This window comes from Microbacterium sp. (genome assembly GCF_046295495.1).
Classification (GTDB): domain Bacteria; phylum Actinomycetota; class Actinomycetes; order Actinomycetales; family Microbacteriaceae; genus Microbacterium.
The window spans coordinates 55,996-112,027 of the sequence record NZ_JBKBNC010000006.1 but is presented as its reverse complement, the minus strand read 5'-3'; the positions used below and the strand labels follow the sequence as shown (position 1 = coordinate 112,027).

49 protein-coding genes and 1 pseudogene (2 of these 50 running past the window's edge) are annotated in these 56,032 nt (G+C 71.8%); 28 read left to right on the top strand and 22 right to left on the bottom strand.

All coding sequences use genetic code 11. The annotated features are described in order from the left end of the window. From mtrB to hpf, 4 genes are all read left to right on the top strand, one after another. A protein-coding gene (gene mtrB / locus ACK4LS_RS04325; RefSeq protein WP_409713686.1) for an MtrAB system histidine kinase MtrB crosses the window boundary here: on the top strand, positions 1-1,641 show its 3' portion. 42 nt of this gene lie to the left of the window's left edge; the window shows 1,641 of its 1,683 coding nt (coding positions 43-1,683); its start codon lies beyond the left edge, outside the window; its stop codon occupies positions 1,639-1,641. Then, positions 1,638-3,296 (top strand): LpqB family beta-propeller domain-containing protein, encoded by a 1,659-nt coding sequence (locus ACK4LS_RS04320; RefSeq protein ID WP_409713683.1) that lies wholly within the window; start codon positions 1,638-1,640, stop codon positions 3,294-3,296. Before mtrB ends, ACK4LS_RS04320 begins: the two co-directional genes overlap by 4 nt. An 84-nt stretch (positions 3,297-3,380) precedes the next feature. Then, positions 3,381-4,049: a ComF family protein gene (locus ACK4LS_RS04315; RefSeq protein ID WP_409713680.1), complete on the top strand. Its 669-nt coding sequence runs from the start codon at positions 3,381-3,383 to the stop codon at positions 4,047-4,049. Positions 4,050-4,142: 93 nt separating this feature from the next. Next, complete coding sequence (gene hpf / locus ACK4LS_RS04310; RefSeq protein WP_409713677.1) at positions 4,143-4,805, top strand: ribosome hibernation-promoting factor, HPF/YfiA family; 663 nt, start codon at positions 4,143-4,145, stop codon at positions 4,803-4,805. A gap of 104 nt (positions 4,806-4,909) precedes the next feature. On the opposite strand, the gene ACK4LS_RS04305 is transcribed toward hpf, so the two are convergent. Continuing rightward, on the bottom strand, positions 4,910-6,223 hold the full coding sequence (locus ACK4LS_RS04305; RefSeq protein ID WP_409713674.1) for a hypothetical protein: 1,314 nt from the start codon (positions 6,221-6,223) through the stop codon (positions 4,910-4,912). A gap of 184 nt (positions 6,224-6,407) precedes the next feature. Between ACK4LS_RS04305 and secA the strand changes: the two genes are divergently transcribed. Further along, positions 6,408-9,212, top strand: a complete 2,805-nt coding sequence (gene secA, locus ACK4LS_RS04300; RefSeq protein ID WP_409713671.1) for a preprotein translocase subunit SecA — start codon at positions 6,408-6,410, stop codon at positions 9,210-9,212. 179 nt (positions 9,213-9,391) lie between these two features. Then, on the top strand, positions 9,392-10,618 hold the full coding sequence (locus ACK4LS_RS04295; protein ID WP_409713668.1) for a pyridoxal phosphate-dependent aminotransferase: 1,227 nt from the start codon (positions 9,392-9,394) through the stop codon (positions 10,616-10,618). 9 nt (positions 10,619-10,627) lie between these two features. Here ACK4LS_RS04295 and ACK4LS_RS04290 read toward each other — a convergent pair whose 3' ends face one another. Continuing rightward, entirely contained in the window at positions 10,628-11,065 is a 438-nt protein-coding gene (locus ACK4LS_RS04290; protein WP_409713666.1) for an Rv3235 family protein, read from the bottom strand. A gap of 922 nt (positions 11,066-11,987) precedes the next feature. Here ACK4LS_RS04290 and ACK4LS_RS04285 point away from each other — a divergent pair. Further along, entirely contained in the window at positions 11,988-13,484 is a 1,497-nt protein-coding gene (locus tag ACK4LS_RS04285) for a sensor histidine kinase (protein WP_409713663.1), read from the top strand. A 171-nt stretch (positions 13,485-13,655) separates the two neighbouring features. Here ACK4LS_RS04285 and ACK4LS_RS04280 read toward each other — a convergent pair whose 3' ends face one another. Then, positions 13,656-13,904: a WhiB family transcriptional regulator gene (locus ACK4LS_RS04280; protein WP_013583608.1), complete on the bottom strand. Its 249-nt coding sequence runs from the start codon at positions 13,902-13,904 to the stop codon at positions 13,656-13,658. Positions 13,905-14,117: 213 nt separating this feature from the next. Between ACK4LS_RS04280 and ACK4LS_RS04275 the strand changes: the two genes are divergently transcribed. Beyond that, a complete protein-coding gene (locus ACK4LS_RS04275) occupies positions 14,118-14,504 on the top strand; it encodes a histidine kinase (protein ID WP_409713658.1) in 387 nt (128 codons plus the stop codon). Positions 14,505-14,699: 195 nt separating this feature from the next. Here the strand turns inward: ACK4LS_RS04275 and bcp are convergent, their stop codons facing one another. Genes bcp through aroA form a run of 3 tightly spaced genes read right to left on the bottom strand, consistent with a single transcriptional unit; the run spans position 14,700 to position 17,575 of the window. Beyond that, a complete protein-coding gene (gene bcp, locus ACK4LS_RS04270) occupies positions 14,700-15,173 on the bottom strand; it encodes a thioredoxin-dependent thiol peroxidase (RefSeq protein WP_409713655.1) in 474 nt (157 codons plus the stop codon). Continuing rightward, positions 15,170-16,231, bottom strand: coding sequence for a ribosome small subunit-dependent GTPase A (rsgA, locus tag ACK4LS_RS04265; RefSeq protein WP_409713652.1), 1,062 nt, complete (start codon positions 16,229-16,231; stop codon positions 15,170-15,172). Before rsgA ends, bcp begins: the two co-directional genes overlap by 4 nt. Before the next feature lie 3 nt (positions 16,232-16,234). Then, a complete protein-coding gene (gene aroA, locus ACK4LS_RS04260) occupies positions 16,235-17,575 on the bottom strand; it encodes a 3-phosphoshikimate 1-carboxyvinyltransferase (RefSeq protein ID WP_409713649.1) in 1,341 nt (446 codons plus the stop codon). A gap of 31 nt (positions 17,576-17,606) precedes the next feature. Here aroA and ACK4LS_RS04255 point away from each other — a divergent pair, with 31 nt between their 5' ends. From ACK4LS_RS04255 to ACK4LS_RS04235, 5 genes are read left to right on the top strand one after another with little or no spacing between them, the layout of a single operon-like run. Continuing rightward, on the top strand, positions 17,607-18,293 hold the full coding sequence (locus ACK4LS_RS04255; protein WP_409713646.1) for a sigma-70 family RNA polymerase sigma factor: 687 nt from the start codon (positions 17,607-17,609) through the stop codon (positions 18,291-18,293). Beyond that, positions 18,290-18,532: a zf-HC2 domain-containing protein gene (locus ACK4LS_RS04250; protein WP_409713643.1), complete on the top strand. Its 243-nt coding sequence runs from the start codon at positions 18,290-18,292 to the stop codon at positions 18,530-18,532. The genes ACK4LS_RS04255 and ACK4LS_RS04250 overlap by 4 nt, the downstream gene beginning before the upstream one ends. Before the next feature lie 47 nt (positions 18,533-18,579). After that, positions 18,580-19,884 (top strand): GNAT family N-acetyltransferase, encoded by a 1,305-nt coding sequence (locus ACK4LS_RS04245; RefSeq protein WP_409713640.1) that lies wholly within the window; start codon positions 18,580-18,582, stop codon positions 19,882-19,884. Between the two features lie 35 nt (positions 19,885-19,919). After that, positions 19,920-22,430: a bifunctional lysylphosphatidylglycerol flippase/synthetase MprF gene (locus ACK4LS_RS04240; protein ID WP_409713637.1), complete on the top strand. Its 2,511-nt coding sequence runs from the start codon at positions 19,920-19,922 to the stop codon at positions 22,428-22,430. Beyond that, positions 22,427-23,728 (top strand): alpha/beta hydrolase, encoded by a 1,302-nt coding sequence (locus ACK4LS_RS04235; RefSeq protein ID WP_409713634.1) that lies wholly within the window; start codon positions 22,427-22,429, stop codon positions 23,726-23,728. The genes ACK4LS_RS04240 and ACK4LS_RS04235 overlap by 4 nt, the downstream gene beginning before the upstream one ends. Positions 23,729-23,836: 108 nt before the next feature. Here the strand turns inward: ACK4LS_RS04235 and ACK4LS_RS04230 are convergent, their stop codons facing one another. Next, positions 23,837-27,529: a multifunctional oxoglutarate decarboxylase/oxoglutarate dehydrogenase thiamine pyrophosphate-binding subunit/dihydrolipoyllysine-residue succinyltransferase subunit gene (locus ACK4LS_RS04230; RefSeq protein ID WP_409713631.1), complete on the bottom strand. Its 3,693-nt coding sequence runs from the start codon at positions 27,527-27,529 to the stop codon at positions 23,837-23,839. Positions 27,530-27,667: 138 nt separating this feature from the next. Between ACK4LS_RS04230 and ACK4LS_RS04225 the strand changes: the two genes are divergently transcribed. Further along, the gene (locus ACK4LS_RS04225) at positions 27,668-29,128 is read left to right on the top strand and encodes a GuaB1 family IMP dehydrogenase-related protein (protein WP_409713628.1); all 1,461 of its coding nucleotides are present in this window, start codon (positions 27,668-27,670) and stop codon (positions 29,126-29,128) included. Here the strand turns inward: ACK4LS_RS04225 and ACK4LS_RS04220 are convergent. After that, positions 29,118-30,152, bottom strand: coding sequence for a glycoside hydrolase family 76 protein (locus tag ACK4LS_RS04220; RefSeq protein WP_409713625.1), 1,035 nt, complete (start codon positions 30,150-30,152; stop codon positions 29,118-29,120). The two genes, ACK4LS_RS04225 and ACK4LS_RS04220, sit on opposite strands and share 11 nt — an antisense overlap. A 155-nt stretch (positions 30,153-30,307) precedes the next feature. Between ACK4LS_RS04220 and ACK4LS_RS04215 the strand changes: the two genes are divergently transcribed. Continuing rightward, on the top strand, positions 30,308-31,648 hold the full coding sequence (locus ACK4LS_RS04215; protein WP_409713622.1) for a hemolysin family protein: 1,341 nt from the start codon (positions 30,308-30,310) through the stop codon (positions 31,646-31,648). Next, on the top strand, positions 31,648-32,703 hold the full coding sequence (locus ACK4LS_RS04210; RefSeq protein WP_409713619.1) for a hemolysin family protein: 1,056 nt from the start codon (positions 31,648-31,650) through the stop codon (positions 32,701-32,703). Before ACK4LS_RS04215 ends, ACK4LS_RS04210 begins: the two co-directional genes overlap by 1 nt. Positions 32,704-32,822: 119 nt before the next feature. Here the strand turns inward: ACK4LS_RS04210 and ACK4LS_RS04205 are convergent, their stop codons facing one another. Beyond that, positions 32,823-33,881: an NADH:flavin oxidoreductase/NADH oxidase gene (locus ACK4LS_RS04205; RefSeq protein ID WP_409713616.1), complete on the bottom strand. Its 1,059-nt coding sequence runs from the start codon at positions 33,879-33,881 to the stop codon at positions 32,823-32,825. Positions 33,882-33,910: 29 nt separating this feature from the next. Here ACK4LS_RS04205 and ACK4LS_RS04200 point away from each other — a divergent pair, with 29 nt between their 5' ends. From ACK4LS_RS04200 to ACK4LS_RS04190, 3 genes are all read left to right on the top strand, one after another. Further along, positions 33,911-34,768: an NAD(P)H-hydrate dehydratase gene (locus ACK4LS_RS04200; protein ID WP_409713614.1), complete on the top strand. Its 858-nt coding sequence runs from the start codon at positions 33,911-33,913 to the stop codon at positions 34,766-34,768. A gap of 74 nt (positions 34,769-34,842) precedes the next feature. Then, positions 34,843-36,150 (top strand): hypothetical protein, encoded by a 1,308-nt coding sequence (locus tag ACK4LS_RS04195; RefSeq protein ID WP_409713611.1) that lies wholly within the window; start codon positions 34,843-34,845, stop codon positions 36,148-36,150. 65 nt (positions 36,151-36,215) lie between these two features. Next, positions 36,216-36,551, top strand: a complete 336-nt coding sequence (locus ACK4LS_RS04190; protein WP_409713608.1) for an MTH1187 family thiamine-binding protein — start codon at positions 36,216-36,218, stop codon at positions 36,549-36,551. 64 nt (positions 36,552-36,615) lie between these two features. Here the strand turns inward: ACK4LS_RS04190 and ACK4LS_RS04185 are convergent, their stop codons facing one another. After that, entirely contained in the window at positions 36,616-36,975 is a 360-nt protein-coding gene (locus tag ACK4LS_RS04185; RefSeq protein WP_409713606.1) for a hypothetical protein, read from the bottom strand. 241 nt (positions 36,976-37,216) lie between these two features. Here ACK4LS_RS04185 and ACK4LS_RS04180 point away from each other — a divergent pair, with 241 nt between their 5' ends. Next, complete coding sequence (locus ACK4LS_RS04180; protein WP_409713695.1) at positions 37,217-38,464, top strand: MFS transporter; 1,248 nt, start codon at positions 37,217-37,219, stop codon at positions 38,462-38,464. A gap of 153 nt (positions 38,465-38,617) precedes the next feature. On the opposite strand, the gene ACK4LS_RS04175 is transcribed toward ACK4LS_RS04180, so the two are convergent. Then, positions 38,618-39,823: a homoserine O-acetyltransferase gene (locus tag ACK4LS_RS04175; protein WP_409713603.1), complete on the bottom strand. Its 1,206-nt coding sequence runs from the start codon at positions 39,821-39,823 to the stop codon at positions 38,618-38,620. 133 nt (positions 39,824-39,956) lie between these two features. Between ACK4LS_RS04175 and ACK4LS_RS04170 the strand changes: the two genes are divergently transcribed. Continuing rightward, a complete protein-coding gene (locus ACK4LS_RS04170) occupies positions 39,957-40,655 on the top strand; it encodes an SDR family NAD(P)-dependent oxidoreductase (RefSeq protein WP_409713600.1) in 699 nt (232 codons plus the stop codon). A 50-nt stretch (positions 40,656-40,705) separates the two neighbouring features. Here the strand turns inward: ACK4LS_RS04170 and ACK4LS_RS04165 are convergent, their stop codons facing one another. Beyond that, the gene (locus ACK4LS_RS04165) at positions 40,706-42,028 is read right to left on the bottom strand and encodes a bifunctional o-acetylhomoserine/o-acetylserine sulfhydrylase (protein WP_409713596.1); all 1,323 of its coding nucleotides are present in this window, start codon (positions 42,026-42,028) and stop codon (positions 40,706-40,708) included. A 146-nt stretch (positions 42,029-42,174) separates the two neighbouring features. On the opposite strand from ACK4LS_RS04165, the gene ACK4LS_RS04160 reads away from it, so the two are divergent. After that, complete coding sequence (locus ACK4LS_RS04160; RefSeq protein ID WP_409713593.1) at positions 42,175-42,945, top strand: SDR family oxidoreductase; 771 nt, start codon at positions 42,175-42,177, stop codon at positions 42,943-42,945. A 211-nt stretch (positions 42,946-43,156) separates the two neighbouring features. Here ACK4LS_RS04160 and ACK4LS_RS04155 read toward each other — a convergent pair whose 3' ends face one another. Continuing rightward, positions 43,157-44,650, bottom strand: a complete 1,494-nt coding sequence (locus ACK4LS_RS04155) for an MFS transporter (RefSeq protein ID WP_409713590.1) — start codon at positions 44,648-44,650, stop codon at positions 43,157-43,159. A 91-nt stretch (positions 44,651-44,741) separates the two neighbouring features. Here ACK4LS_RS04155 and ACK4LS_RS04150 point away from each other — a divergent pair, with 91 nt between their 5' ends. The 3 genes from ACK4LS_RS04150 to ACK4LS_RS04140 all read left to right on the top strand — a co-directional run bounded on the left by ACK4LS_RS04150 (position 44,742) and on the right by ACK4LS_RS04140 (position 46,591). Further along, positions 44,742-45,227, top strand: coding sequence for a phosphoribosyltransferase (locus tag ACK4LS_RS04150; protein ID WP_409713587.1), 486 nt, complete (start codon positions 44,742-44,744; stop codon positions 45,225-45,227). Further along, positions 45,224-45,910 carry a uracil-DNA glycosylase gene (locus ACK4LS_RS04145; protein WP_409713584.1) on the top strand — a complete coding sequence of 229 codons (687 nt, stop codon included), beginning with the start codon at positions 45,224-45,226 and terminating at the stop codon, positions 45,908-45,910. Before ACK4LS_RS04150 ends, ACK4LS_RS04145 begins: the two co-directional genes overlap by 4 nt. Before the next feature lie 69 nt (positions 45,911-45,979). Next, the gene (locus ACK4LS_RS04140; RefSeq protein WP_409713581.1) at positions 45,980-46,591 is read left to right on the top strand and encodes an N-acetyltransferase family protein; all 612 of its coding nucleotides are present in this window, start codon (positions 45,980-45,982) and stop codon (positions 46,589-46,591) included. Between the two features lie 153 nt (positions 46,592-46,744). Here ACK4LS_RS04140 and ACK4LS_RS04135 read toward each other — a convergent pair whose 3' ends face one another. Continuing rightward, the gene (locus tag ACK4LS_RS04135) at positions 46,745-47,134 is read right to left on the bottom strand and encodes a hypothetical protein (protein WP_409713578.1); all 390 of its coding nucleotides are present in this window, start codon (positions 47,132-47,134) and stop codon (positions 46,745-46,747) included. Between the two features lie 17 nt (positions 47,135-47,151). Between ACK4LS_RS04135 and ACK4LS_RS04130 the strand changes: the two are divergent. Next, positions 47,152-47,718: pseudogene (locus ACK4LS_RS04130) on the top strand (helix-turn-helix transcriptional regulator); the annotation flags it as partial. 10 nt (positions 47,719-47,728) lie between these two features. On the opposite strand, the gene ACK4LS_RS04125 reads toward ACK4LS_RS04130, so the two are convergent. The 8 genes from ACK4LS_RS04125 to ACK4LS_RS04090 form a co-directional block, all read right to left on the bottom strand. Next, a complete protein-coding gene (locus ACK4LS_RS04125) occupies positions 47,729-48,049 on the bottom strand; it encodes a protealysin inhibitor emfourin (protein WP_409713574.1) in 321 nt (106 codons plus the stop codon). Then, positions 48,036-49,094, bottom strand: coding sequence for a M4 family metallopeptidase (locus tag ACK4LS_RS04120; protein ID WP_409713571.1), 1,059 nt, complete (start codon positions 49,092-49,094; stop codon positions 48,036-48,038). The genes ACK4LS_RS04125 and ACK4LS_RS04120 overlap by 14 nt, the downstream gene beginning before the upstream one ends. Positions 49,095-49,288: 194 nt before the next feature. Beyond that, complete coding sequence (locus ACK4LS_RS04115) at positions 49,289-50,077, bottom strand: ABC transporter ATP-binding protein (protein WP_409713568.1); 789 nt, start codon at positions 50,075-50,077, stop codon at positions 49,289-49,291. Beyond that, positions 50,074-50,904 carry an ATP-binding cassette domain-containing protein gene (locus ACK4LS_RS04110; RefSeq protein ID WP_409713565.1) on the bottom strand — a complete coding sequence of 277 codons (831 nt, stop codon included), beginning with the start codon at positions 50,902-50,904 and terminating at the stop codon, positions 50,074-50,076. The genes ACK4LS_RS04115 and ACK4LS_RS04110 overlap by 4 nt, the downstream gene beginning before the upstream one ends. After that, positions 50,901-51,770 (bottom strand): ABC transporter permease, encoded by an 870-nt coding sequence (locus ACK4LS_RS04105; RefSeq protein ID WP_409713562.1) that lies wholly within the window; start codon positions 51,768-51,770, stop codon positions 50,901-50,903. The genes ACK4LS_RS04110 and ACK4LS_RS04105 overlap by 4 nt, the downstream gene beginning before the upstream one ends. Next, complete coding sequence (locus ACK4LS_RS04100) at positions 51,767-52,717, bottom strand: ABC transporter permease (RefSeq protein ID WP_409713559.1); 951 nt, start codon at positions 52,715-52,717, stop codon at positions 51,767-51,769. The genes ACK4LS_RS04105 and ACK4LS_RS04100 overlap by 4 nt, the downstream gene beginning before the upstream one ends. Further along, on the bottom strand, positions 52,714-54,225 hold the full coding sequence (locus ACK4LS_RS04095; RefSeq protein ID WP_409713556.1) for an ABC transporter substrate-binding protein: 1,512 nt from the start codon (positions 54,223-54,225) through the stop codon (positions 52,714-52,716). Before ACK4LS_RS04095 ends, ACK4LS_RS04100 begins: the two co-directional genes overlap by 4 nt. Positions 54,226-54,431: 206 nt before the next feature. Then, positions 54,432-55,340, bottom strand: a complete 909-nt coding sequence (locus ACK4LS_RS04090) for an alpha/beta fold hydrolase (protein ID WP_409713553.1) — start codon at positions 55,338-55,340, stop codon at positions 54,432-54,434. Between the two features lie 74 nt (positions 55,341-55,414). On the opposite strand from ACK4LS_RS04090, the gene ACK4LS_RS04085 reads away from it, so the two are divergent. Both ACK4LS_RS04085 and ACK4LS_RS04080 read left to right on the top strand, forming a co-directional pair. Beyond that, positions 55,415-55,963 carry a carboxymuconolactone decarboxylase family protein gene (locus ACK4LS_RS04085; protein WP_409713550.1) on the top strand — a complete coding sequence of 183 codons (549 nt, stop codon included), beginning with the start codon at positions 55,415-55,417 and terminating at the stop codon, positions 55,961-55,963. Continuing rightward, positions 55,960-56,032, top strand: partial view of a tyrosine-protein phosphatase gene (locus ACK4LS_RS04080; protein ID WP_409713547.1) — the start only. Its footprint extends 641 nt past the window's final position; only the first 73 of its 714 coding nucleotides appear in the window; its start codon is at positions 55,960-55,962; the stop codon falls past the right edge of the window. Before ACK4LS_RS04085 ends, ACK4LS_RS04080 begins: the two co-directional genes overlap by 4 nt.

The following is a 56,032-nucleotide window of genomic DNA, read 5'->3' as shown; positions in this document are numbered from 1 at the left end:
TGGCGCGACTGGCGGAGCACGCGGGATCGCCTCGCGACGCTGTGGCGACGTTCGCTGCGCTTCCGCACCATCGTCATCACCGTCACGCTCACGGCCGCGACCATCCTGGTCACCTGCGTGGCGATGGCCCTCGTCATCCAGAACGAGCTGTTCACCGCGCGCAAAGACCAGGTGCTCCTCGAGGCGCAGCGCGCCACGGCCGCCGCTCAGGCCACGCTCGACGCCGCGGTGGACTCGACCGACCCGGCGGCCGCGCAGACGCTCATGAACGGCATCGCCACGCGCCTGTCGCAGCAGTCCTCGAGCGATCTCATCGCGCTCTACCGCATCGGTCCGCCGTCACCTCTCGCGCCCCAGCCCTTCATCTCGCCCGCGTTCGAGTCCGACCTGGTCACCGAGGCGCTGCGCACGCAGGTGCAGTCCAGCCCCGACCTGCAGTGGTGGCAGTCGGTGGCGCTGCCCTCCGACAACGGCCGCGAGGTCCCCGGCATCCTGGTCGGGCACCAGCTGCGCTTCCCCGCCGAGGACGGCGTCGACTCGTACGAGCTGTACATGGGCTACGACCTGTCGAGCGCGTCGCAGACGCTCGCCTTCGTGCAGGTGCTGTTGTGGGTGGTCGGCCTCGTGCTCGTCGTGCTCATCGGCGCCATCGCGTGGTTCGTGCTCCGATCGGTCACCACCCCCATCGCGGATGCCGCCGAGACCAGCGCGAAGCTCGCCGCGGGAGATCTGGGCGTGCGACTGCCCGTGCGCGGAGAAGACGAACTGGCCACCCTGAACCGCTCGTTCAACGCCATGGCCGACAGCATCGAGTCGCAGATCAAGGAGCTGGCCGACCTCTCCCTCGTGCAGCAGCGTTTCGTCTCCGACGTCTCGCACGAGTTGCGCACGCCGTTGACGACGATCCGCCTCGCCGCCGACATGATCAACGATCAGCGCGGCGGGTTCGACCCCGTCACCGGTCGCGCGGCCGAGTTGCTGCACGCCCAGGTGCAACGGTTCGAGGTGCTGCTGACCGACCTGCTCGAGATCAGCCGTTACGACGCGGGCTCGGTGCAGCTCGAGCTCGAGGCCACGAGCCTGGCGCACCTGGCCGAAGACGTGATCGTCTCGATGGAGCAGTTGGCCGAGGGCCACGGTTCCGACGTGCGCCTGGTCGCACCGGGCGGCTACACGCCGGTCGACATGGACGCCCGCCGCGTGCGCCGTGTCGTGCGCAACCTCCTCGGCAACGCCATCGAGCACGGCGAGGGGCGCCCGATCGTCGTCTCCGTCGACAGCGACCGGGATGCCGTCGCCCTCGGCGTGCGCGACTTCGGCCTGGGCATGAAGGCCGACGACGTCGAGCGCGTCTTCGATCGCTTCTGGCGCGCCGACCCCTCGCGCGTGCGCACGATCGGCGGGACCGGCCTGGGACTGTCGATCGCCCTGGGCGACGCGCGCCTGCACGGCGGGACCCTGACGGTCTGGTCGGAGCCGGGCCGGGGGACCAACTTCGTGCTGACACTCCCGCGTGACGGCAAGCCCGTGACGGGCTCGCCGCTCCCGCTCGTGCCCGACGACGAGCAGGGCGGGGCGCTCGAGGCGCTCGGTCTCACCCAGCCCATCTCCACTCGACCCGGTGTCCGGAGGACCACATGAGACGCGCTCTCTCGCTCCTGGGCCTCGCGCTGGTGCTCGTGCTCACCGCGTGCACCGGCCTGCCCACCACGGGGTACGTCAACCCGGGCCGGGGACCCCAGACCGACGACACCCAGGCCTTCGCCTTCGTCCCCGACGGCCCGCAGGACGACGCCACGCCCGCGGAGATCGTCGAGGGGTTCCTGCGCGCCGGCTCCGGCCCCGCCGACGACTGGGCCACGGCGAAGCTCTTCCTCGCGCCGGGCACCTCGTGGGATCCCCGCGCTCGCGTCACCATCGACCGGCTCGCCGACCGCCGTGCCACCGCCGCCCCCGACGGCACGGCGGTCACGGTCGCGCTCACGAGCATCGCGGGAGTGGATGCCGACGGCGCGTACGCGCCGACCGCCTCGGGGACGAGTGAGACCCTGTCGTACGGGCTGGCCCGCGTCGACGAACAGTGGCGCATCACCTCCGCGCCCGACGGCGTCGTGCTGTACGAAGAGGTGTTCCCGACCGTCTACCAGGCGGCATCCGTGGCCTACTTCGACCCGACCTGGACCTTCATCGTCCCCGACGTGCGCTGGTTCCCCCGGCCGCTGGTGGCCAGTCGCGTCGCGACCGCGCTCGTCGACGGGAAGCCGAGCGCGTGGCTGGCGGGCGCGGTGCAGAGCGCCTTCCCCGACGAGCTCTCGCTGGTCGGTCGATCCGTCACCCTGTCCTCGAGCGGTGTCGCCCAGGTGCAGCTGCCTCGCGCCGCGCTGAGCCTGGACCGCACCACCCTCGACCGGATGCAGACGCAGCTGTCGCGGAGCCTGGTGACCGCCGGCATCAGCGAGGTGCAGATGACGGTCGAGGGCACCCCCATCACGGCATCCGAGGTGCCCGTGCGGGTCACCCGGGTCGATCCCTCGCCCGCGGTCCTGACGGCCGTCGGCGTGTTCGGCGCGCTCGCCGGTGACGCCATCGAGCCGATCGGCGGGCTCTCCGACGCGGTCGAGTCCCTCGCGCCCAACGCCGTCGAGGTGGAGGCCGACCGCAGTCTCGCGGCGGTGCGCACCCAGCAGGGGAGCGTCGCCAGCGCGCTGGCCGACGGCCGCACGTTCCTGCTCGACGAACGCGCCGGGCTCATCGCCCCCTCGATCGACGGCGAGGGCGAGATCTGGAGCGTGCCGTCCAACGCGCCCACCCAGGTGCGCGCGTTCACGCCCGAGGGGGTGCCCCGCGAGATCGGCAACGCCTGGCCCGATGCCTCCGAGATCGTGTCGATGCAGGTGTCGCGCGACGGCACCCGGGTGGCGGCGATCGTGACCGTCTCGGGCGTGCGCGAGGTCTGGGTCGCCGGGATCGAGCGCGAGGGCACCGGGGTCAGCCTCGGCCCGCCGCACGTGCTGTCGTTCTCCCAGCAGGGTGCTTTCGACCTCGCCTGGCTCGACGACACCACCGTGGGCGTCCTCGCCACGGCCGACGGCGCGAGCCGTCTTCGCGAATTGAACGTCGGCGGCCGCGGCACGGAGGCCTCGGCCCCCGACGGCGCCCGCACGCTCGCCGCGGGCAGTACGAGCGTCCGTGTGCTCGACGACGCGGGGCGCCTGTTCAGCCGCCGCGGAAGTTCGTGGACCCTCGTCGCCTCCGGCATCCGCGTGCTGGCGGCGCAGCAGGGCACCACGTCCTGACCGACGGTTCCTCCCCAGCCGCGGATCCGTCCCCCCGACGATTCCGGCCCGTCCGACGAGGCCGCCGTGCGCGATGCTTCCCCCATGGATCTCACCGCGGTCGTCGCGTCGTCGCTCCGCGACGCCCTCGCGTTCTGGCTCCCCGTCGCGTGCGCCGGGTGCGGCGAGGTCGACGCCGACCTGTGCGAGGGATGCCGAGCGGCTCTGGCTCCGCGCCTCGAACGTCGGCGGGTCGACGCCGACGTCCAGGTCGTCGCCGCCCTGCGGTTCGAGGGCGTCGCCGCGCGCGTCATCCGCGCGCTGAAAGAGGAGGGGCGCACCCCGCTCGCCCGCGCGCTGGCGCCGGCGCTCGACGCCGCGCTGCGCGCGAGCGCGCCCGCCGACGCTCTCCTCACCGCGGTCCCCTCGACCCGGGCGGCCGTGCGTCGCCGGGGCTATCGACCGGTGGAACTGCTGCTGCGCCGCGCCGGGCGGCGCGACGCACGCCTGCTCCGCGTCCGCCGGGCACCGCGCGACCAGCGCGGTCTCGACCGGCGCGCGCGCCGAGACAACGTCGACGGGGCGTTCGTGGCCCGCGGTGTCGCCGGGCGGGCCGTGGTGGTGGTCGACGACGTCGTGACGACGGGAGCGACCCTGTGCGAGGCCGCGCGCGCTCTCCGCGCAGCCGGGGCGACCTCGGTCGTCGCCGTGGCGCTGGCGCACACGCCGCAGCGGAGGGGGTTCGCAGGAGAACCGGAGGTGATTGGCACGTGACATGCCGGTGTCCTCCCACTAGCGTGGGGATGACTGAAGGCGACGGACGTTCCGCCCTTAGACCGGGCGGAACCCGGAACAAGGAGGTCACGGATGGACACCAACATCGTCGGCGTGGGAGTCGGTATCACCGATCGATTCCGCTCGGTGGTCGAAGAGAAGGTCAGTCGCATCGAGCACCTGGCGCCCCGCGCCAACGCGCTCGAGGTCAAGGTGACCCACCGCTCCTATCGCAACGGGCGGATGGAAGACGACACGGTCGAGCTCACCCTCGACGGCAAGGGTCCCGTCGTCCGCGCGGAAGCCACCGACGCCGACAAGTTCGCCGCACTCGATCTCGCGGTCGACAAGATCTCGGAGCAGGTGCGCCGCGCGAAGGACAAGCGCGTGGACGCCCGCAACCACCCCCGCGGCGCGAAGTTCGAGAAGGGCACCGGGGAGATCTCCGGTATCGACGTCGAACCCGCCTCCGTCGACGTGCTGCGCGCCGTCGCCACCGGGGCCGTCCCGGTGCAGGCCGAGGTCGGCGACGAGGAGGACTACTGCCCGGTCGTGATCCGGCAGAAGGAGTTCGGCGCCGAATGGATGACGGTGGAAGACGCCGTCGATCGCATGGAGCTCGTCGGCCACGACTTCTTCCTCTTCATCGACGCCCGCACCGACCACCCCAGCGTGGTCTACCGCCGCAAGGGCTGGGACTACGGCGTGATCGCCCTCGCGACTCAGGCATCCCCGGCCGTGCAGGTCGCGTCCTGACGTCTTGAGGAACCGCGAAGCCCCCGTCCGCGAGGACGGGGGCTTCGTCGATGGGGGGCCCGCGCCCTCCGGTGAGAGCGTTCCGGTGCTCGGACGCCGCTCGGTCAGCCGTCGAAGATGTCGCCCAACAGCGACCCGATGACCAGACCGCCCAGCATGCCGCCGACCATGTTGCCGCCGCCCATACCGCCACCGCGGCCGTAGCCGCCGCCCCGCCCGTAGCCGTCGCCGCCCCAGTCGTTCGGACGCGACTGCTCGATGTCGCGCTGCGCGATCTGCAGAGCCTCGGATGCCAGCGAGCCCACGCGACGAGCGGCCGCCAGGGCCGTCTCCCGCTGGTCGTCGGCGATCGGGCCGAGGGGGAGCCCCGCCCGAAGCCGCTCGGCTTCGACGAAGCGCGTGCGCGCATCGGCGCCGATCCATCCGCGGTGACCGGTGATGAGACCGCGCGCGACCGCGAGCTGCCGGTCGGCATCGTCGATCGCGTGCTCCACCTGCTCCTGTGAGGGGACCGGGCGCGCGGCACGCTCGCGGGCGAGGTCCAGGTCGGCGTTCGCCTGACGCAGAGACGAGAGCGCCGCGAAGGGATCGCTGCGCGTCCCCGAGGCGGGAAGGGCGGTCAGAGCCTGCTGGAGCGCCGTCATCGCGCGCGTGACGACCGGCGTCTGCGGTCCGAGGCGCGCCTCGATCAGATCGTTGCGCGAGTCCTCCACGACGGCGGCGAGGGTCGACTCGGCCCGCAGTGCCTCGATCTCGAAGGTGTCCACGGCATCCAGGAGAGACTCGGCACGGCGCGCCGCCTCGGTCGCCGCCTCGAGGGCGACGGAAGCCTGCTCCCGCTGACCCGCCTCGCGGCGGCGCTCCGAGACGGCCGCGGTGTGCACGGCGAAGTCGAGCAGCTGCTCGATCTCCTCGGGGTTTCCGCCGATCTGCGCGAGGGCCGACTCGCTGTACCGGCGGGAGAGCCGCTCCACCACGTCGCGCGCGTTCGGCACGCGCTCGGCGAGGCGGTCGCGATCGGCGCGGACGCGGGCGAGGGTCTCGGGTGCCCGTCGCACGGCGTCGATCTTGGGCTGGAGCACCTGCGTGCGCTCCTCGAGGAGGTCTTCGGCCCACTCCGCGAGTTGGATGATGCGCGCGTTGCGGGTGCGCAGCTCTTCCTTGGTGTCGGGGATCTCGTCGTGGTTCAGCTGGTGGAGCTGGAACGCCTCGGCGAGGTGGGTGCGCACGGAGGCGAGCGCCGCGGCGAGGTCTTCGGTGGCCTTGTCGCCGAGCTCGGCGCGGGCGAAGTCCAATTCGTCGGAGGTGAGACGCACGCGCTCGTCGGCGGTGACGATCGCGAGCTCCGCCCGGCGTGCCAGGTCGGCGTCCGCCGCGTCCTGTTCTTCGCGCTTCCTCTTGCCCCAGAAACCGGCCATGGCTCGATCCTAGGCGGCCCTCCGCGGGGCGTCGCCGTGTGTTCGCTGCGGGCGCGCAACCCGACCTTCGGATTGCGGCCTCCTCGCAGGTCACGAACGGGTAACACGGATAGCATGGGCGATGTATGCCTGTTCGCAGGCCGGCGTCCGCGCGGGCGCCGCACCCGACAGATGGAGATTCTTCGTGGCAAATCCGCTCGAGAAACTGCTGCGCGCCGGCGAAGGCCGCATCCTGCGCCGCCTGCAGGGCGTCGTGAAGGCCACCGGAGCGCTCGAAGAGGACTACGAGCAGCTCACCGACGACGAACTGCGCAATGAGACCATCGAACTGCGCGCCCGCTACGAGGCCGGCGAGACTCTCGACCAGCTGATGCCCGAGGCGTTCGCCGCCGTCCGCGAAGCGGCCAAGCGCACGCTGGGCCAGCGCCCGTACGACGTGCAGATCATGGGCGGCGCCGCCCTGCACCTCGGCAACATCGCCGAGATGAAGACCGGTGAAGGCAAGACGCTCACCGCCGCGCTCCCCGCGTATCTGAACGCGATCGCCGGCAAGGGTGTGCACGTCATCACCGTCAACGACTTCCTCGCCAGCTACCAGTCGGAGCTCATGGGTCGCGTCTATCGCGCGCTCGGCATGACCACGGGCACCGTGGTCGCCGGCCAGACCCCCGAGGTGCGCCGCGAGCAGTACGAGGCCGACATCAGCTACGGCACGAACAACGAGTTCGGCTTCGACTACCTGCGCGACAACATGGCGTGGCGCAAGGAAGACCTCGTGCAGCGGGGGCACTTCTTCGCCATCGTCGACGAGGTCGACTCGATCCTCATCGACGAGGCCCGCACCCCGCTGATCATCTCGGGCCCGGCATCCGGTGAGGCCAACCGCTGGTTCGCCGAGTTCGCCAAGCTCGCCCGCACCCTCGAGGCGGGCGTCGACTACGAGGTCGACGAGAAGAAGCGCACGATCGGCGTGCTCGAGCCCGGTATCGAGAAGGTCGAGGACTACCTCGGCATCGACAACCTTTACGAGTCCGCCAACACCCCGCTCATCTCCTTCCTGAACAACTCGATCAAGGCGATCGCACTGTTCAAGCGCGACACCGACTACGTCGTCATGAACGACGAGGTCATGATCGTCGACGAGCACACCGGCCGTATCCTCGTGGGTCGCCGCTACAACGAGGGCATCCACCAGGCCATCGAGGCCAAGGAGGGCGTCCCGGTCAAGGCCGAGAACCAGACGCTGGCCACGGTGACGCTGCAGAACTACTTCCGCCTCTACGACAAGCTCTCGGGCATGACGGGTACGGCCGAGACCGAGGCCGCCGAGTTCATGTCGACCTACAAGCTCGGTGTCGTCCCGATCCCGACCAACAAGCCGATGGTCCGCAAGGACCAGTCCGACCTCGTGTACAAGAACGAGACGGCGAAGTTCGCGCAGGTCGTCGAAGACATCGTCGAGCGCCACGCGAAGGGCCAGCCGGTCCTCGTCGGCACGACGAGCGTCGAGAAGAGCGAGTACCTTTCACGCCTGCTGGCGAAGAAGGGCGTGCGCCACGAGGTGCTCAACGCCAAGAACCACGCACGCGAGGCCGAAATCGTCGCGCGCGCCGGACGGCTGGGCGCCGTCACCGTCGCCACCAACATGGCGGGTCGTGGAACCGACATCATGCTCGGCGGCAACGCCGAGTTCCTCGCCGTGCAGGAGATGAAGGCCCGGAACCTCGACCCCGTCGAGACCCCCGAGGCCTACGAGTCCGAGTGGGACTCCGTGTACCAGGGCATGCGCGACACCGTCGCCGAGGAGGCGGCCAAGGTCGTCGAGGCGGGCGGACTGTACGTGCTCGGCACCGAGCGGCACGAGTCCCGCCGCATCGACAACCAGCTGCGCGGCCGCTCGGGCCGCCAGGGCGACCCCGGCGAGAGCCGCTTCTACCTGTCGCTCACCGACGACCTGATGCGCCTGTTCCAGTCGGGCGCGGCCGAGGCGATCCTCGCGCGCACGAACTTCCCCGACGACGTGGCGATCGAGTCGGGCCTCGTGTCGCGCGCGATCAAGAGCGCCCAGTCGCAGGTCGAGGCGCGCAACGCCGAGATGCGCAAGAACGTCCTGAAGTACGACGACGTTCTCAACCGTCAGCGCGAGGCGATCTACGCCGACCGCCGCCACATGCTCCAGGGCGACGACATCGCCGACCGCGTGCAGCACTTCATCGAAGACGCCATCACCGCCGTGATCGACGACCACACCGGATCGGGCCACACCGAGTCGTGGGACTTCGACGCCCTCTGGACCGAGCTGAAGACCCTCTACCCCGTCAGCGTCACGATCGACGAGGTCGTGGCCGAGGCCGGCGGCAACAAGGGACGCATCACCCCCGAGGGACTCAAGCGCGAGATCATCTCCGACGCCCGCATCGCGTACGACAACCGTGAGAAGGCACTCGGCGAGCAGGCGCTGCGCGAGCTCGAGCGTCGCGTGGTGCTGCAGGTGCTCGACCGCCGCTGGCGCGAGCACCTCTACGAGATGGACTACCTCAAAGACGGCATCGGCCTGCGCGCCATGGCTCAGCGCGACCCGCTGATCGAGTACCAGCGCGAGGGCTACCAGATGTTCCAGTCGATGATGGGACAGATCAAGGAGGAGTCCGTCGGCTTCCTCTACAACCTCGAGGTCGAGGTGCGCAGCGTCGAGGGAGAGCCCGCCGCCCAGGTCGAGGCCAAGGGATTGGCTCCCGCGCCCGTCGAGACGCAGCGCCTCGAGTACTCCGCGGCGAACGACGCGGGTGAGGTCGAGGTGCGCAACGACCGCGGTCAGGTGCAGCAGGCGGCGACCAACCGCCTCCGTCAGGCCGCACAGCCCGCGGCTCCCGCCACCGAGCAGCCCGCCGCCGCCGGTGCCCGCGGCGCGTTCGGCCAGCGCACGGACGCCCCGGAGCAGGCCTCGGCCGCCAACCGCGCCGACCGTCGCGCCGCCAAGAAGAAGTAACACGACACGGATGCCGCACCCCGCCCGGGGTGCGGCATCCGTCGTCTCCGGGCGCCCTCACACGCGTGCGGGGCGGGCGGCGGCGGATCGGCGCACGACCTTCGATGGATGCCGATTGCCCGACCGGGCGGTCCACGCGGTGTCGATTGGCCGTTCCGGCCCGGGGATATCCTGAACCGATGAGCCCGCTGCGCCCCCTCGATCAGTCGTCGAAGCTGAAGGACGTCCTCTACGAGATCCGCGGGGAGGCCCTCGTCGAGGCCGATCGTCTCGAGGCCGAGGGGCACGCGATCCTCAAGCTCAACACCGGCAACCCGGCGATCTTCGGCTTCGAGGCGCCGCACCAGATCGTGCGCGACATGATCGCGTCGGTGCCCAATGCCCACGGGTACAGCGACAGCCGCGGCATCCTGTCCGCGCGCCGCGCCGTCGTCTCGCGGTACGAGGAGGAGCCCGGCTTCCCTCACCTCGACCCCGACCACGTGTTCCTCGGCAACGGGGTGTCGGAGCTCATCACGATGACCATGCAAGCGCTGCTCGACGAGGGCGACGAGGTGCTCATCCCGGCTCCGGACTACCCGCTGTGGACGGCGATGACGAGCCTGGGCGGCGGCACCCCGGTGCACTACCTCTGCGACGAGTCACGCGAGTGGCAGCCCGATCTCGAGGACATCCGGTCGAAGGTCACCCCGCGCACCAAGGCGATCGTCGTCATCAACCCCAACAACCCGACCGGTGCCGTCTACTCGCGCGAGGTGCTCGAGGGCATCGCCGACATCGCCCGCGAGCACTCCCTCCTGCTCCTCGCGGATGAGATCTACGACCGCATCCTGTTCGACGACGCGGTGCACATCCCGATGGCCACCGTCGCCCCCGACCTGCTGTGCCTGACGTTCAACGGCCTGTCGAAGACCTACCGCGTCGCGGGATACCGGTCGGGATGGCTGGCCATCACGGGCCCGAAGGGCCACGCGCAGGGATTCCTGCAGGGCATCAACCTGCTGGCATCCACGCGGCTGTGCCCGAATGTGCCGGCGCAGTTCGCGGTGCAGGCGGCGCTGTCGGGAGTGCAGTCGATCGAAGGGCTGATCGCCCCGACCGGGCGGCTCCACGAGCAGCGGGATGCCGCCTGGCAGGGCCTGGAGGCCATCCCCGGTGTGTCGTGCGTGCTGCCCCGCGGCGCCCTATACGCCTTCCCGCGGTTCGACCCCGACGTGTACGAGATCCCCGACGACGGCAAGTTCGTGCGCGACTTCCTGCTCGCCGAGCACGTGCTGCTCGTGCAGGGCTCGGGCTTCAACTGGCCGGCCACCGACCACGTGCGCATCGTGACGCTGCCGGAAGCACGCGTGATCAGCGACGCGATCGAGCGGCTCGGGAACTTCCTCTCCTCGTGGCGGCCCTGAGCGGCGGGGTCAGAGCAACCCGAGAGCCGTGACGCGCCAGCGTCCGTCGATGCCTTCGAAGCGCAGGGCGACGGCGCGAGTGCGCACGCGCGCCGACGCCGTGACGGTCGCTTCGAAGACGCCGTCGGCGGGGGAGCACAGGTGCACGCTGCGGATGACGTGCACGTCTCGAAGTGCCGACACCCGGCGCGCGCTCCGGGCGCGGGCGGCGAGGTTCGCACGCGCGACGAGGTTGCGGTAGACCTCCTCGGACAGCCATCGCGCGAGCTGTTCGGCCTCCCGGACGCCGGCCAGGACCTCGAGGATGCCGCGGACGGTATTGCGCGCGAAGACGTCGGGTGACGGCAGCTCGGCCGTGGGCGTTCTCTGCGGCGCGAAGAAGTCGTCGCCACCGCGGCCGGTCGGAGACGGTCCCGGCCGCGTATGACGCTTGGGTAGGAGTGACATGGTTCCCCTCGGTGAGGTGGCGTGGGGCCCCCGTGCGGGGCGTGCGGCCGACAGTAGGGGAGCGGGCGCTCGCCGGATGTCGCTTGTGCGTCGACTGTGGATGGGAGGCGTCGCGGGTGAGGCTGGGGAGAGGTCACGACCGGTCACCGCGGCGGTCGTCGCCGCGTTTCGGTGCGGCCTGAACGCTCGCGGACGGCGATCCCGCCGCCGGACGGCTCTCCGGCGTCCCCGTTGCGATCGTCGACGAAGACAACGACGCGGTGCACCTCGAGACGCGCGCGTCAGGGTGAGACGAGGGGTTCGGCGCGCACGCGTCCCGGCGACGGGCGAGGACCTTCCCGGGGGAGGAGCGCGGAAGCAGCGGCGCGCTCTGTCCACGACGCGGCGGCGGCATGAGGTGAGGAGTCCCCCGTTCGTTCCTCATGATGTCCCCCTTTTGGGGGATCTGCGGGCTTCACCCGGTGCGACGACGACGTCTGCTCGCCCCCGCCGCTCGGGTCTTCGTCACCGCTGCCGCGCGCCCGATCTTCGCCGGGGCGCGGGGGGCGCGGGCGGCGTCGACCACCCGGAGTGTCACCTTTCCGAGGGTGTCCTTTGTAGCCGGAGGGAAGCCCGGCTTCCCGCTCGTCGACCCCGAGCTGCACAGCGACGGGGTGCCGGAGCAGGGGGTCGTCCTCCCGCTCGAGGCGTTCGCGGGCATCGCCCGCGAGCACTCTTCGCCGCGTCTGGCGGATGAGATCTGCGACCGGGGGGTCGCGAGAGTCGTCTTCTTCGCCGCAGAGACCCGGGACGACGGTGTGTCCGATGCTCTGCGGGTCATCGAGAGGCGGCAGGCGACCCTCGACCCCTCCGCCCGGCTCCGCCGCGTGCTGCGCCGCTTCGTTCGCGGCGTCGCTCGTCGCGTGCACCGTAGGGTGAGAGGGTGTCGACACTCAGTGAACTCGTCTACGCCCAGGGCCGCTCCAGCGAGGCCGATGTCGAGTGGCTGCACCGGCTCGCCGGTGACGGGCAGCTGCTGGCCGATCTGGCCTTCGCCGACATCGTGATCTGGGTGCCGACCCCCGACGACTCCTTCGTCGCCGTCGCGCACACCCGACCCGGGGGAGCGGCGACGCTCTTCTACCGCGACATCGTCGGCGACCGCGTCCGACCCCAGTGGCGCACCCAGGTGCGCGAGGCGTTCCAGAGCGGGCGCATCGTCGATTCGGCATCCCCTGACTGGTTCGAGGAGACGCCCACGCGCGTGCGTGCGGTGCCCATCGTGCGCGAGCTCTCGCGCGAGGGGCACGCGGTGACCACGGTCGGCGTGCTCACCCGTCACACGAACCTCGGCGAGACGCGCACGCCCTCCCGTCAGCAGATCACCTTCAACGACTGCGCCGACGATCTGTTCGGCATGATCTCCTCCGCGGAGTTCCCCGACCTCTCGGCGCCCACGGCTCCCCGCCGCGGTGCCCCCCGGGCCTCGGACGGACTGATCCGCCTCGACGTCGACGGCATCACCACCTTCGCGAGCCCGAACGCGCTCTCGGCGTTCAACCGCATGGGCTTCGACGACGAACTCGAGGGCGAGTCGCTCGCCGAAGTCACCGCCCGCATCCTGCCGGCCAAGCGACAGGACGTCGACGAATCGTTGCCGGTCGTGGTCAGCGGGCGCGCGCCGTGGCGCGCCGACATGGAGGCGCGCGGGGTGCAGGTGTCGCTGCGCACGATCCCGCTCCGCGATCGCGGAACACGCATCGGCGCGATCGTGCTGAGTCGTGACGTCACCGAGATCCGGCACCAGGAGCAGGAGCTCATCACCAAAGACGCCACGATCCGCGAGATCCACCACCGCGTGAAGAACAACCTCCAGACGGTGGCGTCGCTCCTTCGCATCCAGGCGCGGCGCACCCATTCCGACGAGGCGCGCGACGCGCTCACGCAGGCCATGCGCCGTGTGTCGGCGATCGCGGTCGTGCACGACACGCTGTCGGAGGGGCTCGCGCAGAACGTCGACTTCGACGACGTGTTCGCCCGTGTGCTCAAGCTCGTGGCCGAGGTCGCCGCGGCGCCCAACACGCGGGCGCGCACGCGCAGTACCGGCAGGTTCGGAACGCTTCCGAGTCAGTTCGCGACACCCCTCGCCCTCGCCCTGACCGAGCTGGTGACCAACGCGGTCGAGCACGGGCTCGCGGGGCAGGAGGGCGACGTCGAGATCGCCGCCGAGCGCACCGGGGAGATGCTCGAGGTGAGCGTCCGCGACACCGGGGTGGGCCTGCCCGAAGGGCAGGTGGGCCGAGGCCTGGGGACGCAGATCGTGCGCACGCTCATCCAGGGGGAGCTCGGCGGAACCATCGACTGGCACACGCTGATGGGCAGTGGCACCGAGGTGACGATCGAGATCCCGCTTCGTTACATCGGCGGTTCCTCGGCCTGACCTCGCGCCTGTCGCGCGGCCGGACTCTCACGCGTCTTCCGCGGTTCCGCGCTGGATCCCCCGAGAACGGGGCGCTGTCGCGGGTTCCGTGCGGGGCCGGGCCTCGTCGTCCCCGCACGACGAAGCCCACCCCCGAGGGAGTGGGCTTCGTCGAACGGCGGATGCCGTGGGTCAGGAGGCGCGACGGGCGCGAGCGGCGCGACGCTTGAGCGCGCGACGCTCGTCTTCGCTCAGACCGCCCCAGACGCCCGAGTCCTGGCCGGACTCGAGGGCGTACTGCAGGCAGACCTCCGTGACGGTGCAACGCGCGCAGACCGACTTTGCCTTCTCGATCTGGTCGACCGCGGGGCCGGTGTTGCCCACGGGGAAGAACAGCTCGGGGTCGACGGTCAGGCAGGCTGCTTTGTCGCGCCAATCCATAGGGGTGCTCCTTGTAACAGAAAATGTGGTCGATTCGGCACCGGGATTCGGGTCCGGTACCCTGGTGGGAACGCGAGCGATTGCTCGCCCCACTTCGCTGTGGGAGCACACGGCTTGTTCCATGCTCCCATAGCGATTCAGCCTGATCAAGAGGTAACCGGCAGGTTTCCGGAACGTAACGGCGTGGGAGTGCCCGTCGAGGAGGCTTTTGCGATGCCGGTTCGTCTCGCGGCCGCAGCCGTCCTGGGGCTCGAGGCCCTCGGCATCCTGGCGCTCGCGGGGTGGCAGACGGTCGCCCTCATCGGAGGAGACACCGATTCGGTCGTGAGCTCCATCGCCCTCATCGTTTTGACGGTGATCGGGGCGGTGGCGGTGGGCGCGTTCGGCATCGCCACGCTGCGCGACGTATCGGCCGGGCGCTCGGGTGGCATCGTCACTCAGCTGCTCATCCTGTCGGTCGCCATCGGCGCCATCACCGGGGAGTGGGCCGCGCCGGCGATCGCGGTGCTCATCGCCGCCCCGGCGGTGGTCGGGCTCGTGCTCCTGGTGCTCGCGGTGCGTGCTGCCGCGCCGCGCCGCCGCGACGACGTCGCCGACTGATCCGTTCCGCCCGTCCAGGCTCCGCCCTCGCGGCCAGGGCGCGGGAGATTCGCGGCCTCGACCGGGACGCGGCGCGTGTCACGGTGGCGGCAGGGCAGATGTTCGGTGTCGCCTCGCGGAGTCCGGGCGGCAGCGGCATCCGAGACGAAGACCCCGTCGCCGCTGGTGCGGGACGGGGTCTCGGCAGGGCGCGGGTCAGGCGGCGGCGAGGCCGAGCGTCTTGCGCAGGCGCGCGACGTGGCCGGTCGCCTTCACGTTGTAGAGCGCCTCGACGATCGCGCCGTCTTCGTCGACGACGAAGGTCGAACGCAGCACGCCGGTGATGGTCTTGCCGTAGTTCTGCTTCTCGCCCCAGGCGCCGTAGGCCTCGTGCACGGTGTGGTCGGGGTCGCTCAGCAGCGGGAAGGTGAGTCCGTCGCTGTCGCGGAAGGCACGGAGCTTCTCGGGGGTGTCGCGCGAGATGCCGAGCACCGTGTAGCCGGCGCCCTGGAGCGACGCGAGGCTGTCGCGGAAGTCGCACGCCTGCGTGGTGCAGCCGGGGGTCTGCGCGGCCGGGTAGAAGTACAGGATGACGCGGCGCCCACGGAAGTCGCTCAGCGAGACGGGATGCTCGTCCTGGTCCAGGAGGGTGAAGTCGGGCGCGGCGGTTCCGGGTTCGAGGTTCGTCACCCCTCCAGCCTAGAACGCTCGATGCCCTGGAACGTCGTCAGCAGGCGCTGCAGCGAATCGAGACGCGCCGCAGCCCCCGGTCCGAGTCGGCCCGACGCGACGGCGTCGACGATCGCGCAGTCGGGGGCGTCGGGCAGGTGCGTGCAGCCGCGGGGGCACTCCTGGGCCACCTCGGCGAGGTCGGTGAACGCCCCGAGCACGTGCGCCGGATCGACGTGGCCGAGACCGAACGAGCGGACGCCGGGGGTGTCGATGACCCACCCGGAGCCGGCGGGACCGCGGTAGCGCAGCGACACCGCCGACGATGAGGTGTGCCGGCCGCGTCCGGTCACGACGTTGACGTGCCCGATGGCGCGCTCCGAGCCCGTGAGGGCGTTGACGAGGGTGGACTTGCCCACGCCCGAGTGCCCGACGAACACTGTCGCGTGCCCGGCGATCGCCTCGCCGATGGCATCAAGGGGCATGTCGCCCTGTGCGCTCGTGAACACGCGCAGGTCGATCCCGTCGAAGTGCGCGAGGAAGCCCGTCGGATCGGCCAGGTCGGTCTTGGTCACCACGAGCAGGGGGCGGATGCCCGCGTCCAGCGCCGCCACCAGGTAGCGGTCGACCAGCCGCTCGCGCGGCTCGGGATCGGCGGCGGCCACGACGATGAGCATCTGGTCGGCGTTGGCGACGATGACGCGCTCGACCTGGTCGGTGTCGTCGGCGCTGCGCCGCAGCAGCGAGGTGCGCTCCTCGATGCCGATGATGCGACCGAGCGATCCCTCGTCTCCCGACAGGTCGCCCACCACGCGGGCGCGGTCGCCGTTCACGATCGGCTGCTTGCGCAGCTCACGGGCGCGGGTGGCGAGCACCCTGCGCTCGTCGGGGCCGTCTTCGTCGACGAGCACGGTGTATCGGCCGCGGTCGACGCCCATCACGCGGGCGATCTGCGCGTCGGCGTGCGCGGGGCGGCGCTTCGTGCGCGGCCGGTTCGCCTTGGGGTTGGGGCGCACCCGGATCGACGACTCGTCGAACTCGAGGTCGTCGTCGTCGTGGGCGTCGTCGAGCCAGCTCACGCGTCAGCCCGCGGCATCCGGGGAGAGCATCGCCTGCCAGAGGGCGGGGAACTGGGGCAGGGTCTTGGCCGTGGTGCCGATGTCGTCGACCCGCACGCCGGGGACGCGCAGGCCGATGAGGGCGCCGGTCGTTGCGAGACGGTGGTCGTGGTGCGCCTTCCACTCGCCGCCACGCAGGGGACGCGGAACGATGCGGATGCCGTCTTCGAGCTCGTGCGCCTCGCCGCCGAGCGAGCGCAGGTTGCCGACGAGGGCGGCGATGCGGTCGGTCTCGTGCCCGCGGATGTGGCCGATGCCGTGCAGCGTGGTGGGGCCGTCGGCGAAGGCCGCGAGACCGAAGAGGGTCGGGGCCAGCTCTCCCGCCGCCGACAGGTCGAGTTCGACGCCGACGATGCCGTCGTCGCCGGCGGCGACCGTCAGGGCGCCGCCGCGGCGGCTGACGCGCGCGCCCATCTCGGCGAGGATGTCGACCAGCAGCGCGCCGGGCTGGGTGCTGTGCAGCGGCCAGCCCGTGACCGTGACCGATCCACCCGTGACCATGGCCGCCGCCAGGAACGGCGAGGCGTTGGAGAGGTCGGGCTCGATCGAGACGTCTTTCGCGCGCACCGGGCCGGCGGGGACGATCCACTCTCCCGGTGCCGGACGCTCGACGTGCACCGCGCGGTGCGCGAGCGACTCGACCGTCATGTCGATGTGCGGGATGCTCGGCAGCCGGGTGCCCACGTGCCGGAGGTGGAGACCGACGTCGAAGCGCGCGGCGGCGAGCAGCAGCCCCGACACGAACTGGCTCGACTGGCTCGCGTCGATCTCGACTTCGCCGCCGCGCACATGGCCGTGCCCGCGGACCGAGAAGGGGAGGGCCCAGTGACCGCCGTCGTCGATGTCGACGCCCACGTCGCGCAGGGCGCGGATCATGGCGCCCATGGGCCTGTGCAGCGCGCTCTCGTGCGCGGTGACGTGCACGTCGCCGCGGGCGAGACCCGCCAGCGGCGCGACGAAGCGCATGACCGTGCCGGCCTGTCCGCAGTCGACCTCGCAGTCGCCGGTGAAGGCGGCCGGGGGCGTGACGAGCAGGTCGGGACCGTAGGGCGAGCCGGTGTCGACCTCGTCGAGGCCGACGCCCAGCGCGCGCAGAGCGTCGATCATGCGCGCCGAGTCGTCGGAGTGGAGGGGAGCGTGCAGCGTGCCGGGGCCGTCGGCGATCGCCGCCAGGACGAGCTCGCGATTGGTCAGCGACTTCGAGCCGGGCACCGTGACGGTGGCATCCACCGGCCCCGGGGCGACGGGCGCGTCCCACGCGCCGCGGGGAGTGGCGGCGGAAGGGGAATACCCGAGGGGAGTCATCGGTTCCTAGCCTACTGAAAGGGGGAGACACGTGACCGCACTTCTGGAGCGCGACCGCACCGCGGCGACCGTCCCGGTGGCCGTCGACGCGCGCGACGTAGACTGGCGCGCGATGAACGACACGGCAGACGCGGGCCCGCTCGAGGTGGAGCCCCGCGCACAGTTCGAAGAGCAGGCGCTGCCCTTCATGGACCAGCTCTACGCGGCGGCCATGCGCATGACGCGCAACCCGGCCGACGCCGCCGACCTGGTGCAGGAGACCTTCGTGAAGGCCTTCGGCTCGTGGGCGACGTTCACGCAGGGGACCAACCTCAAGGCGTGGCTGTACCGCATCCTGACGAACACGTACATCAACACGTATCGCAAGAAGCAGCGCGAGCCCTACCAGAGCGCCATCGACGACCTGGAGGACTGGCAGCTCGGCGGGGCCGAATCGACCACGGCCAGCAGCGCCCGTTCGGCCGAGGCCGAAGCGATCGACCACATGCCGGCATCCGTCGTCAAAGACGCCCTGCAGTCGATCCCCGAGGATTTCCGGATGGCGGTGTACCTCGCCGACGTCGAGGGGTTCGCCTACCAGGAGATCGCCGACATCATGAAAACCCCGATCGGCACGGTCATGAGCCGTCTGCACCGCGGACGACGCCTTCTGCGCGACCTGCTGTCGGATTACGCCAAGGAGCGCGGCATCCAGGCCGCGACGGGAGAGAAGAAATGAGCGACTGCGGCTGCGACGAGGCGCGACGCGACCTCGAGGAGTACCTGCGCAACGAGGTCTGCAAGACCCAGCACCAGGACATCCGTGAGCACCTCGAGAACTGCCCCGGATGCCAGGACGAGGCCCTCGTGGCCCGCACACTGACCGAGGTCGTCGCACGTGCGTGCAAGGAGACGGCGCCCGACGAGCTGCGGGATCAGGTGCTCTCGCGCCTGCGCGCGATCCAGGCCACCCACTGATCCGCGGGGGGTCCCCGGGTGTCGGGGGTCATCCCTAGGCTGGGGGCATGGCATCCATCGACACGCTGAACCTGCCCCTCGACGAGACCTCCGCCGCCGATCTGTCGGCAGTGGGCCTCGAATACGCCCGGGTGGATGCCGATGGCGAGGGCTTCCGTCCCTTCCAGCGCGCGGTGGCCCGGGGCTTCCTCGGCGGTGAGTCCACCGACGACGAGGCCGAGAACTCACGCAAGACGCTGCGCACCCGTCGGCTCACCGGTGTCTTCGACCGCTCCGGGACCGAGCCCGAGGTGCCGGTGGGCACGATCGACTCCTGGGCGGCCCCGCTGACCACGTCACCCGGCCGCACGTGCGACCTGTGGTCCATCAGCGCCGTGACCGTCGCTCCGACGCACCGCCGACGCGGCATCGCGCGGGCCATGATCGGGGGCGAGCTGCGCACCGCCGCCGCCGCCGGTTTCGCCGTGGCCGGACTGACGGTGACCGAAGCGACGATCTACGGTCGATGGGGCTTCTCTCCCGCCGCGTGGGCGTCGGATGTCGTGATCGACGCGCGCCGGGCCCGCTGGACGGGGCCGGTGGCGCCGGGGCGTCTGGACTTCGTTCCGCGGGCGAGCCTGGTGGAGCGCCTTCACGCGATCCACGAGCGCGTCCGCGTGCAGCGGCCGGGCTCGGTGCCCGGGTGGGACGGCCGGTGGCGGGGTGTCGCCGGGATCGCTCCCGGCGACAAGGAGGCCGAGAAGGTGCGGGCGGTGGCCTACCGCGACGCCGCCGGCACCGAGCGCGGCATCCTGGTGTACACGATCGAGGAGACGGCGGAGTTCTCCGCCCACGACCTGAACGTGCGCGCCCTGTTCGCCGACGGCGACGAGGCATACGCGGCGCTCTGGCGGTTCGCGATCGAGCACGACCTCGTCGGCACCGTGAAGGCGTGGCTGCAGGCCCCGGTGCCGCCGGTGCAGTGGATGGTCTCCGACCGTCGCGCCGTCACGGCGACACTCACCGACCACCACTGGCTGCGCGTTCTCGACGTGCCCGGGGCGCTGTCGTCGCGGGAGTACTCGGCCCCGCTCGACGTCGTGCTGCGGGTGGACGACCCGCTCGGTCTGGCCGACGGCGCCTGGGCGCTGCACATCGACGCGGCCGGCGCGGCCTCCGTCACCGCCGTGGACGACGAGCGCGCCGTGGACCTCGAGCTGACCGTCGGAGCGCTCGGCTCCCTGCTGCTGGGCGGCGTGCGCGCGAGCGAGCTGGGTGCGACCGGGCTCGTCCGCGGAGACCGTCAGACGCTCGCCGCCGTGGACCGTGCCTTCGCCCCCGCGGCGACGCCGCTGCTGGACATCTGGTACTGACGCCCCTCATAGACTCCCGCCGTACGATTCCGCCGATGTCCGACGCACCTGCCACCGCGGCCGCCCCACGCCTGTCGACCCGACTGGGCGCGCTGCGCGCGATCCTGCGTGGCTTCGTGCGTCAGAACCCCGTCGCGTTGGCGGCGGCCCTGCTCGTGCTCTCCTCGGCCGCGGTCACCGGCTCGCTCTGGGGCGACGACGCGTCGGTGTGGGGAGCGGGGCCGCTGGCGACGTTCTCGAGCGGCCGGTGGTGGACGCTTCTGACGGCCCTCGTCATCCCCGACTCACCGGTGGACGCATTCACGTCGACACTGCTCGCCCTGACGGCGCTGGCGTACGCCGAGCGCCTGCTCGGCTCGCGCCGGACCGGTGTGCTCCTGGTGGCGCTGGGAGCGGCCGGACTCGTCGTGGGCATCGGCCTGCACGCGGCGGCGTGGACCCTCACCGACCTCCGGCCGGTGGTGGCCGCCGAGGTCCCGGTGCTCGATCCGACGACCCCCATCGCCGGCGTGGTCATGGCGGCGTCGGCGTTCGCGCCGACGCTGTGGCGCCGTCGACTGCGTCTGGTCGGGTTCGCGCTGCTCGCCCTCTTCGCGCTGTACGCGGGCGACGCCGACTCCTGGTACCGCTTCACGGCCGCGGTCATCGGGCTCTGCGTGGGCGCGGTGCTCGCGCGTGGGCGGGAGCGCCGTTCCTGGCACCGCAGTTCCACGCGCGAGACGCGCACGCTGCTCGCACTCCTCGTCGCGGTCGTGGGCAGCGGCCCCCTGGTGGCCCTGGTCAGCGGCGGGGGCCGCGGCCCGTTCTCGCTCGTCGTCGACGCGTACACCCAGTACGACGACGAGCTGCTCAGCCGGTGCGGATCGGTGGCCCAGTCGGTGTGCGACGAGCAGGTGGCGCTGCTGATGACACGGGGGGCAGGACCCGCACTTCTCGCCGTCACCCCCCTGGTGCTGCTGCTGGTCTCCGCGTGGGGCCTGCGGCAGGGGCGGCGGGCGGCCTGGATCGTGGCGCTGTTCGTGCTGGTGTCCTCGGCCGTTCTGCCCCTCCTGTCGCTCCTCGACGGCCGCCTTCGGATCGACCCCTGGGTCGACGGCAGCGGTGCCGAGTACGTGCTGTGGGCGCTCGCCTCGATCGTCATCCCCCTGGCACTGGCCGCCGCCCTCGTGGTCGCCCGCGCGCGTTTCACGGTGCGGGCCACGCGCAAGGCGGCTCGCATTATGGCCGCCGTCATCACCCTGGCCTTCCTCGGGTGCGCGACGACGCTGTTCGTCGTCGAGGCGATGGGACGCCGCAGCTTCGATCGCGAGCTCTCGGTCGTCGATCTTCTCGGTCTCACGCTGCGCCGGTTCTTCCCGCCGGCCTTCACGAACCCCGGCGGGGGCACGGCCTTCCCGCACCACGGTCCGGCGCTCTTCGCCTATCAATGGATCGGTGTGCTGTTCTGGGCGATCGTCGTCGTCGCCATCCTGTGGCTCTACCGGCGGGCTCGCCGCCCCGAGGCCGGCGACGTCGGCCGCTACCGCGAGCTGCTGCGCCGCGGCGGCGACACCCTCGGCTTCCTGGGCACGTGGGCGGGTAACCGGCACTGGTACTCCGACGACGGCGCGTGCGCCGTGGCCTACCGTCTGTCCGGCGACGTGGCCCTCGCCGTGGCCGACCCGCTCGCACCGGTCGGGCGCCGGCCGGAGGCGCTTCGCGGCTTCGCCGACTCGTGCGTCGAACACGGCTGGACCCCGGCCTTCTACAGCGTGCACGCCGACACCCTCGATGACCTGCTCGAGCTCGGATGGCGCCACGTGCCGGTGGGGGTCGAGACCGTCATGGATCTGCCCGGGCTCACCTTCGCGGGGAAGACGTGGCAGAAGGTGCGGCAGCCGCTGACGCGTGCGGAACGCGAGGGGTACACGGCCGTGTGGTCGCGGTGGCACGAGCTCACCGTCGCCCAGGCATCGCAGATCATCGCCATCGATGAGGAGTGGGTGGCCGATCGCGCCCTGCCCGAGATGGGGTTCACTCTCGGCTCGCTCGACGAGCTGCGCGACCGCGAGGTGCGACTGCTGCTGGCGGTCGGTCCCGACCAGCGCATCGAAGCGGTGACGAGTTGGATGCCGAGCTGGACCGACGGCGAGATCACGGGGTGGACGCTCGACTTCATGCGGCGGCGCACCGCCGGTCCGAACGGCATGATGGAGTTCCTCATCGCCAAGGCCGCCCTGCGGTTGCAGGAGGAGGGGGCGACCGTGCTGAGTCTGTCGGGAGCGCCGCTCGCCGACGACCCCGACGAACCGGTCGACGGCGACCCCGCGCCGCTGCGCTCCCTGCTGCGTTGGCTCGCGGAGGTGCTCGAACCCGCTTACGGCTTCGCGTCGCTGTTCCGGTTCAAGGGCAAATTCCGGCCGCGCTATCGTTCCCTCTCGCTCGCCTATCGCGACCCGCTGCAACTGCCGGCGATCGGAGCGGCCGTGGGCCGCGCCTACCTGCCCGACGCGTCCCGACGAGAGATGGTCGCCCTCGCGCGGACGGCGTGGGAGGGACGACGATGAACCGGTTCGTGTTGTCGTTCGAGTTGATCGACTCGCCCGTGCTCATCGTGCTCGCCGTGATCACGGGTCTCGGTGTGATCGCCGTCACCGCGTGGGCACCCCGCCGTGTCGTGCGGACGCTGGTGATCGGGACTGCGGCGGGAGTCGCCATGTACATCGCCGCACACATCCTCGAGGCGATGGATCTCTTCCAGGGGCCCCTCCCCGCGGGAGGCGCGACGTGGGCCGCGATGGCCGTCGCGGCCGTCGCCGTCGGAATCGTGGGGATCTGCCGTCGCCCGTGGGGCCGTCGCGTGGTCGGCGCCCTCACCGTCGTGACGGCGCTGCTCGCGGGCGCGGTGGGCGTGAACGCCTCGTACGGTGTGACGCACAATCTGGCGGCGATCCTCGGCGTCCAGGCGCTGGACCCCGCGACGCTTCCTCCGCAGGACGCCTCCGCGGGTGATCCGGCGACCCTCTACCGAAGCTGGGAGCCGCCGGCGGGCATGCCCGCGAAGGGGTCGGTCAGCGCCCTCACGGGCAGTACCAGGATCCCCACGGGACAGTACGCGGCACGGGATGCGTCGTTGTACCTGCCGCCCGCGGCCCAGGTCGAGAACCCTCCGGCGCTCCCGCTCCTGGTCTTCATGATGGGGCAGCCCGGCTCACCCGACCCGACGGCGCTCGCCAAGGCGCTCGACGCCTTCGCCGGCGCCCACGAGGGCCTCGCCCCCATCGCGATCGTCGTCGATCAGCTCACGGCGCCGGAACTCGATCCGGCCTGCGTCGACTCGGCGAAGTTCGGCGCCGTCTCCACGTACATCAACGACCTCGTGCCCCAGTGGGCCGAGGCGAACCTGAACATCGTCACGGACCACCGGTTCTGGACCATCGGGGGCTTCTCGAACGGTGGCTCGTGCGCCGCGACGTACGGAGCGAAGTACCCCGACACCTGGGGGCAGGTGCTCGATGTCATGGGCAACGAGTTCCCGGGGTCCGAGCACGTCTCGCAGACGGTGTCGGACGTGTACGACGGCGATGCCGGGGCGTTCCAGGCCGGCAAGCCCGCGGTGATCATGGCGGCGGCCCCCGCCGGCACCTACTCCGGACACACCGCCGTGTTCACCTGGGGCAGCGCCGACACCACCTTCGGCCCGGGGCAGCAGGCCAATGCGGACGCCGCGACGGCTGCCGGGTTCAACGTGCTGACCTATGTCGTCCCGGGTGCGGGGCACACCGGCGAGGCACTCGACGGGAGCCTCGCCTACGCGATCCCCGCGTTGGCGCCCGTTCTGGGGCTGGCGGCACCGCCCTCCTGACCGACGCTGCCGCGCAACGGCCTCCCGGCCCCGTGGTTCCCCGAGCGGGCCGCGGAAACGTCGAGGGGCCGGATCGATCGGAATCGACCCGGCCCCTCGAATGCGGGATCAGCGCGAGAGAGCTTCCTTCATGATCGCGGCGTGCTCGTCGGCGTGCACCTTCGGCGAACCCGTCGCCGTGGACGCGGCCGAAGCGCGCGAGATGCGGCGGACCGGACGCCCATCGAGCTTGTCGGCGACCTCGAGGGCGATGAACGGCCAGGCGCCCTGGTTCTCGGGCTCGTCCTGGACCCACGCCAGTTCGGCGTCGGGGTACTGCGCGAGGACGCGGTTGAGCTCGTCGACCGGTGCCGGGTAGTACTGCTCGACGCGCACGAGGGCGATCTCCGGGTTGGGGTTCTTGTCGAGCTCGGCCCGCAGGTCCCAGTGGATCTTGCCGGCGTGCATCAGCACCCGCTTGACGGCGCCGCGATCCACGCCGCGGTCGTCGTCGAGCACCGGCTCGAAGCGACCCTCGAGGAAGTGCTCGACGGGGCTCGTCGCTCCGCGCAGACGCAGCATCGCCTTCGGCGTGAACACCACGAGCGGGCGGCGAGGGCGCTGGTAGGCCTGTCGACGCAGCAGGTGGAAGTACGACGCGGGGGTCGAGGGACGCGCGACGATCATGTTGTCTTGCGCGCACATCTGCAGGTAGCGCTCGATGCGCGCCGACGAGTGGTCGGGGCCCTGACCCTCGTAACCGTGGGGGAGCAGCAGAACGACGCTCGACTGCTGCGCCCACTTCTGGTCGGCCGAGGAGATGAACTCGTCGATGACCGACTGCGCGCCGTTGGCGAAGTCACCGAACTGCGCCTCCCACAGCACCAGCGCGTCGGAGCGCTCGACCGAATAGCCGTACTCGAACGCCATCGCCGCGTACTCGCTGAGCAGGGAGTCGTAGACCCAGAACCGGCCCTGGTTCTCGCTGAGGTTGGCCAGGGGCAGCCATTCCTGGCCGTTGTCGCGGTCGTGCAGCACCGAGTGGCGCTGGACGAACGTGCCGCGACGCGAGTCCTGGCCGGCGAGGCGCACCGGGGTGCCCTCCATCAGCACGGAGCCGAAGGCGAGCAGTTCGCCGAAGGCCCAGTCGATGTTGCCGTTGCGGCTCATGTCGAAGCGCTTCTCGAGCAGCTGCTGGAGCTTCGTGTGCACGGTGAAGCCGTCGGGCTTGTTCACGAACGCGTCGCCGATGTGCTGGACGACCTCGCGGGAGACGCCGGTGGTCTCGGGCGCACCGGTAGCCGGCTCGTCGGCGGCGTCGGTCGAGATGACCGGGTTGGTGCCCGTCTCGGCCTCGTGCGTGTCGGCGAAGGCCACCTCGAGGCGGCTCTGGAAGTCCTGCTTCGCCTGCTCGTACTCGTCTTCGGTGATGTCGCCACGGCCGACGAGCGCCTCGGTGTACAGGCGTCGCACGGAACGCTTCGCCTCGATGAGGTTGGTCATGAGCGGCTGCGTCATCGAGGGGTCGTCGCCCTCGTTGTGACCGCGGCGGCGGTAGCACACGAGGTCGATGACGATGTCGCGGTGGAACTCTTCGCGGTACAGGAACGCCAGTTCCGCGGCGCGGACGACGGCCTCGGGGTCGTCGCCGTTGACGTGCAGGATCGGCGCCTGGATGGTCTTGGCGACGTCGGTCGCGTAGACCGAGGTACGGGCGTCGGTGGGCGTAGTGGTGAAACCGACCTGGTTGTTGACCACGACGTGGATCGTGCCGCCGGTGCGGTAGCCGCGCAGCTGAGACATCTGCAGCGTCTCGACGACGACGCCCTGGCCCGCGAACGCGGCGTCGCCGTGCACGAGGATGGGCAGCCACGAGAACGTGCCGATGGGCTTGCGGTCCTGCTTCGCACGGACGATCCCCTCGAGCACACCGTCGACGGTCTCGAGGTGCGAGGGGTTGGCCGCGAGGTACACCGGCAGCTCGTCGCCGGCGTCGCCGACGAAGGTGCCCTCGGTGCCGAGGTGGTACTTCACGTCGCCCGAGCCGCGCTTGCTCCCGATCGCGACGGCGCCCTCGAACTCGCGGAACACGTGACCGTAGGTCTTGCCCGCGATGTTGGTAAGCACGTTCAGGCGTCCGCGGTGGGCCATGCCGATGGCGGCGCCGTCGAGGCCGGCGGTGGCCGCGCCCTGGAGGATCTGGTCGAGCAGCGGGATGAGCGACTCGCCACCTTCGAGGCTGAACCGCTTCTGGCCGACGTACTTGGTCTGCAGGAACGTCTCGAACGCCTCGGCCTGGTTGAGCTTCGACAGGATTCGCAGCTGCTCGTCGTGGCCGGGCTTGGTGTACTTCACCTCGATGTTGCGCTGGAACCACTGCCGCTGCACCGGGTCTTGGATGTGCATGTACTCGACGCCCATGGTGCGGCAGTACGAGTCGCGCAGCACGCCGAGGATGTCGCGCAGCTTCGCGACGCGCTTGCCCCCGAGGCCGTTCGTGACGAACTCGCGGTCGAGGTCCCAGAACGTGAGGCCGTGCGACTCGATCTCGAGGTCGGGGTGCGTGCGCTGCACGTACTCGAGAGGGTCGACGTCGGCCATCAGGTGGCCGCGCACCCGGTAGGAGTTGATGAGCTCCTGCACGCGTGCACTCTTGTCGATGCGCTCGGAGATGTCGACGCTGATGTCGGCGGCCCAGTGGATGGGTGCGTAGGGGATGCGCAGTGCCGCGAAGATGTCGTCGTAGAAGCCGCGCTGGCCGATGAGCAGCTCGTGCACCTTCTTGAGGAACTCGCCCGACCCGGCACCCTGGATGACGCGGTGGTCGTAGGTGCTGGTGAGCGTGATCGTCTTGCCGATGGCGAGCTCGTTGAGCGTCTTGTCGCTCGCACCCTGGAACTCGGCCGGGTAGTCGAGCGCTCCCGCGCCGATGATCGCGCCCTGGCCGCGCATGAGACGCGGTACCGAGTGCACGGTGCCGATGCCGCCGGGGTTCGTCAGCGACACCGTCGTGCCCTGGAAGTCGCCGGGGGTGAGCTTGTTGCCGCGCGCACGGCGCACGAGGTCTTCGTAGGAGGCGAGGAACTCACCGAACGTGAGGGTGTCGGCGCGCTTAATGCTCGGCACGAGCAGCGCGCGCGAGCCGTCGGGCTTGGGCATGTCGATCGCGATGCCGAGGTTGACGTGCGCGGGGGCCACGACTGAGGGCTTGCCGTCGATCTCGGCGTAGTAGACGTTCTGGCTGGGGAACTCCTTGAGCGCCTGGATGAGCGCCCACCCGATCAGGTGCGTGAAGCTGACCTTGCCGCCGCGCGTGCGCGACATGTGGTTGTTGATGACGATGCGGTTGTCGATCATCAGCTTGGCGGGGATGGTGCGCACGCTCGTCGCGGTGGGCACGGTCAGCGAGTCGTCCATGTTGGACGCCAGGGCCTTCGGCATCCCCTTGAGGACCGTCACACGGTCTTCCTCGATGCTCTCGGAGCCCGCCGAGGGGACCGAGCTGGGCGCCTGCGCCGGGATGGGCTGCGGAGCCGCGGGCTTCGCCGTCGTGCGGGCGACCGGGGCCTGGCCGACGACCGGGATCGGCGCCGTCACGGGCTTGGGCTCGGACGCCGGCGCCGACCGAGGCGCCGAGGGCGGGGGAGCGGCGGTCTGCGACCCGTCGACGACCGGGTGGTACGCCTCCAAGATCGGCCACCAGGCCTTGTCTACGGAGTGCTTGTCGACTTTGAACTGCTCGTAGAGTTCGTCTACGAGCCACTCGTTCGCGCCGAACTCGCCCTCGCTCGAAGTACCGACGCCCGTCACCTGGCTCGACACAGTCGATCGCCTGCTTTCCTCGATGAAGATTCCTATGGATACGCACGGTCGTCCCCGTCCGGCGCGTCTGCCAGCCTAGCCGAGGTTCCTGGGCGGCTCCGGGGCTTTACATACCCGTGATGTGGTGAGGTGGATGCCATGGAGTTCTCCGGCGCTCAGCCCGATGTCGATCTGACGTACTCGGACGTGTTCCTCGTCCCCCGCCATTCCGAGGTGCGCAGCCGCCTCGACGTCGACCTCGCCCCGGGCGACGGCAGCGGAGCGACGCTTCCGCTCGTCTCGGCGAACATGAACTCGGTCACGGGCACCCGTCTCGCGGCGACCCTGGCGCGTCGCGGCGGTCTGGGCGTGTTGCCCCAGGACCTGGCCCTCCCGCAGCTGTTGGAGGCCGTCGACAGGGTCAAGTCGCAGCCCGTGGCCTGGGACGCCCCGCTGGTCCTGCCGCCCGACGCGACCGTCGCCGACGCGCGCCTGCTGCTGCCGCCGGTGGTCGGCCGCGGCATCGTCGTCGCGACACCGCGCGAGGACGGTTCGGTCGACCTCGCGGACTACCGGGGGATCGTCCCGGCCCCGCGCCTGGCCACCGCGCTCCCGGATGCCACGCTGGGCGACATCGCGCGAAAGGACGCGCCCGCCGTGGAGGTGGACCGCGTCGGCGACGCCCGTGAGGTGTTCGCCCTCATCGAGGGGGCGGGGGTCGACCTCGTCCCCGTCGTCGACGGCGAGCGGGTGGTCGGTACCCTCTCGGCTCGCAGCGCTCTGCGCGACTCCGTGTACCGTCCGGCGGTCGACGCCGACGGTCGTCTCATCGTGGCCGCTGCGGTCGGCATCAACGGCGACGTCGCCGCGAAGGCGCGCGCGCTCGCCGCGGCCGGTGTCGACGTGCTCGTGGTCGACACCGCGCACGGCCACCAGGCGCAGATGCTGCGCGCGCTGCGCGAGGTCGCGGCGCTGGGTCTGGGCATCCCGATCGCCGCGGGCAACGTCGTCACCGCCGAGGGCGTGCGCGATCTCACCGACGCCGGCGCGTCGATCCTGAAGGTCGGCGTGGGCCCCGGCGCGATGTGCACCACGCGCATGATGACGGCGGTGGGCCGCCCGCAGTTCTCCGCCGTGCTCGAGACCGCCGAGGCCGCTCGCGCCGCGGGCGCGCACGTCTGGGCCGACGGCGGGGTGCGCTACCCCCGCGACGTGGCCCTGGCGCTGGCGGCGGGTGCGGCATCCGTCATGATCGGCTCGTGGTTCGCCGGCACGATCGAGGCGCCCGGCGCGCTGCGGACCGACCACGCGGGCCTGCTCTACAAGGAGTCGTGGGGGATGGCGTCGACCAAGGCGGTCCAGGGTCGCTTCGGCCGGCTCGACCCCTTCGAGCGCGCGCGCAAGGAGCTGTTCGCCGAGGGCATCTCGTCGTCGCGCATCTACCTCGACCCCCAGCGTCCCGGGCTCGAGGACCTGCTCGACATGATCACCTCCGGGGTGCGCTCCTCGTTCACGTACGCGGGTGCGGCCACCGTGGCGGACTTCCACGAGCGCGCACGCGTGGGCCTCCAGTCGGCCGCGGGATACGAAGAGGGCAAGGCCCTCCCCGTCAGCTGGTGAGCATCCGCTCGAGGTCGGCCGCGGCTTCGAGCGTGATCCACGCGCCGAGCTGCACCGAGAGGTCGAGGTCGTCGCCGTCGGCGCGCGCGTCGCGGCGCGGGTCGGCGGGGAACAACCCGCCCCGGCGTCGGTCCCACAGCGCGTCGGCGTTGCGGTGCACGAGGTCGGCCGCAGCGCGCGACACCTCGCGGTGTTCGTCGTTCGTCTCGTCATCTGCGAACCAGACGGCCGCCTCGGCGAGGTAACGGGCCAGGATGCCGGCGAACAAGCCGCCGTCGCCACCCCCGGCGGCCGGGAAGAGACCGTCGTCTTCGCCGCACCAGCGCACGAGCGCACGCACGACCCCCGCCGCACGGGCCTCGTGCGCGTCGCGCGCATCGGCATCGGGCGCCCCCTCGGCCAGGGCGAGGGCGGAGCCGATCGCCACCCCCTGGTTGTACGTCCACAGGTCCGGCCGCACCACGCCGTGCTCCATCCCGTCGCGCACCAAGCCCGTCGCCGGGTCGTCCAGGGTCGCCGCCACCCACGCGTCGAGGTCGACGGCCGACCCCCGCCGGGCCGACCACGCCAGGGCGATCGCCGCGGGCCCGTTGGCCGGGGCGTTGTACAGCGCGCTGTCGACGGCCCAGGGCAGGGCCCCCACCGCCGGGTCGACGGCGTCGTCCAGGCGGCGCAGCAGACGGTCCAGGCGTCGGTCGTTCAGGTCGTAGCGCTGCACCGCCAGGGTCATCCAGGCGACGTCGTCGTAGAAGGGCGTGACCCAGCGCCCGAGGGTGCGGAGGGTGACGCCGCGACGGACGGCCCGCAGCAGACGCCGTCGGCGCGGGTCGGGGCGGTGCCGCTGCGCATCGCACAGGACGTGCAGAAGGTGCGCGTGCCACCAGTAGTGCCAGGTGCGGGCGCCCGCGACCCCGGGGGCCGCCGCGTGCGCCCAGGCGACCGGTCCGTAGCGGTGGACGTAACGGTCGACGACGGCCGCTTCGGCGGCGGCGGCGCGTGTCTGCGCCGGGGCGGTGGCATCCATCCCCTCATCCTGCCCGTGCCACGGATCGGGCCGAACCGGGCGCGAGGGGCCCGTCGCTGCCATAGAATCGTGCGCACGATGGACGACCCTCCCAGTTGTAGACCCAGGCCCCAACGACCCCCTTCCGCCGGACGCTCGAGCGGGGGTGATGCCTGATGGATTACGTCATGCTGGGCGTGGGGCTCCTGCTCACCGTGGGTACCGGTCTGTTCGTCGCGAGCGAGTTCGCCCTCGTCAACCTCGACCGCGCCGACCTCGAAGCCCGTCGCGCCGCCGGCGAGTCGCGTCTGTCGCTCACGATCGACGCCCTGCGCATCACCTCGACGCACCTGTCGAGCGCGCAACTCGGCATCACCCTGACGACGCTGCTCACCGGTTACACGATGGAACCGGCGATCTCGAACCTGCTCCGCCCCCTCTTCCAGGCGTGGGGGCTCCCCGAGGGCGTCATCGTCACGCTGGCCGCCGTCATCGGCGTCGGCTTCGCAACGGTGCTGTCGATGATCCTCGGCGAGCTCGTCCCGAAGAACTTCGCCCTGGCCATCCCGCGCCAGACCGCGAAGCTCGTCATCCCGTTCCAGGTCGCCTTCACGGCCGTCTTCAAGCCCGCCATCGTCGTGCTCAACGGCAGCGCCAACGGGGTGCTCCGCGCCATGGGCGTCGAGCCCAAGGAGGAGCTGTCGGGCGCCCGATCGGCCGAGGAACTGTCGAGCCTGGTCAAGCGCTCCGCGAGTGCCGGGATGCTCGAGAAGGACACCGCGTCGCTGCTCGACCGCAGCCTCACCTTCGCGCGCCTCAGCGCCGCCGACGTCATGACCCCGCGGCCGAGCGTGCACGCGCTCGCGGCGGGCGACCCCGCCGACGACGTCGTGCAGCTGGCCCGTCGGACCGGGCACAGTCGCTTCCCCGTGTACGCCGAGTCGATGGACGACATCGTCGGCGTCGTGCACCTCAAGGCCGCGATCGGCGTGCCGCGCGACCGACGCGGTGACGTGCCGGTCGCGGCCCTCGCCACGGAGCCGCTGCGGGTGCCCGAGACGGTGCACCTCGACACGCTCGTGTCGGAGCTGCGCTCGCGCGGCTATCAGATGGCCGTCGTGGTCGACGAGTACGGGGGCACGGCGGGTGTGGTCACCCTGGAGGACCTCGTCGAGGAGATCGTGGGCGAGGTGCTCGACGAGCACGATCGTTCCCGCGCCGGCGTCGTGCGTTCCGCGGCATCCGTCACCTTCCCCGGAGACCTGCGTCCCGACGAGGCCCTCGACCGCGCCGGCGTGCGCGTGCCCGAGGGCGAGGTCTACGACACCGTGGGCGGGTACATCATGGCCGCGCTCGAGCGCATCCCCGTCGTGGGCGACACCGTCTCGCTCGACGACGGCGTGTTGGCCGTGCAGCGCATGGACGGACGCCGAGTCGACCGGGTGCAGTTCACCCCGACCCCCGAGGAGCAGGGCGTCGACGACCTCGTCCGCGCGGCGAAGGGGGGTGATCAGTGATGAACGACTGGGCCGGAATCGCCTGGCTGGTGGTGCTGCTGATCGCCAACGCCTTCTTCGTCGGCGCCGAGTTCGCCGTCATCTCGGCGCGGCGCTCGCAGATCGAGCCGCACGCCGATCGCGGGTCGCGCGCCGCCAAGACGGCGCTGTACGCGATGGAGCACGCCACGCTCATGCTGGCGACCTGCCAGCTGGGCATCACCATCTGCTCGCTGCTGATCCTGAACGTCTCCGAGCCGGCCATCCACCACCTGCTGGCGGGCCCCCTCGGCCTCACCGGGCTCCCCGAGGCCGCCGTCGACATCGCGTCGTTCGTCGTGGCGCTGCTGGTGGTGTCGTACCTGCACGTCGTGTTCGGCGAGATGGTTCCCAAGAACCTCGCGTTCTCCCTGCCGGACCGCGCCGTGCTCATGCTCGCTCCGCCGCTCGTGGCGGTGTCGAAGGCGTTCTACCCGATCATCGTCGCCCTCAACTGGACGGCCAACCACGTGCTGCGTCTGTTCCGCGTCGAGCCGAAGGACGAGGCCGCCTCGACCTACACGCTCGACGAGGTGGCGACGATCGTGACGCAATCGCGTCGGGAGGGCATGCTCGACGACGCCGCGGGGACGGTCACCGCGGTGATGGAGTTCACCGAGAAGAAGGCCGCCGACATCGCCGTGCCGATGGACCGCCTCGTCACGCTCCCCGAGACGACGACCCCCGCCGAGATCGAGCGCGCCGTCGCCCAGCACGGGTACTCCCGGTACGTGATCGTCGATGCGGCCGGCGACCCCACGGGGTACGTGCACCTGAAAGACGTGCTGCGCGCGGCCGAGGGATCGGACGCCGACATGGCTCGCCCGATTCCCGGCAAGCGCGTGCACCACATGGTGTCGGTGCTGGAGACGACCGACCTCGAAGACGCCCTGGCGCTCATGCGCCGCTCCGGACGCCATCTCGCGCAGGTGCGCGACGAGAGCGGCACGGTGAAGGCCGTGCTGTTCCTCGAGGACATCATCGAGGAGCTCGTCGGCGAGGTGCAGGACGCCACCGCACGTCGTCGCTTCGTCTGAAGGCCCGCGACACCGGATGCCACGGCCCGCGAGGGGTCGTGGCATCCGGTGTCTTCTGGTCGACGCCGCTCGTCGCCGGGGCCGTCGTGGCGCGGATCGTCGCCGTCGCGCGCCGCGGTTCAGTAGGCGCGTGCGTACTGCGCGGGAGCGGGGGAGGCGGCTCCCAGGGCCGCGGCCGCGCGCAGGCCGTAGTGGGGGTCGCGCAGCCACTGGCGGCCCGACATGACGGCGTCGGCCCGGCCATCGGCCACGACGTCCTCCGCGAGGGTCGGGTCGTCGATCATGCCGACGGCGCTGACGAGCAGCCCGGTCTCCCGCCGCACGGTGGCGGCGTACCCGACCTGATAGCCGGGGCCGGGGACGATGTGCTGGTGCGGCACGAGTCCGCCGCTGGACACGTCGATGAGGTCGGCACCGGCCTCGGCCACGAGGCGGGATGCCGCGACGGTGTCGTCGACGCTCCAGCCGCCGTCGGCGGCGTCGGTCGCCGAGAAGCGGACGAAGACCACGGCGTCGGGAGCGGCCGCGCGCACCGCCTCGGTCACCCGCACCACCAGGCGGACGCGGTTCTGGAACGACCCGCCGTATTCGTCGTCGCGGTGGTTCGTCAGCGGCGAGAGGAACTGGTGCAGCAGGTAGCCGTGGGCGGCGTGCAGCTCCAGCACCTCGAACCCGGCCGCGACGGCCCGGCGGGCGGCCGCCGCGAAGTCCGCGACGACCTTCTCGATGCCCGCCGCGTCGAGGGCGGCGGGTGGGGCGAAATCGGCGTAGGCGAGGGGGGAGGGGGCGACCGTCGTCCAGCCGCCGTCGGCGAGGGCGACCGACCCGCGCGCGCCGGCGAGGGGCGCGGTGGTCGAGGCTTTGCGACCGGCGTGGCCGAGCTGCACGCCGGCGACGGCGCCGCGTGCGCGCACGGCCGCGACGATCGGCTTCCAGGCGGCCACCTGCTCGTCGTTCCACAGCCCCGCGTCCCGCGGAGAGATGCGACCTTCGGGCGACACCGCGGTCGCTTCGGCGATCACGAGCCCCGCGCCACCCGCGGCGAACTGCGCGAGGTGGACGTGGTGCCAGTCGTTCGGAACGCCCTCGTCCGCGCTGTACTGGCACATCGGCGACACCCAGAGCCGATTGCGCATCTCGATACCGCGGATCGACAGGGGTGTGAAGAGGGCGCTCATGGGGGACCTTCGCGTTCTAGGGTGGCGCCATGACGGCGACGGATTGGAGCGGGCGAGACACCGCCCGGGCACTGCGAAGGCCAACGGCGGGTGACGACAAGTATTCCCGGGGCGTCGTGGGGATGCGCACCGGCTCCGCGCGCTACCCCGGTGCCGCGGTGCTCGGCGTGGAGGCGGCGTGGCGCACCGGCACGGGCATGGTGCGCTATCTCGGTCCCCCGCGCGCGCAGGACTTCGTCCTGCAGCGACGCCCCGAGACGGTGACCGCCGACGGTCGCGTGCAGGCGTGGGTGATCGGGTCGGGAACGGATGCCGCCGAACGCGACGCGGCCGAGACCGCGGCCCTGCGCGGCCTCCTCCTCGGCGAGGTGCCGGTGGTGGTGGACGCCGGGGCGCTCGACCTCGTCCGCGGAGCGACGGCGCCGATCATCGTCACCCCGCACGCGCGCGAGCTCGACCGACTCCGCGAGGCGTTGGGCCTCTCCGTGCCCGGCCACGACGACGACGACGAGCGGGAGCGGGTCGCCCGGGAGACGGCGGCGGCGTTCGGCGGCGTCGTGCTGTCGAAGGGCGCGGTCACGATCGTGGCCGCGGCGACGGGCTGGACGGCGCGGGTGTCGTCCGGCACGCCGTGGCTGGCCACCGCGGGCACCGGAGACGTGCTGGGGGGAGTGCTCGGTGCGGTCGTGGCGGGCGCGGTCGCCGACGGGCGCACGGGCGTCGACCACCTCGCAGCGGCCGCGGCGACGGCCGCGTGGCTCCACGGACGCGCGGGGCTCGCGGCATCCGAACGGTGGGGAGGGGGAGGCGGACCGCTCGTCGCGCTCGACGTGGCCGAGGCGCTGCCGCGGGTCGTGGGGGAGTTGCTGCGGGACTCGATCGCATAACGGTTGACCGCGCGGTCCGCTCGTGCGGGGGAGGGCGTCCGGGGCGCGAGGAACCGCCCGCTTAGGATGATCCGGTGGTGAGGCGTGTCGTTCCCCTGTTGATCGCGTTCGTCGCCGTACACGTCGTGGTGGGCATCCTGGGCTATCAGCAGCCCAACGAGCCCATGGGCGACGTGTACCTGGTGTACGAGCCGTGGTCGCGCTGCGCCCTCTTCGGTGGCGTCGACGTGACCTCGTGCACGCGCAGCGACACGTGGCAGTGGCCCGGCATCACGGAGAAGTGGATCTACCCCCAGCTCGCTTTCCTGCCCATGACGTTCACGTGGCTCTTCGCGTGGGCCATCGGGTACACCCCCGCGTGGGTGGTGACGGTTTCGCTGTTCAACCTCGTCGCCTTCGTGATCCTCGTCGGCTCCGGCCGCTCGCGCGGACGCGTTCTCGCCGCGTGGTTCTGGCTCGCCGCCATTTTGCTGGTCGGCCCGGTCGGCCTGTACCGCATCGACGGGATCACCGTCCCGTTCGCCATCCTCGGCGGCATCTGGATGCTGCGGCGTCCGTTCCTGGCATCCGTGCTGCTCTCCGTCGCGGTGTGGATGAAGGTGTGGCCCGCCGCCATCCTGGCGGCCGGCCTGGTCGCCATCCGCCGGCGACTGGCCCTGGTGTGGGGCGCCGTGGCCGTCTCCCTCGCCACGATCATCCCGGTCGTCGCCCTCGGCGGTGCCCCGTACGTCTTCGGCTTCGTGGGCGACCAGACCTCGCGCGGCATCCAGATGGAGGCCCCGGTGGGCGGCCTGTACATGTTCCTCGCCGCGTTCTACGTGCCCGGCAGCGAGGTCTACTACGACGGCGACGTCCTGACGTTCCAGGTGACCGGCCCGGGGGCCGACGTCGTCATCGCCGCCATGACGCCGATCATGCTCCTGACCATGGTGGGCGTGGCCGTCGTGGGTGTGCTGAAGCTTCGCGGGGGCGCCACCTTCCTCAGCCTGTTCCCGCCGCTCTCGCTGGCCCTGGTGACCGCCTTCATCGCGCTGAACAAGGTCGGGTCGCCGCAGTACTACGTGTGGCTGTTCGCCCCCGTCGTCCTGGGCCTCATGATCGATCGTCGGCGTTGGTACGGCTTCGCCGCTCTGACCCTGGTGATCGCGGGGCTGACGCAGTGGATGTACCCGCTGATGTACGACGGGCTCATGGCCACCCACCCCAACCCGTTCCCCGTCGTCGTCCTCGAGGTGCGCAACCTGCTGGGCCTGGTGCTGATGGTGTGGGCGATCGTGCGCGTCGTGCGCGCGCCGGTCGGCCGGGTGCGCCCGCCCGCCGGACTGCGCGAGATCGTGACGGGGCGTCGCCCGGTTCCGCCGCGGGTGGTCGCGGGGCGCTGACCTCCGCGCGAAACGCGGGTCGTCGGCCGCTTCCCCTCGGCGGAGGCGCGTCGTAGTCTCGACCCATGCTCATCGCGTTCTCGGTCGCCCCGTCCGGCGTCGGCACCGCCGCCGCCGAGAACCCCGACGCGTCGGTGCACGACGCGGTCGCCGCGGCTGTCGCCGTCGTGCGCGCGTCGGGGCTTCTCCACCGCACGACCTCGATGTTCACCGAGGTCGAGGGGGAGTGGGACGAGGTCTTCTCGGTCGTGAAGGCCGCGACGGACGCCGTCATGCCCTACGGGTCGCGCGTGTCGCTCGTGCTCAAGGCCGACATCCGCCCGGGTCGAACCGGCGAGATCGACGGCAAGGTGGAGCGGCTCGAGGAGGCGCTCGAGCGTCGCGAGGACAGCCCGTCCTGAGGCGGGTCCCCGCTCGGGGGCGCCTCGATCGCGTCGCGTGACCCGACGGGGGAACGCCTGCGGCTCACACCGCGGGAGGGTCGTTCCAGATGCGCTTGGTGAGGGCGCTCACGTCGGCGTCGATGCGGGCGAGGTCCCCGCGCAGGCGGCCTTCGACGCTGTCGATCTTCGCGGCGAGCCCGGCTTCGACGCCGTCGATCTTCGCGGCGAGCCCGGCTTCGACCGTGTGCAGTTCCATGCGGGTGATGCGATTCTCTGCAAGCGTCTCGGCGCGAAGGGAATCGATGCGCGCCTCGAGGCGGTCGGTGTTCGCCGTGATCACCTTCGTGAGCGAGCCCATGATGAGGTTCGTGCTGAAGGTCAGGCCGCCGAGGACGGCGGCGGCGAAGGTCCCGATCACCACCCAGACCTGAGGTTCGGTCATCTCCGGCATCCCTTCATCGTGCGGTGAGGGGTCCGAGAGTGCCACGTTCGAAGGGGGTGAAAAACGGTGGGCGGCCGTGAAGGGGGGCAGACCGCCAGGTGCGTCTGCGGGGGAGGAGGGATGCTCGGCGGTGACGGGAGTCGCGAGAACGGCCGAGCGGATCTCGAAACGATTCGACCGGGCGACGCCACCCGACTAGCATCGTCGGGTGACCTCTTCGACTCCCTCGAGAGGTGCGGCGATGCGGGCGCTCCTCTCTCTCGCGATCGGCAGCTTCGGCATCGGGATGACCGAGTTCGTGGTGATGGGCCTTCTGCCCAACATCGCTCGCGAACTCGTTCCCGGTGTGTGGGCGGCATCACCGGACGACGCGATCGCCCAGGCCGGCTGGCTCATCTCGCTCTACGCCCTCGGCGTCGTCGTGGGCGCGCCCCTCATCGCCGGGTCGGTGGCCCGCTTCCCGCGCCGCCGGGTCATGATCGTGCTGGCGGCGGCTCTGGCGTTCTTCACGTTGCTGACGGTGATCGCCCCCACCTTCGAACTCGTCGCGGCATCCCGGTTCCTGGCCGGTCTTCCGCACGGTGCCTACTTCGGGATCGGCGCCCTCGTCGCCGCCGACGCGCTCGGCCCCGGCAACCGCGCCAAGGGCGTGGCGTTCGTGCTCACGGGCCTGACGATCGCCAACGTCGTCGGCGTGCCGCTCGGCACCCTGCTGGGACAGCAGGTCGGCTGGCGCGCCGCCTTCGCCGTCGTCACCGGGATCTTCCTGCTGGCGGCGATCTGCATCGCCCTCTTCGTGCCGGCACACCCCGGAACGCCGGGTCGGCGCCTGCGCGACGAACTCCGGGTGTTCCGCCTCGGCCAGGTGTGGTTCGCGCTCGGCATCGGCGCGGTGGGATTCGGCGGCTTCTTTGCGATGTACAGCTACATCGCCCCCATGATCACCGACGTCGCGGGTCAGCCCGAATGGGCGGTGTCGCTCGTGCTCGTGCTCGTCGGCATCGGGATGACGATCGGCAACATCGTCGGCGGAGCCCTCGCCGACAAAGACCTGCGCTTCTGGCTGTTCGTCGGCCTCGTCGCCCTGGGCGCGGCATCCGTCGGTCTCGCACTCACCGCCGGGTGGATCGTGAGCCTGGTGCTGTTCGCCTTCCTCGTCGCGTTCTGCGGATCGGCTCTCAGCCCGGCCATCCAGACGCGGCTGATGGACGTGGCCGAAGACAATCAGTCCATCGCCGCGGCCCTGAACCACTCGGCGCTCAACATCGGCAACAGCCTCGGCGCCTTCCTCGGCGGCCTCGCGATCGCTGCCGGTCTCGGGCTCGTGGCCCCGGCCTGGGTCGGAGCGGTGCTCGCTGTGGGCGGACTCATCGTCGCGGTCGCGTCGTATCGCGTGGAGGACCGCTCGGGACGACACCCCGCGCACCGGATGCCGGCGGCCGAAGCCGCTCAGACGGCGGTCACCGGGTCGATCCCGACGCAGCGCTGAGCGTCGGCTCCCGCGGGCCGATTCGCGCGGCACGTCTGCGCGTGACGCCGGGCTCCGGCGGTCGAGGCCGGTGATCCGGGGCGCGGACGCCAGAACGTGCGGCTTCTCCCGCGGCGCATCCGGTCGCCGCGCGCACCGCGGGGCGCCCGGCGCTCAGGTGGCGAAGAGACGCCGCAGGTGCGTGGCGACGGCGGCCGTCTCGATGAGGAAGCCGTCGTGACCGAAGTCGCTCGAAAGCACCACCGCGGCGTCGCCGTCGAGGGTGTTCGGGATGCCGCGCGCGATGCGGTGCTGGCCGTCGATGGGGAACAGGCGGTCACTGTCGATGCCGAGCACGAGCGTCGTGGCCGAGACGCGGCCCAGGGCGTCTTCGACGCCGTCGCGATCGCGGCCGACGTCGTGCGAGCTCATCGCCTCCACCAGCGTGAGGTAGCTGTTCGCATCGAAGCGGCGCGTGAATTTGTTGCCGTGGAAGTCGAGGTAGGACTCCACCGCGAAGCGCCCGCCGTGGCCCAGCGGGCTCACCCCCGACTGCCAGGACCGCTGGAAGCGCTGGTTCAACTCGGTCGGGCTGCGGTAGTTCAACAGGGCCATGCGCCGGGCGAGGGCGAGGCCCCGGTGCGGGCCGCCGCCGTCTCCGGCGTCGTAGTACTCGCCCCCGGCGAACCGCGGGTCCATCCGAACGGTGTCGAGCTGAACCGAGTTGAGCGCGATCTGGTCCGCCGTCGTGACCGGCGGCGCGGAGAGGATCGCCGCGCGGGCGACGCGGTCGGGGTGGCCGACCGCCCACTCGAGGGCGTGCATGCCGCCCATGGAGCCGCCCACGACCGCGTGCCAGCGGTCGACCCCGAGCTCGTCGGCCAACAGCGCCTGGGCGGCGACCTGATCGCGGATCGTCAGGTAGGGAAAGCGCGACGCCCACTCGTACCCGTCGGGCGCGATGCTGGCGGGGCCCGTGGATCCCTGGCATCCGCCCAGCATGTTGGGCGCCACGACGAACCAGCGATCGGTGTCGATCGCGGCCCCCGGCCCCACGAGGTCGCTCCACCAGCCGGCGGTGGGGTGGCCGGGACCGGCGGCCCCGCGCACGTGGCTGTCGCCGGTGAGGGCGTGCAGGATCAGCACCGCGTTGTCGCGTGCGGGGGAGAGCTCGCCCCACGTCTCGTACGCCAGGCGCACGTGGGGGAGGGACTCGCCGTTCTCGGTCTCGAACAGCCCGAATGTCGCGAAGCGGCGATCGCCCGCGGGATCGCCGTCGCGCCAGGCGCCGGTCGCCGGCGGGCGGCCGAGCAGCGAGCGGGCGTCGGCCTCCGTCACCGGGGCCGAGGGCACCGTGTCTTCGGAGATCTGCCAGTCCATGGCATCCATTCTCCTCGGTGCCGGGGTGGGGGACGGGAGTGTTACGCGGACCGGGGGAGAACGCGACCGGAACGGTCCGCGCGCGAATGTCCAGCCCCCGCTCGCGGTCGGCTCCGGTGGTCACAATCTCGGCATGGCGAACTTCCTTCTCATCGCGGCCTCGAGCGACATCGGCGGGGCGACGGCACGACGACTGCGCGACGGGGGGCACCGCGTGCTGACCACGGCCCGGGACTCCTCGGTCATCGAGCCCGACTTCGTCCTGGATGCCACCGACTTCGACGCCGTGGACCGGGTGGTCGGCGAGTCGGGGGACCTCGACGGCATCGCGGTGTTCGCGGGCTCGATGCTGCTCAAGCCCGCCCACCTGACCTCGCGCGAGCAGTACGACGGGCTCATCGCGGCCTCGCTGACCACGGCGTTCGCCGCGGTGCGCGCCGCCGGGTCGCACATGCGCGACGGCGGATCGGTGGTGCTGGTGTCATCGGCCGCGGCGCTCGCCGGGCTGCCGAACCACGACGGCATCGCCGCGGCCAAGGCCGGCGTCATCGGGCTCACGCTCTCGGCAGCCGCGAGCTACGCCGCGCACGGCCTGCGCGTGAACGCGGTCGCGCCGGGTCTCGTGCAGACCCGGCTGACGGCGAAGCTGACCGCGAGCGACATGTCGCGCAAGGTCTCCGAGGCCATGCACCCGCTCGGACGGCTCGGCGAGCCCGACGACGTCGCGCGCGCGGTGGAGTTCCTGCTGTCGCCGGAGAACGCGTGGATGACGGGGCAGGTGATCGGCGTCGACGGCGGTCTGGGCAGCCTCCGGCCCCGGCAGAAGGCGTAAACGGGAACGCCCCGGCCGTGAGGCCGGGGCGTTCCAGAGGAGCGAGTGATTCAGGCGCGGGCTGCCTCGGAGAGGCGACGCGCGGCGGCGAGGGCCTGGTCGAGGTCGGCCTTGAGGTCGGCGATGTTCTCCAGCCCCACCGAGAGCCGCACGAGACCGGGCGTGACCCCGGCGGTCAGCTGCTGCTCGGGGGTCAGCTGCGAGTGCGTGGTGGATGCCGGGTGGATGACGAGCGAGCGCACGTCGCCGATGTTGGCGAGGTGGCTGAACAGGCTGAGCGAGTTGACGAACTCGCGCCCGGCCTCGACGCCACCCTTCAGCTCGAACGACAGCACCGCTCCGACGCCCTTGGGGGCGTAGTTGTTGGCGGCGGCGTACCAGGGCGAGGTGGGCAGACCGGAGTAGTTCACGCTCGCCACGTCGGGGTGCGACTCGAGCCACTCCGCGATCTCCTGTGCGTTCTGCACGTGACGCTCGACACGCAGCGACAGCGTCTCGATGCCCTGGATGAGCTGCCACGCGCTCTGCGGCGCGATCGAGGCACCGAGGTCGCGCAGCAGCTGCACGCGCGCCTTGATGATGTACGCGAGACCGTCGCCCACGGCCTGGGTGTAGACGGCGCCGTGGTAGGAGGGGTCGGGGGTGGTCAGGCCCGGGAAGCGGTCGGAGTGCTCGGACCACGAGAAGGTGCCGCCGTCGACGATGACACCGCCGATCGTGGTGCCGTGACCGCCGAGGAACTTGGTCGCCGAGTGCACGATGATGTCGGCGCCGTGCTCGAACGGGCGGATGAGGTACGGCGTCGCGATCGTGTTGTCGACGATGAGCGGGACGCCGGCCTCGTGCGCGACGTCGGCGACGGAGCGGATGTCGAGCACGTTGATCTGGGGATTGCCGATGGTCTCGGCGAAGAACAGCTTGGTGTTCGGCCGCACCGCCGCACGCCACGCCTCGGGGTCGTCCTGGTTCTCGACGAAGGTGGTCTCGATGCCGAGCTTGGCGAGCGTGTACTTGAAGAGGTTGTACGTGCCGCCGTAGATCGAGCTCGACGAGACGATGTGGTCGCCCGCCTGCGCGATGTTGAGCACGGCGAAGGTCTCGGCAGCCTGGCCGCTGGCGACGAGGAGGGCACCGGTGCCGCCTTCGAGGCCCGCGACGCGCTGCTCCACGACGTCTTGGGTGGGGTTCTGGATGCGCGTGTAGATGTTGCCGAACTCCGCCAGCGCGAACAGGTTCGCCGCGTGGTCGGCGTTGTCGAACACGTACGACGTGGTCTGGTAGATCGGTGTGGCGCGGGCCTTGGTCACCGGATCGGGCTGCGCGCCCGTGTGGATCTGCTTGGTCTCGAAACGCCAGTTCTCGGGGGCCGACATGGCTGCTCCTCGGGTCGGGGGGTCGGGGCGGTCGCCGCGGCCTCCTGCGAGCGTAGGGAGGCCCTCCGGCCCGCGGCAACCGGTGCGGACACGGGCCGTAACACCGTCGGCGTCCCGACTCGGAGGGGAGCGCTAGCGTGGATGCCATGACGCGACGTGCTGTGGTGACCGGGGCCAGTTCGGGAATCGGGGAGGCGACAGCGCGGCTGCTTCGCGCGCGGGGGTGGGACGTGGTGGGCGTCGCCCGGCGCGCCGAGCGCCTCGCGGCGCTGGAAGCCGAGACGGGCGTCGTGGCCCACGCGGCCGACCTCACCGACGCCGAGGCCATCGCGGCGCTCGCCGCGTGGCTCGATGAGACCGGCGGGGTCGACGCGCTCGTCCACGTCGCCGGGGGAGCGCGCGGCAGCGACCGCGTCGAAGACGGCGATCCCGAGGATTGGCGGTGGATGTTCGAGGCCAATGTGCTGTCGGGTCAGCGGCTCGTGGCATCCCTCCTCCCGGCGCTGCGCCGGGCCGCCGACACCCGCGGGCACGCCGACCTGCTGTTCGTCACGTCGACCGCGGCGCAGACGGCCTACCCCGGCGGCGGCGGGTACAACGCGGCGAAGGCGGGGGAGTCGATGCTCGTGCACGCCCTGCGGCAGGAGCTCAACGGGGAGCCGCTGCGGGTGATCGAGATCGCCCCGGGCATGGTGCGCACCGAGGAGTTCACGCTCAACCGTCTGGGGGGCGACCGGAATGCCGCCGACAAGCTCTACGAGGGCGTCGAGGCTCCGCTTCTGGCCGACGACGTGGCCGACGTGATCGGTTACGCGCTCGATGCTCCGGGGCACGTCAACCTCGACCTGGTGACGGTGCGTCCCGTCGCGCAGTCGGCGCAGCACCTGCTCGCGCGAGGTCCGCTGACGACGCGCTGATCGAACCGGCGGCACGGCGCCGGGCGGCACCATCGACGGACGGACGGACGGACGGACGGACGGACGGCCGCGCGGAGCGTGCGGCGACGGCGGATCCGGCGCGGTCGTCTCGCGGTCCCGCTCGGGTGACGAGCCGCTGCGCTCCACGGTCGCTCGGTTTCGACGCGTCGCTGCGCGCTCCGCAGATGCGCGACCCTCGCGTGAACCCGCGTCAGCCCACGTCGCCGCGCGCCGCCGTCGCGGCGACCTCGTCCTCGGCATCCGCGAAGGCCACCCGCGGGACGAACAGGAGAAGGACCGCGGCGAGGAAGCCGCCGACGCTGCAGATGACCCACACCGTCACGTAGCCCGCGAGCGGGGCGGCGGTGCCCACGACAGCGCCCGCGCCTCCGGCCAGCACGACGCCGAAGACGGCCGACGACATCGTGCCGCCCACCGTCTTGGTGGTGTTGGTGAGGGCGGATGCCACGCCCGTCTGCCCGCGCGGAGCGGCCGCCGCGGCCGCCGCCGGCATCGCCGCCACGAGGGCGCCCGAACCGAGCCCGGCGATGCCCAGGCACAGCAGCACCTGCCACAGCGTCGTGTGCAGCGGGAGGAAGAGGGCGTAGCCCACACCGACCAGGGCGGCCGCCCCGATGAGCATGACGCGGGGGCTCGCGCGCCGGGAGGTCACGGCGAACAGCACCGCACCCACGATGAGCGACACGAGGTAGACGCCGATCACGTTGGAGCGGTCGGTGGCATCCAGTCCCAGTCCGTAGCCGAGGGAGGGATCGGTGCCGGCGTAGGTGGCCAGCGGCCCCTGCGCGCCCAGCAGACTGATGCCCACGAGGAAGGCGGTGGCCTGCACGGGCCACATCTCGGGGCGACGCAGCACACGGATGTCGACGGCGGGGTCGGGCTGGCGCAGCTCGAAGCGCACGAACACCGCGCCGAGCACCAGGCCCGCGACCAGCAGGGCGGCGATGACGGCGGGTCCCGGGCCGTCGGGGAGGCGCACGAACGACAGCGCCCCGGTCACGCAGAGCAGCGCGCCGGCGAGGATCGCGAAGCCCCCCGCGTCGAGGCGGCGCACCTCGCCGGTGCGCTCCGATTCCGGGACCCCGAGCCAGATCGCCAGGCACACGAGCGTCACCACGATCGCGGGGACGGCCAGCGACAGACGCAGGTCGCCGCCGGTGGCCGCGAACAGCCGACCGGCCGCCAACGCCCCGGCGATCGCGCCGACCTGCAGACCGACGACGAGGAGACCCGCGGCCCGGCGGGTGCGGGACAGGCCCCGCCGCTCACGCCGCCCGCGGTCGAAGATGAGCGCGATCTCGAGCGGGAGCCACACCACGTAGAAGCCCTGCAGCGCCCACGCCGCGAGGAACGTGGCGAAGGAGTCGGCGAAGACGAGCCACCAGCTTGCCGCCGCGGTCGCGAGCGCCGAGAACAACAGGATGCGTTTGTGGCCGAACATGTCGCCGAGCTTGGCCAGGACGGGCAGGACGAGCGCCGACAGCAGCAGCTGCGCCGCCTCGAACCAGTTGACGTCGGCGTCGCGGATGCCCAGGTGCACGACGATGTCGGGAAGCAGGGGGACGTAGAAGCCCTGCAGGATGCCGCTGGCGAGTTCGACCACGACGAACCACCCGATGAGGCCCGCGGTCACCCCGAGCGCGGACCCGCGCGCCCGGGCGACCGCGCCGGAGACGCGCGACATGGCGCGAGAGTAGCACCGCGGGTGCGCGGCATCCGGAAATGACGGCGGGGGCGGAGCCCTAGGGTGAGGAGAGGCGAGGAGAGGGGCCGGAGTGGCTGAGGAACGCGAACGGTTGAGCTGGGACGACTTCGGGGTCGCGACGAGGGACATCTCGCGTGCGATCGTCGCGGACGGGTTCCATCCGGAGGTGGTCGTCGCCATCGCACGCGGCGGGCTGCTGCCGGGAGGGGCGATCGCCTACGGCCTGGGCGTGAAGAACTGCGGCGCTCTGAACGTGGAGTTCTACACGGGCATCGGCACGGTGCTCGACGCGCCCGAGGTCCTGCCACCGGCCCTCGACCTGTCGTATCTCTCGGGTCGTCGCGTCCTGCTCGTCGACGACGTCGCCGACAGCGGACGCACGCTCGATCTGGCGATCAAACTGCTCGCCCGCCACGGCGCCGAGGCGCGGTCGGCCGTCATCTACACCAAGCCCACGACAGTCGTGACGCCCGACTACGCGTGGAAGGACACCTCGCTTTGGATCGAGTTCCCGTGGTCGCACCAGGGCTCGGTGCACGAGGAAGACGCCGCGTGACGTCGAAGTCGCTGGCCGAGCTCGCCGAGGCGGGGCTCATCGACGCGTCGTGGGTCGAGCCTCTCGCGCCCGTCGCGGAGCGGATCGCGGCTCTCGGCGAGCGCCTGCGCGCGGAGGGCACGCCCTACCTGCCGGCGGGCGACCTCGTGCTGCGGGCCTTCCGCACACCGCTCGATGCGGTGCGCGTGCTGATCGTGGGGCAGGATCCCTATCCCACGCCGGGCCACCCGATCGGCCTGTCGTTCGCGGTCGACCCGCACGTGCGCCCGCTGCCGCGCAGTCTGTCGAACATCTACCGCGAGCTCGACGACGACCTCGGCATCCCTCCCGCTCCGCACGGCGACCTCTCGGCGTGGGCGGCTCAGGGCGTGATGCTGCTGAACAGGGTGCTGACCGTGGCGCCGGGCGCGCCGGCATCCCACCGGGGCTGGGGGTGGGAAGCCGTCACCGAACACGCCATCCGCTGCCTCGTCGCCCGTGACGCACCTCTCGTGGCCGTGCTCTGGGGCAAGGACGCTCAGAACCTGGGACCGCTCCTCGGCGACACCGCGATCGTGTCGTCGCCGCATCCGTCGCCGCTGTCCGCCAGCCGGGGGTTCTTCGGGTCGAAGCCGTTCTCGCGCGTGAACGCCTCGCTCGAGCAGCAGGGCGCGGACGCGGTGGACTGGCGCGTCGCGGGCTGACGGCGCCAGGTCGTGGCCCCCCGCCCGGCGGACACACGCTCGAAACGGCCGCGCCCGTAGAGTGGCGGGGTGCTGGAAGAGGAGTACGAGAAGAGCCGCCGGCGGCTGCCCGCCCATCTGCGTCGTGCCCCCGAGGCCGAGCGGCCGTTCTCGTTCGAGATCCGGCCCGCGACCGAGGCCGACATGCCCGACGTGCGCGAGATCTACAACTACTACGTGCGCAACTCGGTCGTGACCTTCGACGAGAAGGCCTGGTCGCTGGCGAAATGGCGGGACAAGTTCGCCACCCTGCACAAGCTGGGGCTGCCGTTCCTCGTCGCCCAGTCGCCGAGCGGCCAGATCCTGGGCTACGCCCTCGTGCAGCCGTGGCAGTCGAAGTCGGCGTACCGCTACACCGTCGAGAACTCGATCTACCTGGGCCAGGCGGCCGCGGGCAAGGGCCTCGGACGCGCGCTGTTGGAGGCCCTGATCGCGGCGTGCCAGGAACTCGGCATCCGTGAGATGGTCGCCGCCATCAGCGATAAGGGAGCCGACGCCTCGATCGCGCTGCACGAGAAGCTCGGGTTCGGCGAGGTGGGGCGGATGGGCCGCGTGGGCTTCAAGTTCGGGCGCTGGCTCGGCGTCGTGTACCTGCAGAAGAGCATCCTGTCGAAGAAGAAGCGGCGCAGGCTTTTCGGCTGAGTCCGGCCCGGGTGACCCGCACTCCGGTGCGACGCCCGGGACGGCGAGGCGAGCCGGGCCGAACTCCGGAGATTCTGCATCCGGCCCCCACCCGCAACGCCCGCAGGGGCGGTGGCACCGTTCAACTCCGGAGCCCGGTCCCGTTCCCGGCGGTCAGGTTGTGCGGGCGGCCCTGAGGATGGCTTCGGCGAGATCGCGCGGCCGGCTCCACATCGGCCAGTGCCCGGTCGGGAGGTCGACGGTCTCGACGCGGGTCAGTCGCGCCACCTCGGCGAACATGGGGTGGCCGGCGTGGACGAGCTCCCACACCTGCGCGCCGGGGAGGGAACAGCACACGAGCGTCGTCGGCACGTCGTCGCGGGCATCGTTCGCGAGCTGCGCGACCCCCCGGAGCACGGGGGCCGGTTCGGGAACGGCCCGTCGCCGGAAGCGCGCGAGGACCTCCGGGCTCAGCCCGTCGAGGTTGGCCTGCTGAGCGAGGGCGGCGAAGTCGGGGAGCGGGAGGTCGTGGACCGCGTCGGGGAGGGCGGGCGCGAACGCCATCCCGGACCAGGGCCCGGAATCGACCCGGCCCGGGTGGGGGGTACGGCCTCGCGGCGGGCTCCTCGCTTCCGCCCGTCAGCCTCTCGCCCGCCCAGGCGGTGGCGCTCATGGCGGCCGTCGCGGCGAGCCCGGACGCCCCGTACAACGATCTGGCGCGCGCGGGGATGGCCAAGATCCTCGACGTCGTCGATCCGCGGACGCGGGGGAGGGCGGAGGAGCTCGCCGGCCGGGTGTGGGTCGACATCCCCGAGTCGCCGTCGCGATCGGTCAGATCGGCGTTGGAGCATTCCCTGGCGGATCAGCGCGTCGTCCGGTTGCGGTACACCTCCGTGACGGGCGAGACCACCACCCGCGACGTCGAACCCGTCCTCTTCGCGGCGCGCGAGGGCCGGTGGTTCCTCGTCGGTTGGTGCCGGCTGCGCGACGCCGTCCGGTGGTTCCGTGTGCCGCGGATCGAACGGGCCACCGTGCTGGCCGCCGCGTGCAGCGGCCACACCGTCGCCGAGGTGGGGGAGCCGCCCGCCACCTCTCGTCCGGTGGGCGGCCGGGGCGATGGACGGCCGCGCGGTCGGGATGCCGGATGAGCGCCGCGGATCAGTGACTGCGGGGCCGTGGCGCGGCGGCCCCACGCACCTCGTCGACGAGCGTCCGCCAGGGGCCCTCGATCTGCCCGTCGCTCAGGCGTGCCTCGTGCACGGGGGTGTCGCCCCGGTGCACCTCGATGCGCCACTGGTAGCGATCGGCCCCGCGAACGGGGGCGGGAGGGGCGTCCCACGGGCAGCTCTCGACGAGTTCGCGCCACCGCGGTGCGCGGTCCGGGTCGGGCTCGGCACGCCACTGCTTCGACAGACCGGCGAGCCCGCCCGAGCGCACGACGATGATCGCGAAACGCTCGTCGGTGTCAGGCTGCGGCATCCTCCACGACGCCGACTCCGGCCCACGCGGCGCGGACGGCGGCGACCTCCTCCGACTCCTCACCGTACTCCGCGGTGGCGGCCGACAGGGTGGCGGCGGCGAACGCGGGGAAGTCGGCCGTGGGGGAGAGGGTGCCCGCCGTGAGTGCGCGGTACCAGATGAGTCCGGCGCGCTCCCAGGCGAAGCCACCGAGCGCGGTGGCGGCGAGGTAGAACGCGCGGTTCGGGATGCCGGAGTTGATGTGCACGCCGCCGTTGTCGTCGTCGGTCTCGACATAATCGCGCATGTGCGCCGGCTGCGGGTCGCGGCCGAGCACGTCGTCGTCGTACGCCGTGCCCGGCGCCTTCAGGGACCGCAGGGCCTCACCCTGGACGTCGGGGGCGAAGATCCCGGCGCCGATCAGCCACGTGGCCTCCCCGGCGCGCTGCCCGAGGTGGTGCTGTTCGGCGAGGGCGCCGAATACGTCGGACATCGACTCGTTGAGGGCGCCCGACTGGCCCTGGTACTCGAGGCCGCCGACGGCCTCGGTCACCCCGTGGCCCAACTCGTGCGCGATGACGCTGAGCGAGCGGGTGAAGCCGACGAACACCTCGCCGTCGCCGTCGCCGAACACCATGCGCTCGCCGTTCCAGAACGCGTTGTCGTAGTCGTCGCCGTAGTGCACGGTGGCCAGCAGAGAGCCGCCCGCCGCGTCGATGCCGTCGCGCGCGAAGGCGTCCCAGAAGAAGTCGAAGGTCTCTCCGAGGCCGTCGTAGGCCTCATCGACCGCGGAGTCGCCGCTGGGCGCGTCGTCTTCGCTGCGCACGCGGCGACCGGGGAGGTTCTCGGTGTTCGCGGCGTCGGAGACGATGCGGTCGGGCGCCGGGGCCGTCTCGGCGACGAGGGAGTCGCCCTCGATGGACAGTCGCAGGCGTGTGCGCGTGGGGCGCGGCGGGCGCGGCATGGCGAGGGTCTTGCGCGCCGCCGCCGCGGCCCGCGCGAGGCGGGGGTCGTCGGTCTGCGCGAGCCGGTCGAGCAGGAACGGGGGAACGATACCGGGGGTCATGCGGCGAGGCTAACGCCGACCACCGACATCGCGGCATCCCTTGAACATCCCCGGGGGAGGGCGTGCGCGTCGCGCGGGCGGGGGAGGAACCGTCGGCGACACGGCGACACGGCGACACGGTGGCCCACGGTCCGGCGGCCCACGGTCCGGCGGGCCACGGTCCGGCGTGCCGCGCCCCGCGGAGCGCGGAGGGCTCAGCCCGGCAGCGTGGGGATCGACGCCAGCAACCGCCGCGTGTAGGCGGCCTGCGGCTGCAGCAGCACCTTCTCGGTCGGCCCCTGCTCGACGACCTTGCCGTCCTTCATCACGACGACCTGATCGCAGACGTTCTGCACCACCCCGATGTCGTGCGAGACGAGCACGAGGGTGAGGTCTTCCTCGGACCGCAGTCGCGCGATGAGACGCAGGATCTGCGCGCGCACGGTCACGTCGAGCGCCGAGAGCGGTTCGTCGCCCACGAGCACGCGCGGGCGGTGCACGATCGCCCGCGCCAGGGCGATGCGCTGGCGCTGGCCGCCGGAGAACTCGTGGGGGAAGCGCCCCGCCATCTCGGCCTCGAGGCCGACCTGCTCGAGCACCTCGCGCACGCGCGCCCGCCGGTCGCCGCCTGTCCCCAGCGCCCACAGGGGCTCTCCGACGATGCGTCCGACCGTCATGCGTGGATCGAGCGAGGCGTAGGGATCCTGGAACACGATGCCGGTGGTGCGCCGCAGCCAGTGCAACGACCGGGCCGAGCCGCGGGCGTCGACCGGTCGCCCGGCGACCTCGACGGTTCCGGAGGTGGGGGCGTCGAGACCGAGGAGCAGACGCACGAGCGTGGACTTGCCCGATCCGGACTCGCCGATGATGCCGACAGCCGAGCCCGCGAGCACCGACAGGTCGACGTCGTCGAGAGCGACCGTGCGCTCGGGGCGGCCGAAGCCCCGCCGCGGCGCGGGGTAGCTCCGCGTGAGTCCGCGTGCGTGGATGAGGGTCTCGGTCATCGCGACTCCTCCTCGTCCGTCGCGCCGTCGTCGGGGGCGGCGCGAGAGACCTCGGGATGCCACAGCGTCGCCGTGGCATCCCGCAGCAGCGCGCGCGTGACCGGCGACGACGGCTCGCGCAGGAGATCGGTGACCGGGCCCTGCTCGACGACGCGGCCGTGCTCGAGCACCACCGCGTGACTGGCGACCTGCGCGAGCACCGCGAGATCGTGCGTGATGAACACGAGGGACATGCCGGCATCCTGGACCAGGGAGCGGAGGAGCGCGAGGATGCCGGCCTGGATCGTCACGTCGAGGGCGGTCGTCGGCTCATCGGCGATGAGCAGCCGCGGCCGGCAGGCGAGGGCCATGGCGATCGCGACGCGCTGGCGCTGCCCGCCGGAGAGCTGGTGCGGGTAGCGCGAGACGAGGCGCTCGGGATCGGGCAGCGCGACGCGCTCCGCCTCGGCGACGGCGCGACGGAGGGCCTCCCGTCGCGACACGCGTTCGTGGATGCGCACGGATTCGCCGATCTGGCGACCGACCGTCCGGATGGGGTTGAGGGCCGTTCGCGGCTCCTGGAAGACCATCCCGATGTCGTCGCCGCGCAGGCGCGCGAGCTCGCGATCGGGGAGTCCGAGGATCTCCCGCCCGTTCCACAGCACGCTGCCGGTCGCCGTGGCGCCGTCGGGGAGGAGCCCCAGCACGGCGAGGGCCGTGAGCGACTTGCCCGATCCCGACTCTCCGATGAGGCCCACGCGGGCACCCGCGGGGACCTCGAACGACACGCCGTCCACGACCGTGCGGCCGCCGATCTCGATGCGCAGATCGGTCACGACGAGGCTCATGCGACGACTCCCGGAACGTGCGTGCGAGCGGCGGGGGTCCGCTCGGCGAGCGTCGGGTCGGCGGCTTCGCGTAGGGCGTCGCCCAACAGGTTGAGCCCGAGCACGGTGAGGGTGATCGCGAGACCCGGCCACACCACGGTGAGCGGGTGGACGGCGATGTAGGCCTGCAGATCGCTCAGCAGCACGCCCCAGGAGGGCTGCGTCACGGGTGCGCCGAAGCCCAGGTACGACAGGCCCGCCTCCGCCAGCACCGCGACGGCCATGCCCCACGACAGCTGCACGATGAACACCGGCGCGACGTTGGGCAGGAGGTGCCGCGTGAGGTTCTGCCACGCCGACAGGCCGCTCGCCCGCCCCGCGAGCACGAAGTCGCTGTGCAGCACGCGGCGCAGCTCGGGTCGGGTCACGCGGGCCACGTTGACTCCGAAACCGATCCCCACCGACCAGATCACCACGGCGAGCGATCCTCCCCACACGGCCGAGATCATCATCGCGATGATCAGGACCGGGAAGGCGATCAGGATGTCGACGAGCACCGCCACGCTCTCGCGGATCCACCGCGCGGTGAGCGATCCGAGGGCCGCCAGGGCGATCCCGAGCACGGATGCCACGACCCCCGCGCCCACGGCCACGGCGACCGTGGTGCGGGCGCCGGCCATGAGGAGGCTGGCGATGTCGCGACCGCTGTTGTCGGTGCCCAGCACGTGGGGCCACGACGGGTCGGCCCACCGCGATCGGGCGTCGACCGAGGCGGGGTCGAACGGCGTCCACACGAGCGAGACCAGGGCCACGAGCACCACCAGGCCCACGATCAGGATGCCGAAACGGCCGGTGCCCAGCGCCCACAGGCGCTTCAGAGTCGTCATGCGGCCTCCCTCTGGCGGGGGTCGACGAGGCGATGGACGAGGTCGACGACGAAGCCCACCACGAGCACGAAGCCCGTCAACGCGAGCAGCTCGCCCTGCACCTTCGGCAGGTCGCGGGAGGCGACGTCGACGACGAGCATGCGGCCGACGCCCGGCAGCGTGAACAGCTGCTCGATGACGACCGCGCCCACGATGATCCCGGCGATCTGCAGTCCGAGCACCGTGATGACCGAGAGCCCGACGTTCGGCAGCCCGTGGCTCAGCAGCGCCCGCGTGCGCGTGAGGCCCTTGGCCGCCGCGGTGCGCACGTAGTCCTGGCCGACGGCCTGGAGCGTGGCGCTGCGCACGAAGCGCAGGAGCATCGCGCCCTCGACGACCCCGATCGTGAGCGCCGGGAGCACGAGTGCCCGCAACGCCGCGGCCGGGTCGTCCCACCCCGCGCGGGGAAAGCCCTGCGGGGGGAGCCACCCCAGCCACACCGAGAACACCACCACGAGTATCAGGCCGGCCCACACCACGGGCACGGCCGCGAGAGCCTGGGCGCCGACGCTCAGCGCGGTCCCGCCGGCGTGCCGACGACCGAGTGCCGAGAGCACGCCGAACGGGATGCCGACCAGCAGTGCGACGGTGAGCGACATCGCCGCGAGCGGCACCGTGACGCGGGCCTTGTCGGCGAGTTCCGCGGCGACCGAGGTGCCGGTGATCAGCGAGGTGCCGAGGTCGCCGCGGAAGACACCGCCGATCCAGTCGAGGTACTGCGACCACAACGGCGCGTCGAGGCCGAGGCTCGAGCGGACGGCGGCCACCTGCTCGGGGGTCGCCTGGGCGCCCGCGATGAGCTGGCCGACGTCGCCCGGGAGCACCCGCAGCGACAGGAAGATCAGCACGCTGGCCACGGCCAGGCCCAGCACGAGCAGGCCCAGCCGTGTCAGCGCGTAGCGGATCACTCCGACGCGACCGTCACGCCGGCCAGCGGCAGGCGCACGTTGAGGGAGTTCTTCGGGAAGTTCGCGACGTTGGTCCCGACGGCGGTGAGCGGCGTCGACAGGAACAGCCAGTCGGCGGCGTCGTCGTCGCTCACGATGCGGGCGGCCTCGGCGAGCAGGTCCGACGACTCCTGCTCGTCGGTGGTGGCGAGCGACTCGGCGTACAGGCTCTGCACTTCGGGGTTGTCGTAGCCGAAGTAGTACGAGGGGTTGGCCCAGTTGCCGAAGTCGCGCGCCTCGACGTGGCGCACGAAGCTCAGGTCGTAGTCCTTGTTCGTGTAGACGTCCTGCAGCCAGGTGGTGAAGTCGACCTGCTCGACCTGCAGCTTCACGCCCACGTCGGCGAACGACGACACGAGGAAGGTGGCGATGGTCCCCGGGTAGACGTTGGGGATCGTGAGGGTCAGATCGAGGTCGTCGGCCCCGGCCTCGGCCAGCAGCTCGCGCGCGCGGTCGGGGTCGTAGGAGATGCTCCCCGAGAGGTCTTCGTAGCCGGGATCGAGCGGCGGGATCGGGCCCGACAGCGTCTCGCCCGAGCCCAGCGTCTCGATGAAGGCGTCGTGGTCGATCGCCAGGCGCAGGGCCTCGCGCACGCGCTGGTCGTTCAGCGGGGCCTTGGCGTTGTTGAACGCCAGGGTGCCCTTGTCGGTGGTCAGGCCCGACTCGATCGCGAAGGCGCCGGTGCCCTCGATCTGACCGCGCAGCTCCGGGTCGATCTCGAGCGCGACGTCGAGGTCTCCGCTGACCGCGGCGTTGGCGGCGGCGCTCTGGTCGGGGATGTAGTCGAGGACGACTTCCGAGACGCCCGCCGCCTCGCCCCAGTAGCCGTCGTAGCGGGTGAGGGTGAGGCTCTGTCCGGTGCTCCAGCTCTCGACGCGGAACGGCCCGGTGCCGTTCGCCGCCGTCTGGAAGTCGGTGGTGTCGCCGCTCTTGAAGATCAGGCCCGCGCGACCGGTGAGCGCGAAGAGGAAGTCGATGTTCGGCTGCGCCAGCGTCACGACGACCGTCGAGGCGTCGGGCGAGGCGATGGATGCCACGTTCGCGAGGTCGGCGCTGTTCTGGATCGTCGCGTCGTCCTTCGCCGTCTGCAGCGAGGTGACGACGTCGTCGGCGGTCAGCGCGCTGCCGTCGTGGAAGGTCACGCCCTCACGCAGCGTGAAGGTGTAGGTGAGACCGTCGGGCGAGACGGTCCACGCCGAGGCGAGGGCCGGGACGATGGCGTTGTCCTGGTCGCCGTCACGGGTGACGAGGCCCTGGTAGACGTTGTCGATGAGCGCCTGCTCGAGCGAGGCTCCGCTGGTGCGGCGGATGTCGAGGTTCGACGGCTCGAGCGACAGGCGCACGGTGAGGGTGGCGTTCGGGTCGGCATCCCCGGTCGGGCCGGGGGAGGAGTCGGTGCCGGTGCACGAGGTGAGCAGGAGTGCTCCGATCAGGAGCGCGCTCGTGGCGAGGGCGGTGCGGCGCAGCATTGCGGGGTGTCCTTTCGCAGGCCGAGGGCATCCGGGTGCTGTGGATGCCGTGCAGGGGTGGCAACAGCCTACTTTCACCGGCATTCCCTCGCCGTCGTGTGTGACGGCTCACGACGGCGTGTGACGCGGGGCGCCCCGCGTGCTCGGGCACGGCGCTCCGCGTCACCGCCGCCGCCCGCGGTGAGGGGGCGCCTCGGCTGGGACCGCTACAGTGCCGCGCGGATCACCTCGGCCAGCGCCGCGGGATCCTCCTCCTGCGCGTTGTGACCGGTGGCGAGCACGCGCACCTCGGCGTCGCCCACGCGGCGGGCGAACTCCTCGGCATCCGCGGCCGAGACGAAGCCGCGCTCGCCGCGCACGAGCGTCACCGGCGCCCGCACACCGGCCAGGTCGTCCCATCCCGTGCTCGCGAGCACCGCGCGCACGGCATCCGGGGTCGTGGGGTCGGCGCCGGCGTTCGCGGCGGCGGCGGCGAGGTGGGCGAAGTGGTGCTTCCACTCGACGCGGCCGTCGTCGCGGACGCGGGAGTTGAGGAGGACCCCGCGCGTCGCCGCCTCGCGCGAACCGCCGAGGCCGAACGACAGGGCCCGTTCGACGAGTTCGTCGCGAGACGCCCAGTCGGTGGGCCCGGCGAAGAAGGCGCGGATCTGCGCGGGACCGGCACTCGGGTCGACGCCGGGGGTGATGTCGACGACGACCACCCGGGAGACGAGGTCGTGGCGGGATGCCGCCACCGCGGCCGCCGTGAGACCGCCGAGGGAGTGGCCGACGAGCAGCTGCGGCCCGCTCGTCCACGTCTCGAGCGCGGTGACCACGTCGGGGGCCAGGACACGCGCCATGTACGCCGCGTCGTCGCGCCACGAGGAGTCGCCGTGGCCGGGGAGATCCAGGGCGAGCGCGGGGATGCCGAGGTGCAGCAGCGTGGTGTCCCACGTGTGGGCGTTCAGCCCCGCGCCGTGCAGCAGAGTGACGGCCGGGGGAGCGTCGCCCCAGCGCAGACCGCTCAGACGTCGGCCGTCGGCCAGCGCGAGGTCGACGCGCTCGACCGCGGGGACGGCGCGGCCCGCGGCGGCGGCCTGGGCGGGGAGGAACGAGAACTCGTCGTGCTCGGGCATGGGATCAGCCTGTCACCCGCGCGACTCCCGGGGCGACCGCGCCGGCCGCGCGAGTCGCGCCGTAGGCTGTCGCCATGGGCGAAGAACCGCGCGTGCACCTGTCGAAGTCGGCTCCCGAGGCCTACGCCGCGCTGCGGTCGTTCTCCACGACGGTGGGCCGGCTCGCCGCCGACGCGGGCATCGACGCGCGCCTTCGCGAGATCGTGCAGATCCACGCCTCCCAGCTCAACGGCTGCGCCTTCTGCGTCCGGGTGCACGTCGATGCCGCGGTGAAGGCCGGGCTCGACGCCGACGTCATCGCGCAGATCGCGACCTGGCGCGAGTCGGGGGTCTTCGACGAGCGCGAGCGCGCCGCCCTCGAGCTCACCGAGTCGTTCACGTTCATCCACGAGGACGGCATCCCCGACGAGGTGTACGACCAGGCCGGTGGCATCCTGAGCGAACAGGAGTACGTCGCGCTGAGCTGGGTGCTCGTGGCCATCAACGCGTTCAACCGGGTCGCCATCGCCGGACGCTACCCCGTGCCTCCGCGCGCGGGCGGGGCGGTGGTGGGCACGGATGCCACGCCCCCCGCGACGACGTCTCCCCGCACCCCCCACGTGCACGCGGACGGCTCGGCATGACCGCCTCCCTCGTCTCGGGTGCGACCAACTTCCGCGACGTCGGGGGGCTGCCCGCGGGGGAGGGGCGCA

Coding starts and splice junctions, on each gene's coding strand:
- ACK4LS_RS04320 (WP_409713683.1), top strand. CDS start 1,638: ATGAGACGCGCTCTCTCGCTCCTGGGCCTCGCGCTGGTGCTCGTGCTC.
- ACK4LS_RS04315 (WP_409713680.1), top strand. CDS start 3,381: ATGGATCTCACCGCGGTCGTCGCGTCGTCGCTCCGCGACGCCCTCGCG.
- hpf (WP_409713677.1), top strand. CDS start 4,143: ATGGACACCAACATCGTCGGCGTGGGAGTCGGTATCACCGATCGATTC.
- ACK4LS_RS04305 (WP_409713674.1), bottom strand. CDS start 6,223: ATGGCCGGTTTCTGGGGCAAGAGGAAGCGCGAAGAACAGGACGCGGCG.
- ACK4LS_RS04295 (WP_409713668.1), top strand. CDS start 9,392: ATGAGCCCGCTGCGCCCCCTCGATCAGTCGTCGAAGCTGAAGGACGTC.
- ACK4LS_RS04290 (WP_409713666.1), bottom strand. CDS start 11,065: ATGTCACTCCTACCCAAGCGTCATACGCGGCCGGGACCGTCTCCGACC.
- ACK4LS_RS04280 (WP_013583608.1), bottom strand. CDS start 13,904: ATGGATTGGCGCGACAAAGCAGCCTGCCTGACCGTCGACCCCGAGCTG.
- ACK4LS_RS04275 (WP_409713658.1), top strand. CDS start 14,118: ATGCCGGTTCGTCTCGCGGCCGCAGCCGTCCTGGGGCTCGAGGCCCTC.
- aroA (WP_409713649.1), bottom strand. CDS start 17,575: ATGACTCCCCTCGGGTATTCCCCTTCCGCCGCCACTCCCCGCGGCGCG.
- ACK4LS_RS04250 (WP_409713643.1), top strand. CDS start 18,290: ATGAGCGACTGCGGCTGCGACGAGGCGCGACGCGACCTCGAGGAGTAC.
- ACK4LS_RS04245 (WP_409713640.1), top strand. CDS start 18,580: ATGGCATCCATCGACACGCTGAACCTGCCCCTCGACGAGACCTCCGCC.
- ACK4LS_RS04240 (WP_409713637.1), top strand. CDS start 19,920: ATGTCCGACGCACCTGCCACCGCGGCCGCCCCACGCCTGTCGACCCGA.
- ACK4LS_RS04235 (WP_409713634.1), top strand. CDS start 22,427: ATGAACCGGTTCGTGTTGTCGTTCGAGTTGATCGACTCGCCCGTGCTC.
- ACK4LS_RS04225 (WP_409713628.1), top strand. CDS start 27,668: ATGGAGTTCTCCGGCGCTCAGCCCGATGTCGATCTGACGTACTCGGAC.
- ACK4LS_RS04220 (WP_409713625.1), bottom strand. CDS start 30,152: ATGGATGCCACCGCCCCGGCGCAGACACGCGCCGCCGCCGCCGAAGCG.
- ACK4LS_RS04215 (WP_409713622.1), top strand. CDS start 30,308: ATGGATTACGTCATGCTGGGCGTGGGGCTCCTGCTCACCGTGGGTACC.
- ACK4LS_RS04210 (WP_409713619.1), top strand. CDS start 31,648: ATGAACGACTGGGCCGGAATCGCCTGGCTGGTGGTGCTGCTGATCGCC.
- ACK4LS_RS04205 (WP_409713616.1), bottom strand. CDS start 33,881: ATGAGCGCCCTCTTCACACCCCTGTCGATCCGCGGTATCGAGATGCGC.
- ACK4LS_RS04200 (WP_409713614.1), top strand. CDS start 33,911: ATGACGGCGACGGATTGGAGCGGGCGAGACACCGCCCGGGCACTGCGA.
- ACK4LS_RS04190 (WP_409713608.1), top strand. CDS start 36,216: ATGCTCATCGCGTTCTCGGTCGCCCCGTCCGGCGTCGGCACCGCCGCC.
- ACK4LS_RS04185 (WP_409713606.1), bottom strand. CDS start 36,975: ATGACCGAACCTCAGGTCTGGGTGGTGATCGGGACCTTCGCCGCCGCC.
- ACK4LS_RS04180 (WP_409713695.1), top strand. CDS start 37,217: ATGCGGGCGCTCCTCTCTCTCGCGATCGGCAGCTTCGGCATCGGGATG.
- ACK4LS_RS04175 (WP_409713603.1), bottom strand. CDS start 39,823: ATGGACTGGCAGATCTCCGAAGACACGGTGCCCTCGGCCCCGGTGACG.
- ACK4LS_RS04170 (WP_409713600.1), top strand. CDS start 39,957: ATGGCGAACTTCCTTCTCATCGCGGCCTCGAGCGACATCGGCGGGGCG.
- ACK4LS_RS04165 (WP_409713596.1), bottom strand. CDS start 42,028: ATGTCGGCCCCCGAGAACTGGCGTTTCGAGACCAAGCAGATCCACACG.
- ACK4LS_RS04160 (WP_409713593.1), top strand. CDS start 42,175: ATGACGCGACGTGCTGTGGTGACCGGGGCCAGTTCGGGAATCGGGGAG.
- ACK4LS_RS04155 (WP_409713590.1), bottom strand. CDS start 44,650: ATGTCGCGCGTCTCCGGCGCGGTCGCCCGGGCGCGCGGGTCCGCGCTC.
- ACK4LS_RS04135 (WP_409713578.1), bottom strand. CDS start 47,134: ATGGCGTTCGCGCCCGCCCTCCCCGACGCGGTCCACGACCTCCCGCTC.
- ACK4LS_RS04125 (WP_409713574.1), bottom strand. CDS start 48,049: ATGCCGCAGCCTGACACCGACGAGCGTTTCGCGATCATCGTCGTGCGC.
- ACK4LS_RS04120 (WP_409713571.1), bottom strand. CDS start 49,094: ATGACCCCCGGTATCGTTCCCCCGTTCCTGCTCGACCGGCTCGCGCAG.
- ACK4LS_RS04115 (WP_409713568.1), bottom strand. CDS start 50,077: ATGACCGAGACCCTCATCCACGCACGCGGACTCACGCGGAGCTACCCC.
- ACK4LS_RS04110 (WP_409713565.1), bottom strand. CDS start 50,904: ATGAGCCTCGTCGTGACCGATCTGCGCATCGAGATCGGCGGCCGCACG.
- ACK4LS_RS04105 (WP_409713562.1), bottom strand. CDS start 51,770: ATGACGACTCTGAAGCGCCTGTGGGCGCTGGGCACCGGCCGTTTCGGC.
- ACK4LS_RS04095 (WP_409713556.1), bottom strand. CDS start 54,225: ATGCTGCGCCGCACCGCCCTCGCCACGAGCGCGCTCCTGATCGGAGCA.
- ACK4LS_RS04090 (WP_409713553.1), bottom strand. CDS start 55,340: ATGCCCGAGCACGACGAGTTCTCGTTCCTCCCCGCCCAGGCCGCCGCC.
- ACK4LS_RS04085 (WP_409713550.1), top strand. CDS start 55,415: ATGGGCGAAGAACCGCGCGTGCACCTGTCGAAGTCGGCTCCCGAGGCC.